Origin of the sequence: Rhizobium sp. TRM96647 (assembly GCF_025780115.1) — a bacterium.
GTDB lineage: Bacteria > Pseudomonadota > Alphaproteobacteria > Rhizobiales > Rhizobiaceae > Mycoplana.
On record NZ_JAOXHF010000001.1, the window covers coordinates 565,300 to 622,970 of the forward strand.

General features: G+C 64.8%; 53 protein-coding genes (2 of these 53 only partly in view). 30 read left to right on the forward strand and 23 right to left on the reverse strand.

The genetic code is table 11. The features are described 5' to 3' along the window. Both lptE and holA read left to right on the forward strand, forming a co-directional pair. Positions 1-225, forward strand: the final stretch of a protein-coding gene (gene lptE / locus OCK02_RS02540) for an LPS assembly lipoprotein LptE (RefSeq protein ID WP_263811664.1). Its footprint begins 300 nt before the window's first position; 225 of the gene's 525 nt are visible here — the last part of the coding sequence; its start codon lies beyond the left edge, outside the window; the stop codon is at positions 223-225. 6 nt (positions 226-231) lie between these two features. Next, on the forward strand, positions 232-1,266 hold the full coding sequence (gene holA / locus OCK02_RS02545; protein ID WP_263811665.1) for a DNA polymerase III subunit delta: 1,035 nt from the start codon (positions 232-234) through the stop codon (positions 1,264-1,266). A 133-nt stretch (positions 1,267-1,399) separates the two neighbouring features. On the opposite strand, the gene OCK02_RS02550 is transcribed toward holA, so the two are convergent. The 8 genes from OCK02_RS02550 to hemE form a co-directional block, all read right to left on the reverse strand. After that, complete coding sequence (locus OCK02_RS02550) at positions 1,400-2,293, reverse strand: ParB/RepB/Spo0J family partition protein (RefSeq protein ID WP_263811666.1); 894 nt, start codon at positions 2,291-2,293, stop codon at positions 1,400-1,402. Positions 2,294-2,314: 21 nt separating this feature from the next. Beyond that, positions 2,315-3,109: a ParA family protein gene (locus OCK02_RS02555; protein ID WP_263811667.1), complete on the reverse strand. Its 795-nt coding sequence runs from the start codon at positions 3,107-3,109 to the stop codon at positions 2,315-2,317. 13 nt (positions 3,110-3,122) lie between these two features. Beyond that, entirely contained in the window at positions 3,123-3,743 is a 621-nt protein-coding gene (locus OCK02_RS02560) for a 16S rRNA (guanine(527)-N(7))-methyltransferase RsmG (RefSeq protein ID WP_412178748.1), read from the reverse strand. Positions 3,744-3,754: 11 nt separating this feature from the next. After that, on the reverse strand, positions 3,755-5,635 hold the full coding sequence (mnmG, locus tag OCK02_RS02565) for a tRNA uridine-5-carboxymethylaminomethyl(34) synthesis enzyme MnmG (protein ID WP_263811743.1): 1,881 nt from the start codon (positions 5,633-5,635) through the stop codon (positions 3,755-3,757). A gap of 81 nt (positions 5,636-5,716) precedes the next feature. Continuing rightward, on the reverse strand, positions 5,717-7,036 hold the full coding sequence (mnmE, locus tag OCK02_RS02570; RefSeq protein ID WP_263811669.1) for a tRNA uridine-5-carboxymethylaminomethyl(34) synthesis GTPase MnmE: 1,320 nt from the start codon (positions 7,034-7,036) through the stop codon (positions 5,717-5,719). A gap of 206 nt (positions 7,037-7,242) precedes the next feature. Next, positions 7,243-8,508: a transcription termination factor Rho gene (rho, locus tag OCK02_RS02575; RefSeq protein ID WP_112596861.1), complete on the reverse strand. Its 1,266-nt coding sequence runs from the start codon at positions 8,506-8,508 to the stop codon at positions 7,243-7,245. Positions 8,509-8,703: 195 nt separating this feature from the next. Beyond that, entirely contained in the window at positions 8,704-9,246 is a 543-nt protein-coding gene (hemJ, locus tag OCK02_RS02580; RefSeq protein WP_263811744.1) for a protoporphyrinogen oxidase HemJ, read from the reverse strand. Then, complete coding sequence (gene hemE, locus OCK02_RS02585; protein ID WP_263811670.1) at positions 9,243-10,271, reverse strand: uroporphyrinogen decarboxylase; 1,029 nt, start codon at positions 10,269-10,271, stop codon at positions 9,243-9,245. The genes hemJ and hemE overlap by 4 nt, the downstream gene beginning before the upstream one ends. Positions 10,272-10,677: 406 nt before the next feature. On the opposite strand from hemE, the gene OCK02_RS02590 reads away from it, so the two are divergent. From OCK02_RS02590 to dnaQ, 5 genes are read left to right on the forward strand one after another with little or no spacing between them, the layout of a single operon-like run. Beyond that, positions 10,678-11,499: a pyruvate, water dikinase regulatory protein gene (locus tag OCK02_RS02590; protein ID WP_263811671.1), complete on the forward strand. Its 822-nt coding sequence runs from the start codon at positions 10,678-10,680 to the stop codon at positions 11,497-11,499. 51 nt (positions 11,500-11,550) lie between these two features. Further along, positions 11,551-12,150 (forward strand): Maf-like protein, encoded by a 600-nt coding sequence (locus tag OCK02_RS02595; RefSeq protein WP_263811672.1) that lies wholly within the window; start codon positions 11,551-11,553, stop codon positions 12,148-12,150. Further along, on the forward strand, positions 12,143-12,997 hold the full coding sequence (locus tag OCK02_RS02600) for a shikimate dehydrogenase (RefSeq protein ID WP_263811673.1): 855 nt from the start codon (positions 12,143-12,145) through the stop codon (positions 12,995-12,997). Before OCK02_RS02595 ends, OCK02_RS02600 begins: the two co-directional genes overlap by 8 nt. Beyond that, positions 12,994-13,593: a dephospho-CoA kinase gene (coaE, locus tag OCK02_RS02605; RefSeq protein ID WP_263811674.1), complete on the forward strand. Its 600-nt coding sequence runs from the start codon at positions 12,994-12,996 to the stop codon at positions 13,591-13,593. Before OCK02_RS02600 ends, coaE begins: the two co-directional genes overlap by 4 nt. Then, entirely contained in the window at positions 13,586-14,308 is a 723-nt protein-coding gene (dnaQ, locus tag OCK02_RS02610) for a DNA polymerase III subunit epsilon (protein ID WP_263811675.1), read from the forward strand. Before coaE ends, dnaQ begins: the two co-directional genes overlap by 8 nt. Before the next feature lie 57 nt (positions 14,309-14,365). On the opposite strand, the gene secB is transcribed toward dnaQ, so the two are convergent. After that, positions 14,366-14,851 (reverse strand): protein-export chaperone SecB, encoded by a 486-nt coding sequence (gene secB / locus OCK02_RS02615; RefSeq protein WP_230806462.1) that lies wholly within the window; start codon positions 14,849-14,851, stop codon positions 14,366-14,368. Between the two features lie 91 nt (positions 14,852-14,942). Next, on the reverse strand, positions 14,943-15,413 hold the full coding sequence (locus tag OCK02_RS02620) for an FxsA family protein (protein ID WP_263811676.1): 471 nt from the start codon (positions 15,411-15,413) through the stop codon (positions 14,943-14,945). A 183-nt stretch (positions 15,414-15,596) separates the two neighbouring features. On the opposite strand from OCK02_RS02620, the gene OCK02_RS02625 reads away from it, so the two are divergent. The 6 genes from OCK02_RS02625 to OCK02_RS02650 all read left to right on the forward strand — a co-directional run bounded on the left by OCK02_RS02625 (position 15,597) and on the right by OCK02_RS02650 (position 22,074). Continuing rightward, complete coding sequence (locus OCK02_RS02625) at positions 15,597-16,301, forward strand: Tim44/TimA family putative adaptor protein (protein WP_263811745.1); 705 nt, start codon at positions 15,597-15,599, stop codon at positions 16,299-16,301. Between the two features lie 11 nt (positions 16,302-16,312). Then, entirely contained in the window at positions 16,313-17,428 is a 1,116-nt protein-coding gene (locus OCK02_RS02630) for a murein transglycosylase A (RefSeq protein ID WP_263811677.1), read from the forward strand. Further along, positions 17,415-17,984, forward strand: a complete 570-nt coding sequence (locus tag OCK02_RS02635) for a Smr/MutS family protein (protein ID WP_263811678.1) — start codon at positions 17,415-17,417, stop codon at positions 17,982-17,984. The genes OCK02_RS02630 and OCK02_RS02635 overlap by 14 nt, the downstream gene beginning before the upstream one ends. Then, a complete protein-coding gene (locus tag OCK02_RS02640) occupies positions 17,981-18,361 on the forward strand; it encodes a helix-turn-helix domain-containing protein (protein WP_230806467.1) in 381 nt (126 codons plus the stop codon). Before OCK02_RS02635 ends, OCK02_RS02640 begins: the two co-directional genes overlap by 4 nt. Before the next feature lie 132 nt (positions 18,362-18,493). Then, the gene (gyrB, locus tag OCK02_RS02645; RefSeq protein ID WP_263811679.1) at positions 18,494-20,926 is read left to right on the forward strand and encodes a DNA topoisomerase (ATP-hydrolyzing) subunit B; all 2,433 of its coding nucleotides are present in this window, start codon (positions 18,494-18,496) and stop codon (positions 20,924-20,926) included. A 194-nt stretch (positions 20,927-21,120) separates the two neighbouring features. Further along, positions 21,121-22,074, forward strand: a complete 954-nt coding sequence (locus tag OCK02_RS02650) for a glutathione S-transferase family protein (protein WP_263811680.1) — start codon at positions 21,121-21,123, stop codon at positions 22,072-22,074. Positions 22,075-22,089: 15 nt separating this feature from the next. Here OCK02_RS02650 and OCK02_RS02655 read toward each other — a convergent pair whose 3' ends face one another. Next, positions 22,090-22,686 carry a nitroreductase family protein gene (locus tag OCK02_RS02655; RefSeq protein WP_263811746.1) on the reverse strand — a complete coding sequence of 199 codons (597 nt, stop codon included), beginning with the start codon at positions 22,684-22,686 and terminating at the stop codon, positions 22,090-22,092. Between the two features lie 172 nt (positions 22,687-22,858). On the opposite strand from OCK02_RS02655, the gene gabD reads away from it, so the two are divergent. Continuing rightward, on the forward strand, positions 22,859-24,313 hold the full coding sequence (gene gabD, locus OCK02_RS02660; protein ID WP_263811681.1) for an NADP-dependent succinate-semialdehyde dehydrogenase: 1,455 nt from the start codon (positions 22,859-22,861) through the stop codon (positions 24,311-24,313). Between the two features lie 73 nt (positions 24,314-24,386). Beyond that, on the forward strand, positions 24,387-25,190 hold the full coding sequence (locus OCK02_RS02665; RefSeq protein WP_263811682.1) for an HpcH/HpaI aldolase/citrate lyase family protein: 804 nt from the start codon (positions 24,387-24,389) through the stop codon (positions 25,188-25,190). Positions 25,191-25,216: 26 nt separating this feature from the next. Here the strand turns inward: OCK02_RS02665 and OCK02_RS02670 are convergent, their stop codons facing one another. After that, positions 25,217-26,095, reverse strand: coding sequence for a GntR family transcriptional regulator (locus tag OCK02_RS02670; RefSeq protein WP_263811683.1), 879 nt, complete (start codon positions 26,093-26,095; stop codon positions 25,217-25,219). Positions 26,096-26,340: 245 nt separating this feature from the next. Between OCK02_RS02670 and OCK02_RS02675 the strand changes: the two genes are divergently transcribed. The 15 genes from OCK02_RS02675 (at position 26,341) to OCK02_RS02745 (ending at position 41,646) form a co-directional block, all read left to right on the forward strand. After that, a complete protein-coding gene (locus OCK02_RS02675) occupies positions 26,341-27,363 on the forward strand; it encodes an aldo/keto reductase (RefSeq protein ID WP_263811684.1) in 1,023 nt (340 codons plus the stop codon). A 38-nt stretch (positions 27,364-27,401) separates the two neighbouring features. Further along, on the forward strand, positions 27,402-27,848 hold the full coding sequence (locus OCK02_RS02680; RefSeq protein ID WP_263811685.1) for an RbsD/FucU family protein: 447 nt from the start codon (positions 27,402-27,404) through the stop codon (positions 27,846-27,848). A 322-nt stretch (positions 27,849-28,170) separates the two neighbouring features. Then, complete coding sequence (locus OCK02_RS02685) at positions 28,171-29,160, forward strand: ABC transporter substrate-binding protein (protein WP_263811686.1); 990 nt, start codon at positions 28,171-28,173, stop codon at positions 29,158-29,160. 112 nt (positions 29,161-29,272) lie between these two features. After that, positions 29,273-30,829: a sugar ABC transporter ATP-binding protein gene (locus OCK02_RS02690; protein WP_263811687.1), complete on the forward strand. Its 1,557-nt coding sequence runs from the start codon at positions 29,273-29,275 to the stop codon at positions 30,827-30,829. A 33-nt stretch (positions 30,830-30,862) separates the two neighbouring features. Further along, positions 30,863-31,837, forward strand: a complete 975-nt coding sequence (locus OCK02_RS02695) for an ABC transporter permease (protein ID WP_263811688.1) — start codon at positions 30,863-30,865, stop codon at positions 31,835-31,837. Positions 31,838-31,856: 19 nt separating this feature from the next. Then, a complete protein-coding gene (locus OCK02_RS02700; RefSeq protein ID WP_263811689.1) occupies positions 31,857-32,876 on the forward strand; it encodes a zinc-binding alcohol dehydrogenase family protein in 1,020 nt (339 codons plus the stop codon). A gap of 57 nt (positions 32,877-32,933) precedes the next feature. Then, a complete protein-coding gene (locus OCK02_RS02705; RefSeq protein ID WP_230806479.1) occupies positions 32,934-33,665 on the forward strand; it encodes an SDR family oxidoreductase in 732 nt (243 codons plus the stop codon). Positions 33,666-33,818: 153 nt separating this feature from the next. Beyond that, entirely contained in the window at positions 33,819-35,099 is a 1,281-nt protein-coding gene (locus OCK02_RS02710; RefSeq protein WP_263811690.1) for a polyhydroxyalkanoate depolymerase, read from the forward strand. A 141-nt stretch (positions 35,100-35,240) separates the two neighbouring features. Beyond that, positions 35,241-35,669: a DUF2852 domain-containing protein gene (locus OCK02_RS02715; protein ID WP_263811691.1), complete on the forward strand. Its 429-nt coding sequence runs from the start codon at positions 35,241-35,243 to the stop codon at positions 35,667-35,669. A 95-nt stretch (positions 35,670-35,764) separates the two neighbouring features. After that, positions 35,765-36,523, forward strand: a complete 759-nt coding sequence (locus tag OCK02_RS02720; RefSeq protein ID WP_263811692.1) for a M48 family metallopeptidase — start codon at positions 35,765-35,767, stop codon at positions 36,521-36,523. 63 nt (positions 36,524-36,586) lie between these two features. After that, complete coding sequence (locus OCK02_RS02725; RefSeq protein WP_263811693.1) at positions 36,587-37,279, forward strand: phosphoribosylanthranilate isomerase; 693 nt, start codon at positions 36,587-36,589, stop codon at positions 37,277-37,279. After that, positions 37,276-38,496 carry a tryptophan synthase subunit beta gene (gene trpB / locus OCK02_RS02730; protein ID WP_263811694.1) on the forward strand — a complete coding sequence of 407 codons (1,221 nt, stop codon included), beginning with the start codon at positions 37,276-37,278 and terminating at the stop codon, positions 38,494-38,496. The genes OCK02_RS02725 and trpB overlap by 4 nt, the downstream gene beginning before the upstream one ends. Position 38,497: 1 nt before the next feature. Next, complete coding sequence (gene trpA, locus OCK02_RS02735) at positions 38,498-39,337, forward strand: tryptophan synthase subunit alpha (protein ID WP_230806485.1); 840 nt, start codon at positions 38,498-38,500, stop codon at positions 39,335-39,337. A gap of 38 nt (positions 39,338-39,375) precedes the next feature. Further along, entirely contained in the window at positions 39,376-40,278 is a 903-nt protein-coding gene (gene accD / locus OCK02_RS02740; protein WP_263811695.1) for an acetyl-CoA carboxylase, carboxyltransferase subunit beta, read from the forward strand. 24 nt (positions 40,279-40,302) lie between these two features. Continuing rightward, positions 40,303-41,646, forward strand: coding sequence for a bifunctional folylpolyglutamate synthase/dihydrofolate synthase (locus OCK02_RS02745; protein WP_412178749.1), 1,344 nt, complete (start codon positions 40,303-40,305; stop codon positions 41,644-41,646). A gap of 84 nt (positions 41,647-41,730) precedes the next feature. Here OCK02_RS02745 and trxA read toward each other — a convergent pair whose 3' ends face one another. The 11 genes from trxA to OCK02_RS02800 form a co-directional block, all read right to left on the reverse strand. Beyond that, positions 41,731-42,054, reverse strand: coding sequence for a thioredoxin (gene trxA / locus OCK02_RS02750; protein WP_112596916.1), 324 nt, complete (start codon positions 42,052-42,054; stop codon positions 41,731-41,733). 75 nt (positions 42,055-42,129) lie between these two features. Next, positions 42,130-45,678, reverse strand: a complete 3,549-nt coding sequence (addA, locus tag OCK02_RS02755) for a double-strand break repair helicase AddA (protein ID WP_263811697.1) — start codon at positions 45,676-45,678, stop codon at positions 42,130-42,132. Next, complete coding sequence (gene addB, locus OCK02_RS02760) at positions 45,671-48,835, reverse strand: double-strand break repair protein AddB (RefSeq protein ID WP_263811698.1); 3,165 nt, start codon at positions 48,833-48,835, stop codon at positions 45,671-45,673. The genes addA and addB overlap by 8 nt, the downstream gene beginning before the upstream one ends. Before the next feature lie 26 nt (positions 48,836-48,861). Next, a complete protein-coding gene (locus OCK02_RS02765) occupies positions 48,862-49,593 on the reverse strand; it encodes a nucleotidyltransferase family protein (protein ID WP_263811699.1) in 732 nt (243 codons plus the stop codon). A 14-nt stretch (positions 49,594-49,607) separates the two neighbouring features. Next, positions 49,608-51,107, reverse strand: a complete 1,500-nt coding sequence (gene tsaE, locus OCK02_RS02770) for a tRNA (adenosine(37)-N6)-threonylcarbamoyltransferase complex ATPase subunit type 1 TsaE (protein ID WP_263811700.1) — start codon at positions 51,105-51,107, stop codon at positions 49,608-49,610. Positions 51,108-51,110: 3 nt separating this feature from the next. Further along, positions 51,111-53,660 carry an ATP-binding protein gene (locus OCK02_RS02775; RefSeq protein WP_412178742.1) on the reverse strand — a complete coding sequence of 850 codons (2,550 nt, stop codon included), beginning with the start codon at positions 53,658-53,660 and terminating at the stop codon, positions 51,111-51,113. Between the two features lie 286 nt (positions 53,661-53,946). Next, positions 53,947-55,347, reverse strand: coding sequence for an adenosylhomocysteinase (gene ahcY / locus OCK02_RS02780; protein WP_263811701.1), 1,401 nt, complete (start codon positions 55,345-55,347; stop codon positions 53,947-53,949). A gap of 170 nt (positions 55,348-55,517) precedes the next feature. Then, positions 55,518-55,820 carry an HPr family phosphocarrier protein gene (locus OCK02_RS02785; protein WP_263811702.1) on the reverse strand — a complete coding sequence of 101 codons (303 nt, stop codon included), beginning with the start codon at positions 55,818-55,820 and terminating at the stop codon, positions 55,518-55,520. A gap of 1 nt (position 55,821) precedes the next feature. Beyond that, positions 55,822-56,223: a PTS sugar transporter subunit IIA gene (locus tag OCK02_RS02790; protein ID WP_230806493.1), complete on the reverse strand. Its 402-nt coding sequence runs from the start codon at positions 56,221-56,223 to the stop codon at positions 55,822-55,824. Between the two features lie 148 nt (positions 56,224-56,371). Beyond that, on the reverse strand, positions 56,372-56,827 hold the full coding sequence (locus tag OCK02_RS02795; protein WP_263811703.1) for an HPr kinase/phosphorylase: 456 nt from the start codon (positions 56,825-56,827) through the stop codon (positions 56,372-56,374). Next, positions 56,824-57,671 carry the end of a sensor histidine kinase gene (locus OCK02_RS02800; RefSeq protein ID WP_318530107.1) on the reverse strand. Its footprint extends 925 nt past the window's final position, so 848 of the gene's 1,773 nt are visible here — the last part of the coding sequence; its start codon lies beyond the right edge, outside the window — the gene reads right to left on this strand; it ends in the stop codon at positions 56,824-56,826. The genes OCK02_RS02795 and OCK02_RS02800 overlap by 4 nt, the downstream gene beginning before the upstream one ends.

Genomic DNA, 57,671 nt, shown 5'->3' on the forward strand with positions numbered 1-57,671 from the left:
GTCGCGCGGGCCGGCCGGCTGGTACTGACGGCGGACTACAATCTGACGCTTGTTGAATCCGGCGAAACAATTCGCTCCGGGCGTCGACAGGTCGTTGCGCTCGTCGATTTTCCGGTCCAGGAGTTCGCCAAGCTTCGAGCCGTTCGTGATGCCGAGAACCGCGCGTCACGGGAAATGGCTGAGTTGATTCGCGCGGATCTTTCGGCGGCCCTTGCCAAGCGATAGCCGGCTATGTCGGAGATCAAGTCTCACGAGTTCGAAGGCTTTCTGCAGCGGGCACCGCGATCCGGCGGGGTATTTCTGATCTACGGCCCCGACCGCGGCCTAGTTTCCGAACGCGCCGGTCAACTGGCGCGGCTTACCGGCGTGCCGCTCGACGACGCATTCTCCGTGCTTCGCATCACCGCCTCGGACCTTGTCGGCCAACCCGGACGCCTGCTCGACGAGATGAACGCGATCGGACTGTTCGGCGGAGACCGGCTCGTCTGGCTGAAGGACGCCGGCAACGAGAAGCCGCTCATCGAAGCGATCGGTATTCTCGACAAGGAACCGCCCCGGGGCTGTAGCCTGATCATCGAAGCCGGCGACCTGAAGAAGGGGGCAGGCCTGCGAAAGGCGGTCGAGGGATCGAGATCCGCCATTGCCATACCGTGCTATGCCGACGACACCCGCGCGCTCAGCACGCTTATAGACACGGAACTGGATGCCGCTGGCCTTCGCATCGTTCCCGCGGCCCGACAGCGGCTCATGGAATCGATCGGCGGCGACCGGCTCGCCTCGCGCAACGAGGTGCGCAAGCTCGCCCTCTATTGTCACGGCCGCAACGTCGTCGAGGAGGAGGACGTTATGGCTGCGATCGGCGACGCCAGCGCCATCTCCGTCGACGATGCCGTCGACGCCATCCTGAAGGGCGACAACGGCGCCTTTCTCAACGCCATGCAGAAGATCATGTCATCGAAGACGCCGGTCTTCCTCGTCCTGCAGGCCTGCCTCCGGCAGTTCCAGTTGCTCGAACTGATGCGTGCCGAGATGGATGAGAAGCGGACCAACGCTTCGCAGGTCATCGCCACGATGGGCCGGCAGCTTCACTTTCGCCGCAAGCCGGTCGTCGAACAGGCGCTGAAGAAATGGTCTCTGCCGGCCATACGCCGCGAGGCCGGCCGCCTGCAATCCGCCATCCTGCAATCACGCCAGCGCTCGTCCCTCGAGGGCACGATCGCCTTGCAGACACTGCTCTCCACCGTGCTTCAATCGGCTCGAAACTAAATCGGCGTGGAGCCGCGTATTGTCGGCAGAAGGGTTTGCGTCGACCCTTCCGCGCGGGAGGGTGACGCAATCCGTCCTTTACAGAGGGTGGTTCCGAGCCCGTAGCTACCGGAAGGCTGATGCTTGTTGAGCTTCAGCGCCGCTCGAGCAGCCTGCAGATTTCTTCGAGCTGCTCGAGTGTCTTGTAATTGATCCGCAGATAGCCGCCGCTTGCCTTGTGGCTGACGGTCACATCCAGCCCGAGGCTGTCGGAAAGGGTGCGCTCCAGCGCCAGCGTATCAGCATCCTTCTCGTCCCTAGCCACATCCTTGCGGCCATGATCGGGATCGGACTGCGCCTTGATGTCGTTCTGAGCGAGCCGCTCGGCATCGCGTACCGACATTCCCTTGGCAACGATCGTCTTGGCCAGGGCAACAGGATCGGACGTCGGCACCAGCGCGCGCGCATGGCCCGCCGAAAGGGCACCGGACGCCAGCATGTCGCGGACCGGATCGGGCAGCTTCAGGAGACGCAGGCTGTTGGCGACATGGCTCCGGCTCTTGCCGATGATCTCACCGAGATCGTTCTGGGTATAGCCATGCTCGGCAATCAGCTGATCATAGCCCAGCGCCTCTTCCAGCGGGTTCAGGTCGGAACGCTGGACGTTTTCGACAATGGCGATCTCGAGCGCAGTCCGATCATCGACGTCACGGACGATGACCGGGATTTCCACGAAACCGGCAAGCTGGGCCGCCCGCCAACGCCGTTCACCGGCGATGATTTCATAGCGCTCCGGGGCGATCGTACGGGCCACCACGGGCTGGACGATGCCGTGCTGACGGATCGACGCCGCGAGATCCTGCAATTCGGCCTCATCGAAATAGCGGCGCGGGTTACGGGGGTTGCGCCCAACAAACTCGATCGGCACCATACGGTCCGGGTTGACGGGCGCCGACTGCGTCGTTCCCATCGCCATCGGCTGGTCCATTTCCCCGATCAGGGCGGCAAGGCCGCGACCCAGTCTCCGCTTTGAGTTGTCGTCGCTCATATGCACTACTTCCGATAGAGTTTAGGCGGCCTTCCGCTGCCGTTCCCGCTGGATAACTTCCGAGGCAAGCTGAAGATAGGCCTGGCTGCCGGCACATTTCAGGTCATAGAGGATCGCCGGCTTACCATAGGATGGAGCCTCGGATACCCGAACATTTCGGGGAATGAGCGTGTGATACACCTTCTCGCCGAGATGGGTGCGAACATCGTTCACCACCTGCAGCGCAAGATTGTTGCGCGCGTCATACATGGTGAGCACGATACCCTGAATATCGAGGGAGGGGTTCACCGTCCGCCGGATCTGATCGACCGTCTCCAGCAACTGGCTGAGCCCCTCCAGCGCGAAGAACTCGCATTGCAACGGAACCAGCACCGAATGGGCGGCCGTCATCGCATTCATCGTCAGCAGGTTGAAGGACGGCGGGCAATCGACGAGGATATAGGAATACTCTGCCGCGTCGTCCGCAAACAGCGCGCGCCGCAACCGAAATACCCGGTCGCTTGCGCCCGCGATCTCCATTTCAATCCCGAGAAGATCCATCGTCGAAGGCAGGATTGATAGGTTCGGCACGGCCGTCTGCTGGGCGATCTCGACGATCCCGTGAGTCCCCATCAAGAGGTCGTAGGAGGACAGCTTGCGATCGCGTCTATCGATTCCGAGGCCCGTACTGGCGTTGCCCTGGGGATCCAGGTCGACGATCAGCACGCGCTCGCCGATCGCGGCCAAGGCCGTCGCCAGATTGATCGCCGTCGTGGTCTTGCCCACGCCGCCCTTCTGGTTCGCTATGGTGATAATGCGGTTCGATAGGCTTGCCATGTTGGATCCGCCGTCACTGACTGATGCGCGAGAGCCCCGTTATCTCCAGCACGACAGAATCATGCTCAACGACGCTCTCATGTTTTATCAGATCGAAATGCCAACGACCACGCGCTTTGTCGACTTCGGCTCGATAATCCCGCCCTTTGTGAAAGAACGCCCGGCAATCTGTATTTCTGCTCATCCACGGCTCGATGAAGTCCATCAGAAGAGGCAGTTCAGCCAGCGCACGCGCCGATATGGCGTCACAATCCGAGATGATTTCCGCCGCTGTCTCGATTCGGACCGGATGGACGCTCGCCCGTGCACCGGTTTCAGCGATCGCCTGCCGGAGAAAGGCTGCCTTCTTGTTGTTGCTTTCGACCAGGTGAACCCATCCACCGGCTGCCTCGTGGAGCAGGATCGCGGTGATGATCCCCGGGAATCCCCCACCGCTCCCAAGATCGATCCAGGTCAGCGGGGCGGGGCAGAGCGAATATATCTGGGCACTGTCTCGAATATGCCGAGCACCAAAGTCGTCCAGAGTGGAGGGTGCGACAAGGTTGATGGTCCTGGCCCACTTGTCGAAAAGCGCAATGAACTTGCGAAGGCGCCGTTCCGTTTCACGTGAAACATTCAAGTCCGAAAGGGAGATATCCTCAGCTTTCATCCCGCAAGGCTCCGGGAGTCGTCCTCGCCGCCGCTGCGGCGGAGAGCCGTCAGCAACAATGAAATCGCGGCCGGTGTCATCCCATCGATACGAGCCGCCTGAGCGACATTCGCCGGTCTATCGCGCGTCAACTTCAGGCGCAATTCGGTCGATAGACCAGGTAGATCGTCAAAGCGGAAATCGGAGGGGATGATGCGTTCTTCCTCACGGCGCACATCGGCAATATCCGCCGCCTGCCGGTCCATGTAAACCGCATAAGACGCCTCAATTTCCAGCGCCTCCCTGGTCCGCGGGTCTATCCCCTGCAAATCCGGCCACACCTGCGCCAGTGACTGGATCGAGTGCTCGCTGTAGGACAGTAGCTCGTAGGCGCTTCGTCTCTGCCCGTCCTGATTGATTCTTATGCCATAGCTCAATGCCTGATTGGGCGTCAACCGTATCGACTTCACATAGTCGCGAGACCGATCGAGCTCGGCCTGCCATGTCAGGAAACGCTGACGACGTGCGTGATCCGCAATGCCCAGCTCGATCGCTACAGGCGTCAGCCTGAGATCAGCATTATCGGCGCGGAGCAATAGCCGATACTCTGCGCGCGAGGTAAACATCCGATAAGGCTCGGCGACGCCGCGCGAAGTCAGGTCGTCGATCATCACCCCGATATAGCTATCTGTACGGCTGAAATGGTGCGGCGGCAGCCCACCGACCTTGCGAGCTGCGTTGAGCCCGGCGACCAGCCCCTGGGCTGCCGCCTCCTCATAGCCGGTCGTGCCGTTGATCTGCCCCGCCAGAAACAATCCAGGGAGCTTCACGACTTCCAGTCCCGGCGTGAGCTCGCGCGGATCGACATGATCATACTCGATCGCGTAACCGGGCTGCAGGATGTCGACACGCTCCAGACCCGGAATGGTCCGGATGAACGCAGCCTGCACGGCAGCCGGCAGCGACGTAGAGATGCCATTCGGATAGACCGTGTCGTCGTCCAGACCCTCGGGCTCCAGGAAGATCTGATGCCCGTCACGCTCGCCGAAACGAACGATCTTGTCCTCGATCGACGGGCAATAGCGCGGTCCCACGCCCTTGATCTGCCCTGAATACATGGCCGACTGGCCGATATTATCCTCGATGATCCGGTGCGTGGCCGCTGTTGTCCGCGTCACGCCACACTCCACCTGCGGATTGGTGATGGCATCCGTCATGAACGAGAAGGGGACCGGATCGCTATCGGCCGCCTGCCGGCCGACTTGGTCCCAGGCGATGGTCTTCCCCGACAACCGGGCTGGCGTCCCCGTCTTCAGGCGACCAAGGCGCAGGCCAAAGCGCGCCAACGTCGCGGAGAGGCCAAGCGAGGGTCGCTCGCCCATCCGACCGGCCGGGGTCGTTTCGGAGCCAAGATGAATCAGGCCGCGAAGAAATGTCCCTGTCGTGAGCACCGCCGCACCACATCCGAGGCGACGCCCGTCACCCGTGATGACTGCGGCAATCTGCTGATCGCCGGACAACTCGATGTCGAAGGCGTCGCCTTCTATCACGTCGAGATTTTCGATCGCGGCGATTTCCGCCTGCATTGCCTCGCGATAGAGCCGCCGATCTGCCTGCGTGCGCGGACCACGGACGGCGGGGCCCTTACGGCGATTGAGCAGGCGAAACTGAATGCCGGCCCCATCTGCCACACGGCCCATCAGACCATCGAGTGCGTCGACCTCGCGAACCAGGTGCCCCTTGCCCAATCCGCCGATGGCCGGATTGCAGGACATGATGCCGATCGTATCCCGGGAATGGGTCAGCAGGGCCGTACGGGCGCCGGCGCGCGCGGCCGCCGAGGCAGCTTCGCAGCCGGCGTGTCCGCCGCCAATGACAATGACATCATAATTCACAATGATATCCTCAGGTTTACCGGTCCCGTTTCACGTGAAACACGAGATCGGACTCGTATAGGGTGTGGTCGTGTTTCACGTGAATCATTTGCCAATGCAGAATTCCGCAAAGATCACATCTAGCAAATTCTCGACATCCACGCGACCGGTGATCCGCCCGATCTCGTTTGCGGCCAGCCGGAGATACTCCGCTTGAAGTTCGAGTTCGTTGGACGGTGCCGCCAGTGCTTCCTCCAGCGCCTGAAGCGTCAACCTCAACGCCTCGTTGTGGCGATCACGCGAGGGGACGGCAAAGGCGCCTGCCTGTCCCAACTGCGGCAGGTGTCCGCGGATCCGCTCCAGCAACACATCGATGCCGCCTCCGGTCCGAGTTGACACTGCAATAACGGATGGAGCGACATCGGCTCGCGGATGAATGTCGGCCTTAGACGCGACATAGATCGTGGCGACGGTCTCCTCCCCGTCCTGATCGCCGGGCACCTCATCCTCGTCGAGAAGCCGGAGGATCAGATCAGCCTGTGCCATCGCGGACCTGGCGCGACGAATACCCTCCCGCTCGACCACTTCGTCGGTTTCCCGTATTCCCGCCGTGTCCAGCAGGCGGACCGCGAAACCATCGAGGTCGAGATCGACCGAAACGATATCGCGTGTTGTCCCCGGAATGTCGGTGACGATGGCCACGTCGCGCTTCGCCAGATAGTTGATGAGGCTCGATTTGCCGACATTGGGGGGACCGGCGATCACCACGGTCAATCCATCGCGAATGATCTCACCGGTACGGCTGCCCGCCAGGTGGGCGCGGACCTCGGCACCGAGCGCGACAAGATCGTCACGAACCGTTTGTCCGACCGCGCCAGGGACGTCCTCCTCGTCGGCAAAGTCGAGTTCCGCCTCGATCATCGCGCGTGCGTGGGTGAGCCTTCGGGCCCAGTCGTCATAGAGCCGGGAAACGCCTCCGGATGCGTGCTCCAGTGCCAGCCGGCGTTGCATCTCGGTTTGTGCCGCGACGATATCCGCAAGTCCCTCGATCTCGACAAGATCGAGCTTGCCATGGTGGAAGGCCCGACGACTGAACTCCCCGGCATCCGCAGCCCGGAGCCCCGGAAACTCCCGAAGAGCATCAAGCACGGCTCTGACGGTCGCGCGACCGCCGTGAACATGCAGTTCTGCCGAATCCTCTCCGGTGAAGGAAGCCGAGCCGGAGAAGTAGATGACAAGACCCTTGTCCAGAAAGATACCGTTCCGGGATCGAATCGACCGCAGCGCCGCCTGCCTTGGGGCTGGCAAGAACCCCGTCATCACGCGGACGACGGCTGCACTCTCCGGGCCGCTGACGCGGATGACGGCAACGCCCGAGGGGAGTCCGCCGCTCGAAAGCGCGAAGATGGTGTCGTTGCCGACCATGTGTCACCCGGGGATACGGAGAATTTTGGTCTCGATCACGCTCTCACTAGGCGATCGACCAGTTCGCGCACGCAATACACGAATGTAGTCGCGGCGTCCAGCATTGAAGCGTGGTCGTGTGTAGCGACCTGACACGTCAAAGAGGCGGAACCTTGGAAGGTCCCGCCTCTCAATTGCAGAAACCGGAGAAGAATCCGGCTTACTATTTAAGTGTTCATGGAATCGAAGAAGTCGCCGTTGTTCTTCGTCTGCTTGAGCTTGTCGATCAGGAACTCAATGGCATCGGTCGTTCCCATCGGGGCCAGGATGCGGCGCAGCACGAAGATCTTCTGCAGGTCCTGACGCGGTACCAGCAGATCCTCCTTGCGGGTGCCGGACTTGAGGATATCCATGGCCGGGAAGATGCGCTTGTCCGCGACCTTGCGGTCGAGCACGATTTCGGAATTGCCCGTACCCTTGAACTCTTCGAAGATCACCTCGTCCATGCGGCTTCCGGTATCGATCAGCGCCGTTGCGATGATCGTCAGCGAGCCACCTTCCTCGATGTTGCGGGCCGCACCGAAGAACCGCTTCGGCCGCTGCAGTGCGTTGGCGTCGACACCACCGGTCAGGACCTTGCCCGAAGACGGAACGACCGTGTTGTAGGCGCGTCCGAGGCGGGTGATCGAATCAAGCAGGATGACCACGTCGCGGCCATGCTCGACCAGCCGCTTGGCCTTTTCGATCACCATCTCCGCGACCTGCACGTGGCGCGTCGCTGGCTCGTCGAAAGTCGAGGAGACGACTTCGCCCTTCACCGAGCGCTGCATGTCGGTCACTTCTTCCGGCCGTTCGTCGATCAGAAGAACGATCAGGTAGCACTCCGGGTGATTGGCGGTGATCGAGTGTGCGATGTTCTGGAGGAGAACGGTCTTGCCGGTGCGCGGCGGCGCAACAATCAGCCCGCGCTGGCCTTTGCCGAGCGGGGCCACGAGATCGATCACGCGCGGGGAAAGATCCTTGGACGTCGGAACGTCCAGCTCCATCTTGAAGCGTTCATTGGGATAGAGCGGCGTCAGGTTGTCGAAATGGACCTTGTGGCGGATCTTCTCGGGGTCGTCGAAGTTGATCGTGTTGACCTTCAGGAGCGCGAAATAACGCTCGCCTTCCTTCGGTCCGCGGATCGGCCCCTCGACCGTATCACCGGTCTTCAGCGAGAAGCGGCGGATCTGCGAGGGGGAAATGTAGATATCGTCCGGACCGGGGAGATAGTTCGCATTCGCCGAACGCAGAAAGCCGAACCCGTCCTGGAGAACTTCGACCACGCCTTCGCCGATGATCTCCGTGTCCTGCGCCGCCAGCATCTTGAGGATCGCAAACATCAGCTCCTGCTTGCGCATCGTGCTGGCGTTCTCGACCTCGAGCGACTCCGCAAACGCCAGGAGATCGGTCGGCGTCTTGTTTTTCAGTTCTTGTAGCTTCATTTCAGCCATGCAGGGGGACCATGCGTGATTTCAGGATTGGGGATTGGCGTGCGGGTCAAGACTGAGCTGCAGGGAGGCAGTTCACGATGCGGGAAACACATGCCACGAAAGATGAGATGACGCGAAAATAGCGATTCAGGGCATAGCCTGCAAGGGCCTCGTAAATTTTCCCGAGGATGCACCCGAGCCGATCGTCCCGTGCCGTTAGAACGGCTTTACCACAGCGAGGATCACGATCGCAATCATCAGAAGCGCCGGCATTTCGTTGAGGAACCGCCATTGCCGCGCAGTGATCCGGTTTTCGTCCCGCGCAAAAGCCTTCACCGACCGGCCGAAAAAGACGTGCACACCGGTCAGGAGCAGCACAAGCGTCAGCTTTGCGTGCAGCCAGCCGCCGTGGAAGCCGTAGATCGACCAGGCGAGAAAGAGGCCCAGCAGCCAGGTCAGCATCATCGCCGGGTTCATGATGACCCGGTAGAGCCGTCGTTCCATCACCTTGAACGTCTCGGAGGCCTCGGAACCGCGGGCGACATCGCTGTGATAGATGAACAGGCGTGGCAGGTAGAGCAGCCCCGCCATCCAGGAGATCACCGCGACGATGTGCAGCGCCTTCAGCCAGAGATAGAGATTCTCCGGCGGATGCAGAACAAGCGCCGCAATCCCGAGCACGAACAGGACGATGACGACCGCCGCGCGGATCCGAGCATGTCGGCCGACCAACGGGCCCGTCTGCCGCTTGCTCATCAGACCTGACCTCGCACCCGCCGGACCAGTTCTGTCACATGCTCCGGGTCCGCCTGCGGCGTTATGCCATGGCCGAGATTGAAGATCAGCGGGCCGTTGCCAAGGGCGTCCAGGATGGCGTCGATGCCTTCGGTCAGCGCAGCGCCGCCGGCAACCACCCGCTGCGGATCAAGGTTGCCCTGCACTGGGCCGTCCTTCTGGAGTTCGGCTGCCAGCGACAGCGGGATCGTCCAGTCGAGCCCGATCGCATCTGCCCCGGTGCCCTGGCGATAATCCTTCTGAAACAGCCCCGCTCCCTTGGCAAAGGCGATGATCTTCGCCTGCGGCCGCCGCGCCCGCACGAGATCGACGATGCGCCGGACCGGCTTCACCGCATAAGCGGCAAACTCGTCCTCGCCGAGCACGCCCGCCCAGGAATCGAAGATCTGCACGGCATCCGCGCCGGCGTCGAGCTGGGCTATCAGATATTCCGCGGATTTCTCGGCCAGGATGTCGAGCAGGGCGGCAAAGGCCTTCGGTTCCTTGTAGGCGAAGAGCCGCGTCGGCGCCTGGTCCGGCGTCCCGTGCCCGGCGATCATGTAGGTCGCCACAGTCCAGGGCGCGCCGCAGAAGCCGAGCAGCGCCGTCTCGTGCGGAAGCTCGCTGCGCAGACGGCGGACGATCTCGATCACGGGAGAAAGGTGCTCCATCACCGGCATCGACGCCAGCGGACGGATCTCATCGATCTCCAGCGGCCTCAGGCGCGGTCCGGAGCCCTCCTCGAAGCGGACCTCGCGCTTCAGCGCATCGGGAATGACCAGGATGTCGGAAAACAGGATTGCCGCATCGAAAGCGTAGCGCCGGATCGGTTGCAGTGTGACCTCCACAGCATGATCCGGCGAATAACAGAGATCGAGGAAACTTCCGGCCTTCGCCCGCGTTTGTCTGTATTCCGGCAGATAGCGCCCTGCCTGCCTCATCAGCCACACGGGAGGAGGAAAGATCGTTTTCCCGTTCAGGACTTCGACGATTTTTCGCGTTCCGGTCATGGCCTTTGCGCGCTCCCTCTAAACAAAGAAATCTATATTGAAGAGGTTTCTATTTCTTAGAGTCGGTGACTATCAAGGATTAAATCCCCTCCACACGAAACCATGGAAATTCCCCAGCCGACTTTGGAGCCGGAAAGATCTTGCGCTAAATCGCGGGCTAAATGGACAGCCGAGAAAAGGCCAAGGATTCAGCGTCTTACTGCGATGTGTTGCCGGAACATCTTGTGGACAGGATCGGCAATCGCGTGACACAATGTCACGAGCCGCGATTTGTCCACACCGGGTCCGATCCGGTTTCCGGCGAAATCCGTTTTGTGGAAAAGTCGGCAGTTTTCCACGAGGCGCCGCCCGAGGCCGCCGAACCGGCGCCGCTGTCCCGGTCTGTCAACAGCCCACGGAGGATCATGTGGAGAACCCGAAAAACTACTTTCACCTCCACCTGATCTCCGATTCGACCGGCGAAACGCTGATTGCGGCCGGGCGTGCCGCTGCAGCTCAGTTTCAGGCCTCGCAGGCGCTGGAGCACGTCTATCCGCTCGTTCGCAACCGGAAGCAGCTGACGCCGGTGCTCGACGCGATCGACGCCGCCCCCGGCATCGTCCTCTATACGATCGTCGACAGCGAGCTCTCCGCCATCATCGACCAGCGCTGTCGCGAAATGGGCCTGCCTTGCGTCTCGGTGCTGGAACCCATCATCGATGTATTCCAGTCCTATCTCGGCGCGACTTCGCGTCGGCGTGTCGGTGCCCAGCATGTGATGGATGCGGAATATTTCGCCCGTATCGAGGCGCTCAACTTCACCATGGACCATGATGACGGACAACTGCCCGCCGATCTCGAGGAGGCGGACGTCATCCTCGTCGGCATCAGCCGCACGTCCAAGACGCCGACGAGCATCTATCTTGCCAATCGGGGCATCAAGACGGCCAACATCCCGATCGTGCTCGGTGTGCCGCTGCCGGAGCGATTGTCGCAGGTGGACAGGCCGCTCGTGGTGGGGCTGATCGCCACGACCGATCGCGTCGCCCAGGTCAGACAGAACCGGGTGCTCGGATCAGCCAAAGATTTCAAGGGGGAGGACTATACCGACCGGGCCCAGATTGCCGAAGAGTTGAAGTATGCCCGCTCGCTCTGTGCCCGCAACAACTGGCCGCTGATCGATGTCACGCGTCGATCGATCGAGGAGACGGCTGCGGCAATTGTTGCTCTCAGGCCCAGACTTCGCTAGTTCCGCTAAGTGAAAACCGGGATCGCCCCGTGATCGAGCCCACAAGAGCCCATGACCAAGCCTCTGATTCTCGCATCCCAAAGCCCGTTCCGTCGCGCGTTGATGGAAAACGCCGGCCTCGCCTTCAAGGCCATTGCCGCAGAGATCGACGAGCGCGCGATCGAGGCCGAACTGGAACGGCTGTCGCCGTCGCCATCCGATGTCGCGCTTCATCTTGCCGAGGCGAAGGCCATGGCGGTCGGCGCGGCCAATCCGGACTGCCTCGTCATCGGGTCCGACCAGACCCTGTCTCTGGGAGACCGGGTATTTCACAAGCCCGCCGACCTCGCTGACGCAAAGGAACATCTCACGGCCCTTTCGGGCAAGACGCATGCGCTAAACAGCGGCGTGGTGATCGTCGCGAACGGCGAGGTCAGATGGCGGCATGTGTCGACGGCGCGGCTGACCATGCGACCCATCAGCGAAGCCTTCATGGACCGGTATCTGGCGCGGGTCGGTGACAGGGTGCTGGGAAGCGTGGGCGCCTATCAGCTGGAAGGCGAGGGGATCCAGTTGTTCGAAGCGATCGACGGCGACTATTTCACGATCATCGGCCTGCCGATGCTGCCGCTCCTCGCGCAACTGAGAGCGATGGGAGCGGTCGATGCGTGATTCACGTGAAACATTGGTTAACAGCGCCTTCGTCGTCGGCCATCCGATCAACCATTCGCGCTCGCCGCTGATCCACGGATACTGGCTGGACAAGCTCGGCATTGCCGGGAGCTACACGCGGCTCGACGTCGCTCCGGAGGCGTTCGCCGCATTCTTCTCGAACCTGAAGAATGACCGCTTCGTCGGCGGCAATGTGACGATCCCGCACAAGGAGACGGCCTTTCGCCTGGCGGATCGGCCGGACGAGCGCAGCCGGGAACTCGGCGCCTGCAACACCGTATGGCTGGAAGATGGCCTGGTCCATGCCACTAACACCGACGGCTATGGCTTCGTCGCCAATCTCGACGAACGCGCACCCGGTTGGGATCGCATCAACCGAGCCGTGGTGCTGGGCGCGGGCGGTGCGAGCCGTGCCGTGCTCCAGGCGTTGCGCGAGCGCGGCATCGGGGAGATCCATGTCGTCAATCGCACCGTCGACCGTGCCCGCGAACTGGCCGATCGGTTCGGCGACAGGGTGCATGCCCATCCCGGCGAGGCCCTCGACGAAGTGATGAGCGGAGCCGCGCTCTTCGTCAACACGACCTCGCTCGGAATGGACGGAATGCCGGCACCGGAGCTCGCCTTCGATCGCCTAGCGAACGGCGCGATCGTGACCGACATCGTCTATGTCCCGCTGAAGACGCCCTTCCTGGTGCAGGCGGAACGCCATGGCCTGAAGACGGTCGACGGGCTCGGCATGCTTCTGCATCAGGCCGCACCCGGTTTCGAAAAATGGTTCGGCGTGCGGCCCAAGGTCGATGAAGACCTTCGCAAGCGCATCATCGCCGATATGGAGGCGCATGGATGATTGTCCTCGGCCTTACCGGCTCGATCGGAACCGGAAAGTCTACGACCGCCGGTATGTTCCGCGAACTCGGCGTGCCCGTGCATGATTCCGATGCGACGGTCCATGCGCTCTATGCGGGCGAAGCCGTCGGCCCCGTCGGCGAGGCGTTCCCGGCCGCCATCAGCGACGGCGTCGTAGACCGAAAGGTTCTCGCGGCAGAGCTTGCAGCCCGGCCGGCCGGCTTTTCCCGGCTGGAGGCCATCATTCACCCGCTGGTTCGCCGGAAGGAAACAGAATTCCTCCTGGAGCAGAGGGCGGCCGGCGCGCGCCTTGTCGTACTCGATATCCCGCTGCTCTTCGAAACCGGCGCCGACGAGCGTGTCGACAAGGTGCTGGTCGTGACCTGCGAACCGGAAGCGCAGCGCCAGCGCGTGCTGGCCCGACCGGGGATGACGGAGGAGAAGTTCGCGATGCTGATGGCAAGGCAGATGCCGGACGTGCAGAAGCGGCAGCGTGCGGATTTTGTGGTCAAGACCGACAACGGTCTTGAAGACGCACGTAAACAGGTGAAACTCATCGTCGACATCCTGAAGGGGGAAAGCGGCGCCCATGCGTGAAATCATCTTCGATACGGAAACGACCGGCCTGGACAACCGCGCCGATCGGATCATCGAAATCGGCGGCGTCGAACTCGACAATCACTTTCCCACCGGCCGGACCTTCCATGTCTATGTCAATCCGGGCGACAGAAAGGTCCACCCGGACGCGCTCGCGATCCACGGTATCACCGACGATTTCCTGAAGGACAAGCCGCTCTTCTCTGGCATCGTCGCGGAATTGCAGGACTTCTTCAGCGATGCCCGTTGGGTCGCTCACAACGCGACCTTCGACATGGGTTTCATCAATGCCGAGTTCGAGCGCCTCGGCATCCCGCCGGTGCCGGGCGAGCGCGTGACGGACACGCTGGCTTTGGCGCGCCGCAAGCATCCGATGGGGCCGAACTCGCTGGACGCGCTCTGCCGGCGCTACGGCATCGACAATTCTCACCGCTCCAAGCACGGCGCGCTTCTCGACTCCGAGCTTCTCGCCGAGGTCTATATCGAGATGATCGGCGGCCGACAGGCCGCGCTCGGTCTTGCGGTGGCCGAACGGCGGGAGCGGCTGGACCAGGCGGACGGCGAAGAAATCGTTCTGCCGATCGCCGAACGTCCACGCCCGCTGCCGGTCCGTCTCAGCGAAGCCGATCTGGCGGCGCATGCGGCGATGGTGGAAAAGATGGGCGACAAGGCGATCTGGCTGAACTACCGGAAGCCTTCGGGCGACGAGGAATAGCCCCGAACGCAAAACGCCCGGCATCGCCGGGCGTTTCGACTGGATCGAACGGGTCGATCAGTTCGTGTTGCTTGCGACCTTGGCCTTGAGCTGTTCTTCGGCCATGCGCTGCTGGAACATCTGCGCAAAATCGATCGGGTCGATCATCAGCGGCGGGAAACCGCCATTGCGGGTGGCATCGGCAATGATCTGGCGGGCGAAGGGGAACAGCAGGCGCGGGCACTCGATGAAGAGGACCGGCAGCATGTGCTCCTGCGGGAAGCCCACGATCCGGAACACGCCGCCATAGGCGAGTTCGGCGTTGAACAGGACCTTGCTGTCGTCCTTGGCTTCGGCGGTGAGCGACAGCACCACGTCGAACTCGGTCTCCGACAGGGGGTTCGCGTTCACATTGACGTTGATGTTGATCGAGGGAGCCTTGTCGCGCGCCTGCAGCGAGCGCGGAGCGCCCGGGTTTTCAAAGGAAAGGTCCTTCACATACTGCGCCAGGATATTGATGGACGGGCTGGCCGCGCTGTTGGCGGATGCATTGTCGGTTGCCATGGGTCTTTCCTCGGGGACATAAAATCGTGGCAGCCATCTAGCATTTCGCCGGGGGGCGCACAACCCTGCGGCCCGAGCGCCGCCGGAGGGCTCAATGCGGCTCGTCGCGCCTGTAGTCATCCGAATCGAGGTCGATCGTTCTCGGTTTAGCAGGCTGTGGATCCGGCCCCGGGTCGTGCGGCTGCGCGGCGCCATCGACGTTGACGACGACGACGCGGGAGGCGAGGTGCCCGGCGATGAGGCGGCGGCAGAACGGCACCAGCAGGAAGAGACCGATTACGTCGGTGAAGAACCCGGGAACGATGAGAAGCAACCCTGCGAGCAGGATTAGGGCGGTGCCGAAGAAGCGTTCGGCGGGCATGTCGCGTGGCAGATCGCGCTGTCTGAGCCTGGTGAGCGCCTTGAATCCCTGCCGGCGCAGCACGATCATGCCGACGACCATGGAAGCGACGACCAGCAGCAGCGTGTAGCCGATGCCGATATGCCGCCCGACGAAGACGAAGCCCGCAATCTCGAGAAGTGGAAGCAAAAGCAGCAGGATGGCTATGATCGATCGGGTCATCTTGTCTGGCCTGGTCTCCTGCGCCGGGGATATTCGGCAGCCTTTGTCCCCGTACGACAGGTCGCGGTCAAGGTTAAGTGATGCTTATTCGTACAATCGCCGTTCGCTTCGATTTGAAGAATGAGCTTTTGCGGATTATATGGGGGTCAACTCAGAAAAGATGAACGGCGGTTCCGGATCGATATGGGCTCATTCGACTTTGTGACAATTTTCTTCCTCGTGGCGGCGGTGGTGATATTCCTGCAACTGCGCAATGTACTCGGCCGGCGTACGGGGAATGAAAAACCGCCGTTCGATCCCTATTCGCGCCGCGATTCCGCCGACCCCGCCGCTGCTCCCGAGCGCGGCAAGGTGGTCACGCTGCCGCGCCGGGATGGAACCGAAGGCGAAGAGGGCACCTATGCCAGCGTCGATGCCTTCGCCGCCGCCGGAACGCCTCTCAACGAATCGCTTCGTCGCGTGGTGGACGGAGATCCGTCCTTCAACCCGAAGGAGTTCATCAACGGCGCCAAGCTCGCTTACGAGATGATCGTCGTGGCCTTTGCCGATGGCGACCGCAAGACGCTGAAGAACCTCCTCTCCCGCGAGGTCTATGAAGGCTTCGACGCTGCCATCGCCGATCGCGAGGCCAAGGGCGAGGTCGTCAAATCCAATTTCGTCGGTATCGAGAAGGCGGACATCGTAACGGCCGAAGTCAAGGACAACGAGGTCAATGTCACGGTGCGCATCATCAGCCAGCTGATCTCGGCGACCTACGACAAGGCGGGCAAGCTGACCGACGGTGATGCGGACACGGTCGCCGAGGTCAACGACCTCTGGACCTTCGCCCGAGACATTCGCTCGCGCGATCCGAACTGGAAGCTGATCGCCACCGAATCCGAAGGCTGATCGGCTGAGCCATGGAATTCCGTCTGAAACCGGTCGCCTTCTCTGCCCTGCCCGGATGGACGGAAGACGACCCGACGGCAATTCTTGGGGCAATGGCGAGCTGCCGCGACCATATCGCGGAAAAAAAGCCCTATCGCACCGGTTCGCTGGGTATCGCCGCGGCGGAGCTGTTGCCGGCGCTCGCGGCAGCGGCCGAGGCCGCCCCGGAGGACGCCGGGCAGGTGCGTGCCTATTTCGAGCAGTGGTTCCAGCCGTTTCTGATCGAGAGGACGGATGGCCAGCAGGGCTTCGTCACTGCCTACTACGAGCCGGAGGTCGAGGTGCGGGCGGAACCGGACGAGGCGTTCCGGTTTCCCTTCTACCGGCGTCCGGATGACCTAGTCGATGTCGACGACGGTAATCGCCCGCCCGGGCTCGATCCCTATTTCGCTTTTGCGCGCCTGCGGGAAGGGCAGGTCGAGGAATATCCGGATCGCAAGGCGATCGAGCAAGGCCTGCTCGAAGGTCGCGGGCTCGAGATCGCCTATGCGCGCTCCAGGGTGGATGTCTTCTTCATTCACGTGCAAGGCGCAGCCCGCCTGCTCTATCCGGACGGAACGATCCGGCGCATCACCTATGCGGCCAAGACCGGGCACCGCTTCTCGCCGATCGGCAAGCTTCTGATCGAGCGTGGCGAAATCGATGCGGCGACCGTGTCCATGGCCTCGATCAGGGACTGGCTCGCCCGGCACCCGGAGCAGGTGGACGATGTACTCTGGCACAACCGCTCCTTCATCTTCTTCCGCGATGCGCCGGTCGAGGACCTGCATTTCGGCCCGGTCGCCGCCGCCAAGGTGCCGATCGTCGCCGGGCGGTCGCTGGCGGTCGACCGTCTGATCCACACCTTCGCCACGCCGTTCTTCATCCGCAGCGACAGCCTGACGCATTTGGACGGCGGCAGGCCGTTCGCCCGGACCATGCTGGCGCTCGATACCGGGTCGGCGATCGTCGGCTCCGCGCGCGGCGACATCTTCACCGGCTCGGGCGATGTCGCCGGCGCGCTTGCCGGCAATGTCCGCAACGCGGCGGATTTCTACATTTTCGTTCCCAGGTCGGTCGCCGCGAGATTTGGCCATGGCGAAGGATAAGCCTCTCAGCAGCGAGGACCGGATCCTCTGGGGCAAGGTTGCCCGAAGCGCGAAACCGCTTCCCGGCCGCATGCGGGATCTCGAAATGCTGGAAGCGACCTTCCTGCCCGCGCTGGATACGGCTTCGCCGGCTGGCGAAAGGCCGGCCTCGAAGAAGGCTCTGGCCGAAGAGGCGGGAATCCGGATAACGAACGCCCGTGAAAGCGAGAAGAGGCACTATCCCCTCGAACGGCCGGTCAAGCGCAAATTGGCGAAAGGACATCTGGCGCTCGAGGCACGCGTCGACCTGCACGGCATGATCCAGAGCGAGGCACACGGGTTCCTGCTGAGCTTCCTGATGCAGGCGCACATGCGCGGCCTGCGCCATGTTCTGGTGATTACCGGAAAGGGCGCCTCCATCGGCAGCGACGGCGCCCTCAAGCGGGCGGTGCCGCTGTGGTTCTCGCTGCCGGAATTTCGTCCGCTGATCTCGTCCTACGAGACGGCTGCCCGCAACCACGGTGGCGAGGGCGCGCTCTACGTGCGGCTGGCGCGGGTGAAGGGAGAGCGCGAATGACCACACCCTTCGGCATGGCGGTACGCCACCTTCGGTCGAGGAAGGGCGTTTCGCAAAAGGAGATGGCGGCGGCCTTGGGCGTCTCGCCGGCTTATCTCTCGGCCCTGGAGCACGGCCGGCGCGGCACGCCGAGTTTCGACTTCCTGCAGAGGGTCGCGGGCTACTTCAACATCATCTGGGACGAGGCGGAGGAGCTGTTCCGGATCGCGCGGATTTCCGACCCCCGCATCACCGTCGATACCGCCGGCCTGCCGCCCGAATATACCGCTTTCGCCAACCGCCTATCCGTCGAGATTCGCAATCTGCCGCCGGCAACGATCAGGCGCCTGGCGGGCATTCTGGAAAAGGCTTGCAATTCGCGGGCGAAATCGACGTGATCCCCCGATTTCTGCCGCTATTGGCGGCCACATCGTTTGGAAAGCCGGGCCTGAATCCCTATATTCACGGGTCTGGAAGGTCGGTGATTCGCCGTTTCCCATGTCCTCAGGTACGCTGGAAAGACATCCCCCATGACTGATACACCCGAGACCGAAAACGGCCCGGCCGAGTATGGCGCAGATTCCATCAAGGTGCTCAAGGGCCTTGATGCGGTGCGCAAGCGCCCGGGCATGTATATCGGTGACACCGATGACGGTTCGGGTCTGCACCACATGATCTACGAGGTCGTGGACAACGCCATCGACGAGGCGCTGGCCGGGCACGCGGATATCGTCACCGTCACGCTCAATGCCGACGGCTCGGTGACCGTGACCGACAACGGCCGCGGCATTCCGACCGACATCCACAAGGAGGAAGGCGTTTCCGCCGCTGAGGTCATCATGACCCAGTTGCACGCCGGCGGTAAGTTCGACCAGAATTCCTACAAGGTTTCCGGCGGCCTCCACGGTGTCGGCGTTTCGGTCGTCAACGCGCTGTCGGTGATGCTCAGGCTGAAGATCCGCCGGGGCGGGCACATCCACGAGATGACCTTCACCCATGGCGTCGCCGACGGTCCGCTGACCGTCACCGGCGAATGCGGCAGCGAGACCGGCACCGAGGTGACGTTCCTGCCGAGCCCGGAGACCTTCACCAATATCGAGTTCGTCTACGCGACGCTCGAACATCGCCTGCGCGAGCTCGCCTTCCTGAATTCGGGCGTCCGCATCCTCTTGACCGACCGCCGCCATTCCGACGTCAAGCAGGACGAGATGATGTATGACGGCGGCCTCGAGGCCTTCGTCACCTATCTCGACCGCGCCAAGAAGCCGCTCGTCGCCAAGCCGGTGTCCATTCGGGGCGAACGCGACGGCATCACGGTCGAGGTGGCGATGTGGTGGAACGACAGCTACCACGAGAACGTCCTCTGCTTCACCAACAACATCCCCCAGCGCGACGGCGGCACGCACCTCGCCGGCTTCCGCGGCGCGCTGACCCGCCAGGTCGTCTCCTATGCGGAGAGTTCCGGTATCCTGAAAAAGGAAAAAGTGTCGCTCACCGGCGACGACTGCCGTGAGGGCCTGACCGCCGTTCTCTCGGTGAAGGTGCCCGATCCGAAATTCTCCTCGCAGACCAAGGACAAGCTCGTATCGTCCGAGGTTCGGCCCGTGGTCGAAAGCCTCGTCAACGAGGCGCTGAGCCACTGGCTCGAGGAGCATCCCTCCGATGCCAAGGTACTGGTCGGCAAGGTGGTCGAAGCGGCAGCGGCGCGCGAAGCCGCCCGCAAGGCGCGCGAGCTCACTCGTCGCAAGGGCGCGCTCGATATCTCCTCGCTGCCCGGCAAGCTGGCCGACTGCTCCGAGCGCGATCCGGCCAAGTCCGAGCTGTTCCTGGTCGAGGGCGACTCGGCCGGCGGATCGGCCAAGCAGGGCCGTTCGCGCGAGAACCAGGCGATCCTGCCGTTGCGCGGCAAGATCCTCAACGTCGAACGGGCCCGCTTCGACAAGATGCTGTCGAGCCAGGAGATCGGGACGCTGATCACCGCACTCGGCACCTCGATCGGCAAGGACGAGTTCAATCCCGAGAAGCTGCGCTATCACAAGATCATCATCATGACGGACGCCGACGTCGACGGCGCCCACATTCGCACGCTGCTTCTGACCTTCTTCTTCCGCCAGATGCCGGAACTGATCGAGCGCGGCCACCTCTACATCGCCCAGCCGCCGCTCTATAAGGTCGCGCGCGGCAAGTCGGGACAGTATCTCAAGGACGAGAAGGCGCTCGACGACTACCTGATCAACGCCGGCCTCGATGAGGCGACGCTGGAGCTCGGCTCCGGTGAGGTCCGCGCCGGACAGGACATGCGCGAGGTGATCCAGGACGCGCTGCGCCTGCGCTCGCTGCTGGACGGCCTGCACTCGCGCTACAGCCGCGCCATCGTCGAGCAGGCAGCGATCTGCGGTGCGCTCAATCTGGAGCTCAGCCACAACCGCGAGGCCTATGCCGAGATGGCCGAGGAGGTCGCGCGCCGGCTCGACCTGATCGCCGAGGAGACCGAGCGCGGCTGGACCGGTGCGGTTGCGGCCGACGGCGGACTGAAGTTCGAACGTACCGTGCGCGGCGTGAAGGAATTCGCCCATCTCGACATGGCGCTGATCGGCTCGTCCGACGCTCGCCATATCGATCAGCTGACCGTGCGGCTGAAGGATATCTACGCCATCCCGCCGAAGCTGAAGCGCAAGGACCTGGAAATCGAGATCAGCGGCCCGCGCGCCCTGCTCGACGCTGTGTTCGCGTCCGGCCGCAAGGGCCTGTCGCTGCAGCGCTACAAGGGCCTGGGCGAAATGAACGCCGAACAGCTCTGGGAGACGACGCTTGATCCGAACGTCCGCTCGCTCCTGCAGGTTCGCGTCTCGGATGCCACTGACGCCGACGGGTTGTTTTCGCGCCTGATGGGTGACGAGGTCGAGCCGCGCCGGGAGTTCATCCAGGACAACGCACTCAGCGTGGCCAACCTCGACATCTGACGCCTTGTCTGCGCGCATGAAGGCGGGCCGAGAATCCGGATAAGAAAGAGAGCCCCGTGCCGTCCGGCGCGGGGTTTTTCGATGGCGGAAGTCGTCGGGACGGGTCAGTATGCGCCGAAGCGGCCGCGGATGAAACCTGAGCATACGGGGGCCGGATTGCAGCGAGTCTTGAATATAGGAGACAGGAGCACGTCATGCTGGTGGATGGAAAATGGACGGCCGACTGGCATCCGGTGCAGGCAAAGGACGAAAAGGGCGGCTTCGTCCGCCAGGTCTCCGGTTTTCGCAACTGGGTGACGCCCGACGGCGCACCCGGGCCGACCGGCGAGGGCGGCTTTGCCGCCGAACCCGGCCGCTACCATCTCTACGTCGCCTATATCTGCCCCTGGGCGTCCCGCACGCTGATCGGCCGCAGCCTCAAGGGGCTGACGGAGACGATCGGCGTCTCGGTCGTTGAGCCGGCTTTGACAAGGGAAGGCTGGCGCTTCGGCGACTATCCCGGTGCGACCGCGGACACGGTCAATGGTGCCAGCTTCATGCACGAAATCTACACCCGCGCCGACCCGCACTACACCGGCCGCGCCACGGTTCCCGTTCTGTGGGACAGGAAGCGGGGCACCATCGTCAACAATGAATCGGCCGACATCCTGCGCATGATGAACGACGGCTTCGGATCGCTCGCTACCGGGACGATCGATCTCTATCCGCTGACCCGCCGCGAGGCGATCGATGCGTTCAACGCCCGCATCTATCCGGGCCTGAACAATGGCGTCTATCGCGCCGGCTTCGCCACCACGCAGCTTGCCTACGAGGAGGCCTTCCTTGAGGTCTTCGCCACGCTGGACTGGGTTGACGGCGAACTCGGCGAGCGGGACTTCCTCTTTGCCGACCATCCCACCGAGGCCGATATCCGGCTGTTCGTCACCCTCGTCCGCTTCGATGCCGCCTATCACGGCCTGTTCAAGTGCAACCTGCGCCGGCTGGCCGACTATCCCCGCCTGCGCCGCTTCCTTCGGCGCCTCTACGACTGGCCGGGCGTGGCCGAGACCGTCAGCCTCGACCACATCAAGCGCGGCTACTACTCGATCGCCTCGCTAAACCCGACCGGTATCGTGCCTGTCGGGCCGGCGCAGGAAATATTGTTCTGAGCTGCCGCCGCGCCGTCAGTCCGGTTTGAAGCGACCCTCGAAGGCGAAGGCCTCGACCGGATGGCGCTGGCTTGGAACTTCGCGGGCCTTCAGGTCGTCGGGCAGCGTTTCCCTCGGTGCGATCTTGCCGATCGCGAGCCCCGCCTCGACCCGGTAGCCCTCGGGGACACCGGCGGCCGCCATCGCCTTGTCGCGATCGATCCCGGCCATGGCATGGACGTGGTAGCCGGAAAACGTCGCCTGCAACGCCAGTGCGCTCCAGGCCGCTCCCGTGTCGAAGGCATGCGTATAGGCGGGGCGGATCTCCCCGGAAGCGGTGCGGTTGTGGGTCTTGGAGACGATCACCACCAGAACCGAGGCATTGGGCGTCCAGCGCCGGTTGCCCTCGTCCAGCGTCGCCAGGATGGCCTCGAAGGCCTCGGTGCCGCGATGCGCATAGACGAAGCGCCAGGGCTGGCGGTTGCTCGCCGATGGCGTCCATCGCGCGGCCTCGAACAGCCGCAGAAGGTCCTCCTGCGGCATTGCCTCGCCGGTGAAGGCGCGCGGCGACCAGCGCTCGAGAAAAACCGGATGAATGTCGTGATCGGCCGTGCGGCCGTTGATCTCATGCATGAATTCCACCACCAGTGTTGCGGTCATTGACCGCCTCAGGATGCACCGCCGCGCGCGCGATGTCGACCGGGCGCGGTCGCCGCAGCAGGCTTTGCCGCATTGTCGAGAGGGCGGAAAAGAGCCTATAACCACGCCTAAGGAATCTCGATGCGGTGAACAGGGAGACAACGCCATGAGCCTCAAAGATCCAACCCTCCTGCGCCAGGCGGCGCTCGTCGGCACGCGCTGGATCGAGGCCGACCCGGCGACCGGGATTGCCGTGAACAATCCGGCGACCGGCGAGCGCATCGGCTACGTGCCGAAGCTGGGAACGGCGGAAACGAAGGAGGCAATCGCCGCCGCCGGGAAGGCGCAGAAGGAATGGGCCGCACAGACGGCCAAGGAGCGTTCCGCGATCCTGCGCAAGTGGTTCGAACTGATGATGGCCAATCAGGACGACCTCGGCCGCATCCTCACCCTGGAGCAGGGCAAGCCGCTGGCCGAGGCCAAGGGCGAAATCGCCTATGGCGCAAGCTTCATCGAATGGTTCGCCGAGGAAGCGCGCCGCCTCTACGGCGACATCGTGCCCGGTCACCAGAAGGACAAGCGCATCCTGGTGATGAAGCAGCCGATCGGCGTGGTTGCCGCGATCACCCCGTGGAACTTCCCCAATGCCATGATCACCCGCAAGGCCGGTCCGGCCTTCGCCGCCGGCTGCGCCATGGTTCTGAAGCCGGCTTCGCAAACGCCGTTCTCCGCCATCGCGATCGCCGTCCTTGCCGAGCGGGCCGGCCTGCCGCCGGGGCTGTTCAGCGTCATCACCGGATCCGCCAGGGAGATCGGTGCGGAGATGACGGCAAACCCGACGGTTCGCAAGCTCACCTTCACCGGCTCGACCGAGGTCGGTGCCGAGCTCTACAGGCAGAGCGCGCCGACGATCAAGAAACTGGGGCTCGAGCTCGGCGGCAACGCACCCTTCATCGTCTTCGACGACGCCGACCTCGATGCAGCTGTCGAGGGCGCGCTGATCGCCAAGTTCCGCAACAACGGCCAGACCTGCGTCTGCGCCAATCGCATCTACGCGCAGGAGGGTGTCTATGAGGCCTTCTCCGAAAAGCTGGCGGCCGCGGTCTCCAAACTCAAGACCGGAAACGGCTTCGACGAGGGCGTCATTCTCGGCCCGCTGATCGACGAGGCGGCGCTCGCCAAGGTCGAGGAGCACGTGTCCGATGCGCTCAGCAAGGGCGGACGCGTTGTCCAGGGCGGCAAGCGCCACGCACTCGGAGGCACCTTCTACGAGGCGACCGTCATCACCGGCGTGACCTCCGAAATGGCGGTGGCGCGCGAGGAGACGTTCGGGCCGGTGGCGCCCGTCTTCCGCTTCAGGGACGAGGCGGACGTCATTGCCCAGGCGAACGATACCGAATTCGGGCTCGCCTCCTATTTCTACGCCAAGGATCTGGCGCGCGTCTTCCGCGTCGCCGAGGCGCTGGAATACGGCATGGTCGGCGTCAATACCGGGCTGATCTCTACGGCGGAAGCGCCGTTCGGCGGCGTCAAGCTGTCGGGCCTCGGCCGGGAAGGCTCGAAGTACGGCATCGAGGAATTTACCGAGATGAAGTACGTCTGCCTCGGCGGCATCGGCTGATGAACGCCCCATCGGCCGGCCCGTCGTCGGCCGATGGTCATTGATCTCGTTGCATTCGAAGAGGATCTGCGCCATGCCCGCTCCCATCAATCCGTTCAAGGCTGCGCTCCGCGAAGGACGGTTCCAGCTCGGCCTGTGGGTGGCGCTGGGCAGCGCCTACGCCGCGGAGATCGCCGCCGGCAGCGGCTATGACTGGCTGCTGATCGACGGGGAGCACGGGCCGAGCGACATGCCGCTGATCGGCGCGCAACTCGGTGCCCTGCGCGGCAGCGCGAGCCACCCGATCGTCCGGCCGCCGATGGGCGAGGCATGGCTGCTGAAACAACTGCTTGACCTCGGCACGCAGACCTTCCTGGTCCCCATGGTCGAAACCGCCGAGCAGGCGGCCGCGCTGGTCAGGGCCGTGCGCTATCCACCCCGCGGCATGCGCGGCGTCGGCGCCGGGCTTGGGCGCGCCAGCGATTTCAACCGGATACCCGATTACCTCGCCACGGCCGACGAAGAGATCTGCCTGATCGTGCAGGTGGAAAGCCGCGCCGGCCTCGAGGCGCTTGACGACATCGCCGCCGTCGAGGGTGTCGACGGCGTTTTCATCGGCCCCTCCGACCTGGCCGCGGACATGGGCTATCTCGGCCAGCCGTCCGCCGCGGCCGTGCAGGAGGCGATCCGCGACGCTTTCCAGCGCATCCACCGGCACGGTAAGGCGCGCGGGATCATGACGGTGGCGGTCGACCAGGCGCACGAATACCGGGCGATGGGGGCCGACTTCATGGCGATCGGCACCGACGTCAACTGCCTGGTGCGGTCGATCGACGGCCTGCGCCGCACTTTCCTCGGCCTGCCGGGTACGACGGACCAGAAGGGTGGCGGTTACTGAGGGGCTCTTCGCCCGGGAGGCTCGGCTCAGTTGGTGGATTGCAGCAGGGTCTCGCGGGCCGATTTCAGGTGCTGCCGGCAGGCATTCTCGATCCGCGCGGGATCGCGGGATTTCAGTGCTTCGATATAGACCAGGTGCTCCTCCATCGCCCGCGCATTCCGCTGGCGCGCATTCGTCTTGTTCCACTGGTAGTGATAGTGGAAGACGATGGCGATGATGTCGTAGAAATCGATGATGAAGCGGTTGCGCGAGGCCCGGTGCACGAGCAGGTGAAACCGCTCGTCCAGTTCGGAGAACTCCCGATACCGGTTGTCGACATCGGCCAGGATCTCGCGGTGGAGGGCTGCGATCGAGTCCAGTTCCGCCCATGCGGGATGGTCGTCCTGCAGGTGGGCGAACGCGGCGGCCGAGCGCAGCTCGAACATTTCGCGCACCTCGGTGAGCTCCAGAGCGAATTCCGGCGTGAACCCCTTGAGAACCCAGTGGCTGTTCGGACGTTTCTCGATCAGTCCGAAACGGCTGAACCGGATGAGGAATTCCCGTACGCTCGTGGTGCCGGTGCCGATCTCGCGGGCAAGCTCCAGCTCGTTGATCTGCATGCCGGGCTCGGCGCCGCCGGCAAGAATCCGGCGCATGAAGCTCCGCTCGATGATCTCCGACAGCGAATCGGTTTCCTCGGTCGGGAAGTAATCTGCCGCAACGGGCTTGCGAAGCACGACCTTGCGGCGCTTCGACCATTCGATCAGCCCGATCTCCTCCAGACGCGTCAGGATCGCCCGGACCGTCGTGCGGCTGACCCCCAGCGTGTTGCCGAGCTCCGGTTCGGACGCAAGCGTGCTGCTCGTCTCAAGGAGAACGAGGCAACGGTTGAAGGCATCCTTGAAGACGGTATTCTGCTTGGCCATGGCTCTCGTCGATCGATCGGATTGATATCTGCTCGTTTAGGCGGTGGCGACCGGATTTTCCAGCGCCTGGACGGTCGTGCAGTGCTCGTCCTCCGGCCATACTGAAGCCGGTCCCTGCGATGTGATCCTCCCGTTACCCATAATAGCCATTGACCTTGATCTGTCTATTGTAGATAAAAGACAGAAGTCGGATTGTTCTGCGTGCAACCTGGGAGTGAGGGGGTAGCGCGCGGCGGGAGGAAGCGATGCGGACACGAACTATCGGGACGACGGGCCTCGCCGTGGGCGAGTACAGTTTCGGAACGGCCGCACTCGGCGGCCTCTACCGTCCCTGCCCGCGCGACACCGCGATCGCAACGCTGGAGGCGGCGTGGGCCGAGGGCATGCGCTATTTCGATACGGCGCCCTGGTACGGCTTCGGCCTTGCCGAGCGTGCGACGGGCGATTTCCTCCGCGGCAAGCCGAAGGGCGAGTGGGTGCTCTCCACCAAGGTTGGCCGGATCATGTTTCCGGTGGACGACGACAAGGTGCCGACGGACTACGGCTACGTCGATCCTCTGCCCTTCGACGTGCGCTATGACTACAGCTACGACGGCATCATGCGCTCGCTGGAACTGAGCTATACGCGGCTCGGCCTGAACCGCATCGACATCCTCTACGTCCACGACATCGGCGTCTATACCCACGGCGCCGAGCGCAATGCGGTGCATTTCAAGGCGCTGATGGATTCCGGGCTGAAAGCGCTCGAGGAACTGAAGGCGTCCGGCACCATCAGGGCCTATGGCCTCGGCGTGAACGAGGTGCCCGTCTGCCTCGAAGTCATGAAGCGCGCGCCGATCGACTGCATCCTGCTGGCCGGACGATACACGCTGCTGGATCGTTCCGCGGTCGAGGAACTTCTCCCGCTCTGCCAGGAACGGACGACGTCGCTGGTGGTCGGCGGCGTGTTCAACTCCGGCATTCTGGCGACCGGCGCGGTCCCCGGCGCGCATTTCGACTATATGCCCGCCAATGACGAGGTCGTGGCGCGCGTGCGCGCCCTTGAGGAACTGGCGAGCCTCAACGGCGTGCCGCTTGCTGCAGCCGCCATGCAGTTTCCGTTGCGGCATCCGGCGGTCGCCTCGGTGCTTCTAGGCACGGCCAAGCCGTCGAGCCTGCACCGGAATGCCGAACTCACCCGGATTACGGTTCCGCAAGCCCTTTACATGGAAGCCGAGGCTCATACTCTTGTCGCTCCTCCGCTCGGAACCGAGGCGGTTCGGCAATAGGTTTGCCGGAAGGTTGAAAGATATTCAGGAGCATACGCATGTTGAAAGGCATTCACCCCCTGCTCGGCCCCGATCTCCTGCATGCGTTGCAGTCGATGGGACACGGGGACGACATCGCCATCGTGGACGCGAACTTCCCGGCCCATTCGATGGGACCGAAGGTCATCCGCGCCGACGGCGTCGACGCGCTCGCAATGACCGAGGCCGTGCTCGCCCACATGCCACTCGATACCTTCGTACCGGACGTCGCCTGGCGGATGCAGGTCGTCGGCGATCCGGATGCGGTGCCGCCGGTCTGCGTCGAATTCCAGAACATCGTCAACCGTCTGGCCGGCGATTTCACCGTCCGCTCGGTCGAACGCTTCGCCTTCTACGAGATGACGCGAAAGGCCGCCTACATCATCGCCACGACCGAGTTCCGGCTCTATGGCAACATCATTCTGAAGAAGGGCGTGCTCCATCCGCACGAAGTCTACACGGTGTGAGCGACCGCGGTCGGAATGCTAAATGGAATGAACATTCCATGTTGACAGTATTGCGGAATTATTGTTTCAATTGAGCATCGCCTGAATGTCGATGCCGCATGTCACCGTGGAGGCTGGTGACGGCGCAAGGGAGGAAAAATCGATAGCAGACCCGGTCCGGGCCCTTGTGCGACAGCGCGATGGTCCGTGACGAAGGGAGCTTGTGGCTAGGTCCTTCCGGGTCGGCTGCGGGCAAAAATGTACTTTATCGATAAGAATCGTCCGCTTGCGTTCAGCGGTTCGGTTTCACTGGAGGAGAACGCACCCTGAGAGGAGAACCCCGATGAGCATTGCCAAGCAGCTTCTGTCGCGACGCGCATTCACCGCGCTGGCCGGTGCAGCCGTGTTTGCGACGATGGCGCCCGCCGCCTCGTTCGCGCAGGACGTCACCATCCCGATCGTCGTGAAGGACACCACTTCGTTCTACTGGCAGATCGTTCTGGCCGGTGCCCGCGCCGCCGGCAAGGATCTCGGCGTGAACGTACCGGAACTCGGCGCCCAGTCCGAGGCCGACGTCAACGGCCAGATTAGCATTCTCGAGAACGCCGTCGCCGGCAAGCCGGCCGCCGTCGTCATCTCGCCGACCGAATTCAAGGCGCTCGGCAAGCCGATCGACGAGGCCGCCAAGTCCGTTCCGGTCATCGGCATCGATTCCGGCGCCGACTCGAAGGCCTTCTCTTCGTTCCTGACGACGGACAACGTCCAGGGCGGCCGCATTGCCGCCGACGGTCTGGCCGCCGCCATCAAGGAGGCTACCGGCAAGGAAGAGGGCGAAATTGCGATCATCACCAGCCTGCCCGGCGCCGGCTCGCTCGAGCAGCGCCGCGAGGGCTTCCTCGACCAGGTAAAGACGAAGTATCCGGGCCTGAAGGTCATCGCCGACAAGTATGCCGACGGCCAGGCCACGACCGGCCTCAACATGATGACCGACCTCATCACCGCCAATCCGAACCTCGTCGGAGTCTTTGCCTCCAACCTGATCATGGCGCAGGGCGTCGGCCAGGCGATTTCCGAGAACAATCTCGGCGACAAGATTAAGGTGATCGGCTTCGACAGCGACGACAAGACGATCGGCTTCCTCAAGGACGGCGCGCTTGCCGGCCTCGTCGTGCAGGATCCCTATCGCATGGGTTACGACGGCGTGAAGACGGCACTGGCGGTCTCCAAGGGCGAGAAGGTCGAGGCAAACGTCGACACCGGCGCCAACCTGGTGACGAAGGCCAACATGAGCGAGCCGAAGATCGACGCGCTCATCAATCCGAAGGTCAACTGACCCAAGGACGGCCGCGCCGGTCTTCCGCCGGCGCGGCCTGCAATTTTGATCGCGGAACTGTCCGGCGCTTTCGCCGGGCGATCCGGAGGGCCGCAAGCAGGAGGAGAGCACCATGACCCGGCTGGAGGAAATTGCGCATCGCCACGACGAGGCCAGCGCCCTTCTGACGGAAGGCAGCCGCGTGCCGGCCGGCACGCCGATCCTGGAATTGAAGGGCCTTCAGAAGAACTACGGCTACGTTCAGGCATTGAAGCCGGCGACGATCACCTTTCTGGCGGGCGAGATCCACGCCATCGTCGGTGAAAACGGCGCCGGCAAGTCGACCCTCATCAAGCTTCTGACCGGCGTCATCACGCGGACGGCCGGCGAGGTTCTCTGGTGCGGTCACCCGGTCGCCCTTTCCACCCCCAACGAGGCGATCGCGCGCGGCATCAACGCCGTGCATCAGGAGGTGGTCCTCTGCCCGCATTTGTCGGTCGCGGCCAATCTCTTCCTCGGCGACGAAGTCGAGCGGCACGGGCTGATGCGCAAGAGGCAGATGGAGAAGATGGCGCAGTCCGTCCTCGACGATCTCGGCTTCTATCTCCCGGCGGCAGCTGAACTCGGATCTCTGACCATTGGCCAGCAGCAGCTTGTCGCCACCGCGCGCGCAGCGATGCGCGGCACCCAATTCCTCATCTTCGACGAGCCGACCGCCTACCTGACGCGACAGGAATCCGCCCAGTTGTTCAAGCTGATCCGCCGCCTGCAGAGCGAGGGCGTGACGATCGTCTACATCAGCCACCGGATGGAGGAGGTGTTTGAGCTCGCCGACCGCGTCTCGGTCCTGCGCGACGGAACCCATGTCGGCACGCGGGCGATCGGCGAGACCAACGAGAGCGAACTGATTGCGCTGATGATCAATCGCTCGATCGAACAGATCTACCACAAGGAAGACATTGCGATCGGCGCGCCGATCCTGGAGGCGCGCGGGCTGACCGGGCCGGGCTTCGAAGACGTCTCGTTGACCGTGCGGGCCGGTGAGATCGTCGGCCTTTACGGGCTGATCGGCGCCGGTCGCAGCGAGTTCGCTCTCGGTCTCTACGGACGCCAGCCGTTGTCGGCGGGCGAAGTGCACTGGATGGGCCGCAAGGTGAAGATCCGAAACGAGCGCGACGCGATGGAGCTTGGTATCGCGCTCGCTCCGGAAAGCCGGCGCGACCAGGGCCTTTGCCTCAACCTGCCGATCGGCCTCAACATCAACCTGCCGGTCTTCGGGCGGCTGAGCCGCGGCCCCGTGATCGGCCGGGCCGAGGAGGCGGCGAATGCCGACAGGCAGATCCGCGATCTCGCGATCAAGACCCCGAGCCGGCGCGTGCCGGCGTCGTCGATGTCCGGCGGAAACCAGCAGAAGATCGTCATCGGCAAGTGGCTGAGCCACGGCGCCAAGCTGTTCATCTTCGACGAGCCGACCGTCGGCGTCGACGTCGGCACCAAGGCGGAGATCTACCGGCTCTTTGCAAAACTTCTAAAGGAGGGGGCCGGCATCATCCTCATCTCCTCCTACCTGCCGGAAGTCTACGAGCTTGCCGACAGGCTGCACGTGTTCCGGGGCGGCAGGCTCGTCGGCAGCCATGATTTCCATGCCGCGACCCATGAGGACGTGCTCGGCGAGGCCATAGGCGTCTGAGCCAGAATTGAGATTGATGCGGGAGAAGCACGCATGACCATCACCACAACGGAGAGCCCGGCGGCCGCCCCGCGGCGCGGGATGAACATTCTCTTCAGTCTGACGCTGATCGGCCTGCTGCTCGCGCTCTGGATCGCACTCGGCATCGTCACCGTCAGCTTCTGGACACCGCTGAACATTTCCAACCTGTTGCGGCAGGGCGCGATGACGGCGATCCTCGCCGTCGGCCAGACCTTCGTCATCATCACCGCCGGCATCGATCTCTCCGTCGGCGCGATCGTCGGCTTCTCCACCGTCATTCTCGCCTGGCTCCTGCAGGCCGGCGTACCGCTCTGGATCGCAATGGCGATCACGCTCCTGATGGGTGTCGCCATCGGCGCCTTCCATGGCTTCGGCATCGTCCGCATGGGGCTGCCGCCGTTCATCATAACGCTGGCGACGTTGACGTCCCTGCGTGGGGTCGGCCTGCTGATCACCAACGGTTCGACGATCTCGATCAACAACGAAGGCTTCACCAACTTCGCCCGCGCCGATTTCCTCGGCATCCCGAGCCTGTTCTGGATGGTGATCCTGGTCGCGGTGCCGGCCTATGTGTTTCTCCATCTCAGCCGCTGGGGCCGCTATCTCTTTGCGGTCGGCTCCAACAGCGAGGCGGCCCGCCTGTCGGGCGTGAACGTCAATCGCACGATCTACATGGCCTACATCCTGTCGGCCACATGCGCCGCCTTCGTCGGTGTGCTGCTCGCCTCGCGCATCGGCATCGGCAACGCCACCCAGGCCGAAGGCTGGGAACTGCAGGCAATCGCCTCGTCGGTGATCGGTGGCACCAGCCTCTTCGGCGCCGTCGGTTCGGTCCATGGTCCCCTGATCGGCGCCTTCATCCTGGCGACGATCAATAACGGTGCGAACCTTTTGAACGTCAATTCGTTCTGGCAGCGTATCATCACCGGCCTGCTGATCATCGTCATCGTCTATTTCGATCAGCTTCGCCGCCGCGGAAGCCGCTGACGGCCGGGAGAATTGCGAAATGCGCACCATCGTCTGCCAGGAGCCGGGGCGGCTCGAACTCGTGGAACGACCGTCCCCCTCCGCCATCCCCGAAGGCTGGGTCCGTATCGCCGTGAGCCATGTCGGGATCTGCGGCACCGACTATCATATCTTCGAGGGCAAGCACCCCTTCCTCGAATATCCGCGCGTCATGGGCCACGAGGTCTCCGCCACCGTCCTGGAGGCGCCCGCAGGATCCGGCCTGGCGGCCGGCCAGCCGGTGATCGTCAACCCCTACATCTCCTGCGGCTCCTGCGTGGCCTGCCGCAAGGGCAAGCCCAACTGCTGCGTGGCGATCAAGGTGCTGGGGGTGCACACCGACGGCGCCTTCTGCGACGAGATTGCAGTACCTGCCACCAACCTCTACCCGGCCGGCAATCTGTCGCTGGAGGCGGCCGCCACCGTGGAGTTCCTTGCTATCGGCGCCCATGCCGTCCGTCGGGCGCAAACGCCGAAGGGATCGCGGTCGCTGGTGATCGGTGCCGGTCCGATCGGGCTCGGAACGGCACTCTTCTCCCGCATTGCCGGCCACGACGTCACCTTGCTCGATACCTCCGCCGAGCGGCTTGCCATGGCGCGCGACAGGCTCGGCTTCGACCGCGGTGTCGTGGCGGACGCAAACATGGCCTCGGCCCTTGCGGAGATCACCGATGCCGAGGGTTTCGACGTCGTGTTCGATGCGACAGGCTATGCCAGGTCGATGGAGGCGGCCTTTGCCTATGTTGCCCACGGCGGCACGCTCGTCTATGTCAGCGTCGTGAAGGACGACATCCGCTTCGCCGATCCCGAGTTCCACAAGCGGGAGATGACGCTGGTCGGCAGCCGCAACGCCACCGCCGAGGATTTCCGCCATGTGGTGGCCTCTATCGAGGCGGGCCATGTTCCGGTCGAGGCGCTGGTGACGCATCGCACCACGCTCGAGGCCGTTCCGGCGGACCTCGCACGCTGGGCGACGACGAAGGACGGACTTATAAAGGCCGTGGTGAGGGTTGCGCGCTGACGCCTTGCGCATCCATCATCGTTCGGCCTGCATCGATCAAGTGACGAGGAAAAGACAATGAGCCAGGATCTGGGTGGAAAGACAGCGCTGGTGACGGCGGCGGGACAGGGGATAGGCCGCGCCTCCGCGCTCGCCTACAGGCGAGCCGGCGCCAGGGTGATCGCCACCGACATCAACGCGCCGGCGCTCGAGGCTCTCGCCGCCGAGGGTATCGAAACCCGCCTTCTCGACGTCCTTTCCGACCAGGCGGTGAAGGACGCCGCAGCCGGGATCGGTCCGGTCGACATCCTGTTCAATTGCGCAGGCGTCGTGCATGGCGGCACCGTCCTGGAGACGAGCGACGAGGACCTGGCGTTCGCCTGGGACCTCAACGTCCGCGCAATGGTGCGCACGGCCCGCGCCTTCCTGCCCGGCATGCTCGCGCGCGGCGGCGGCGCGATCGTCAACATGGCCTCGGTCGCAAGCAGCGTGAAGGGCGTTCCGAACCGCTTCGCCTATTCGGTCACCAAGGCGGCCGTGATCGGCCTGACGAAATCGATCGCCGCCGACTACGTCGCCCAGGGTGTGCGCTGCAACGCGATCTGCCCGGGCACGGTGGAAAGCCCGTCGCTGCAGGAGCGCATGCGCGCCGGCGGCGACTACGAGGCGGCACGGGCCGCCTTCATCGCACGGCAGCCGATGGGACGGCTCGGAACGCCGGAGGAAATCGCCGAACTCGCCGTCTATCTGGCCGGGGCGACCTATACGACCGGCCAGGCCTATGTGGTCGACGGAGGGTGGACCGCTTGAGAATCGGGCGGTCTCGCGCTCCTGCAGATCGGATCGGTGGGCGCCTGCTCCGTTGCACCGCAACGAAAACGTGATACCCTGTTCGCAATTGCATGTAGGGCAGGATGTCACCCGGGCCTGGACGTGCTCAGGGAACGACAGGGAATTCTTCCCATGTATTATCAGCTCTATGAACTGAACCATGCGATGATGGCGCCCTGGCGCGCTGTCGCCGATCACATGCGGCTCGCCTACAGCAACCCCCTCAATCCGCTTTCGCATACCTGTTTCGGCCGGACCATGGCGGCTGGGCTGGAAGTGCTGGAGCGCGTGACGCGGCGCTACGGCAAGCCGGCTTTCGGTCTCGACACCACCATCGTCGACGGCCAGCCCGTGTCGGTGCGCGAAAAGGTCGTCTGGCAGCGCCCGTTCTGCAACCTCGTCCATTTCGAGCGCACGCTGCCCGGCGGGCATCGGGCCGATCCGAAGATCCTGATGGTGGCGCCGATGTCGGGCCACTACGCGACGCTCCTGCGTGGAACCGTCGAGACCCTCCTGCCGCATGCCGAGATCTATATTACCGACTGGATCGACGCCCGCATGGTGCCGCTCTCGGACGGTTCGTTCGATCTCGACGACTTCATCGACTATGTCATCGAAATGCTGCACGCGCTCGGGCCTGATACCCATGTGATTGCGGTTTGCCAGCCGTCGGTGCCCGTGCTTGCCGCCGTCGCGGTGATGGAGGAAGACGGCGACCCCCTGGCGCCGGCCTCGATGACGCTGATGGGTGGGCCGATCGATACGCGCGTCAATCCGACGGCCGTCAACAGGCTGGCCGAGGAACGGCCGATCGAATGGTTCCGCGACAATGTCATCATGCCGGTGCCGTGGCCGCAGCCGGGCTTCATGCGCCTGGTCTATCCCGGCTTCCTGCAATTGTCCGGCTTCATGTCGATGAACCTCGATCGCCATCTGATCGCCCACAAGGAATTCTTCGAACATCTCGTCAAGAACGATGGCGACGCCGCCGAGAAACACCGCGACTTCTACGACGAATACCTCGCCGTGATGGACATGACGGCCGAGTTCTACCTGCAGACGGTCGAGACCGTGTTCATGAGGCACGCCCTGCCGAAGGGCGAGATGATGCACCGCTCGCGCCGCGTCGACACGGGTGCGATCCGCAGCGTGGCGTTGCTCACGGTCGAAGGCGAAAACGACGATATTTCCGGCGTCGGCCAGACGAAGGCGGCACAGACGATCTGTCCCAACATCCCAGACGACCGCCGCATGCATTACATGCAGCCCGACGTCGGCCACTACGGCGTCTTCAACGGCTCGCGCTTCCGGCGCGAGATCGCGCCCCGCATCGTTTCCTTCATCGAGGCGAACCGGCGGGAAAAGCGGCCGGTGCCGCGCGTCATCAAGGGCGGCAAGGCCGGCGGCAGGTAGTCGGTCGTTCGAATTCCTGTGGGGCTTTCATGGGCTTGCCCGATTCTGCCGGGCATTGCCTTGAAGCGTGTTCATGATCTTACCACATCGAAATCATCGGTCGCCACGGTGGCGTTCCGGCGAATGTGAGGAAGATTGCAAATGAACCAGTCTGCATTGCTGCGTCCGGATTGGACGCCTGCGACCGTCGCGCTGATGGTGCTGGGGTTTATGGTCTTCTGGCCCCTCGGCCTGGCCATGCTCGCCTACATCGTTTTCGGTGAGCGCCTCAAGACCTTCAAGAAGGACGCAAACGACACGGCGGACGGATTCTTCGCCGCCTGCCGCGGGCGCCGCCGCGGTTTCCGCGGTCCGGGCTTCGGAACGGGCAACGTCGCTTTCGACGAATGGCGCGAATCCGAACTGAGCCGCATCGAGGAAGAGCGCCGCAAGCTCGACGAGATGCGCGACGAGTTCGACGCCTATATGCGCGAACTGCGCAAGGCAAAGGACAAGGAGGAGTTCGATCGCTTCATGCGCGAGCGCCGTTCCGGCAATGGCGGCACGGTGCCGGGTTTCCCGGCGGTCTGAGTGGCTCGAATGTCCTGAATGTCATGGCCGGCGTCCCTGTGGCGCCGGTTTTTGCTTGGTTCAAAGGCCGCGCGAATCGGCTATGAAGGAGCGCGATGTTCTCCTCGATCCTGAAGCCCCGTCGTGCATTGCGCACCCCGCCGCCGGAACTGCGGGCGGTCGAGGTGAACGGCCGGTCCGTCCCCCTGACGATCCGTCGAAATGCGCAGGCGACGCGGCTGACCCTGCGGATCGAACCCGGTGGCCGGGCGCTGAAGATGACGGTTCCCACCGGCCTGCCCGAGCGCGAGATCCGGGATTTCCTCGATCGCCACCATGCCTGGCTGATGACCAAGCTCGCGCGCTTCTCCAGCCGCAGCGCCCTGGCCGACGGCCATCACATCTTCATCCGCGGCGTCGCCCACCGCATCGAGGAAACCGGCATGCTGCGTGGGTTGACGGAGGCGGTGACGGTCGACGGCGAAGCGGTCCTGCGGGTCAGCGGCGAGAGCGAGCATGTGCCGCGCCGCATCCGCGACTATCTGAAGAAGGAGGCCCGCAAGGATCTTCAGGATCGTGTCGCCTTCCATGCTCCCAAAGTCGGCCGTAAGGTTCGCTCGATGACGCTGCGCGATACCCGCAGCCGCTGGGGATCGTGCTCGGCCGATGGCGCGCTCAGCTTCTCCTGGCGCATCGTCATGGCGCCGCCCTTCGTGCTAGACTATCTGGTGGCCCACGAGGTCGCGCATCTGCGCGAGATGAACCACGGCCCGGACTTCTGGAGCCTCTGCCGCGAGTTGTGCCCGAGGGTGGAAGAGGCCAAGCGCTGGTTGAAGCGGAACGGCACGATGCTGCACGCCCTCGACTTCGACTGACGTTCCGCCGCGGGCGCGCAAATGTCCTCGACTCTGCGGCCGTTTCATGCGAGTTCCGTGGCCATGGAAAGCACTGCCACCAACAGCATCGACATCAAGATCTGCGGCCTGAAGACGCCGGAAGCCGTGCTGCGCGCCGTCGATCTCGGCGCCACGCATGTCGGCTTCATCTTCTTCGAAAAGAGCCCGCGCAACATCGAGCCGGCCGATGCCGCCGGGCTCGCGGATCTCGCCAGGGGCCGTGCGAAGATCGTCGCCGTCACCGTCGATGCGGACAATGACGAACTCGATGAGATCGTTTCGCTTCTGCGCCCCGACATGCTCCAGCTTCACGGCAAGGAAAGCCCCGAGCGCGTGCTGACGATCAAGGCGGTCTATGGCCTGCCGGTGATCAAGGCCTTCTCGGTCCGGGAGGCCGCGGACCTCGACAAGGTCGATGCCTATGTCGGCATCGCCGACCGTTTCCTGTTCGACGCCAAGCCGCCCGCCGGCTCGCAATTGCCCGGCGGCAACGGCGTTTCCTTCGACTGGTCGCTGATGGATGCGCTTGACGGCAGCGTCGATTACATGCTTTCCGGTGGTTTGAACAAGGACAATGTCGAAGAGGCGGTCACGGTGACGCGGGCGCCCGGCGTCGATGTGTCGTCCGGCGTGGAAAGCGCGCCGGGCGTCAAGGACCTCGGCAGGATGGAAGAGTTTTTCGAGGCGTTGCGGCGGGCGACCGGTCGGGCCGTTGCCGCAAGGAGCAGGATGTGAACCAGTCACCCTTTCTGAATTCGTTTCGCGGCGGTCCCGACGAGGACGGACGTTTCGGGATTTATGGCGGCCGCTTCGTCGCCGAGACGCTGATGCCGCTGATCCTGGAACTGCAGGACAAGTGGAACGAAGCGAAGACCGATCCGGAATTCCAGAAGGAGCTGGCCGATCTCGGCACGCACTATATCGGCCGGCCCTCGCCGCTCTATTTCGCCGAACGCCTGACGGAGCATCTCGGTGGCGCGAAGATCTACTTCAAGCGCGAGGAGTTGAACCACACCGGTTCCCACAAGATCAACAACTGCATCGGCCAGATCCTGCTTGCCAAGCGGATGGGCAAGACGCGCATCATCGCCGAAACCGGCGCCGGCCAGCATGGCGTGGCCTCGGCCACGGTGGCCGCACGCTTCGGCCTGCCCTGCGTCGTCTACATGGGCGCCACCGACGTCGAACGGCAGGCGCCGAACGTCTTCCGGATGAAGCTGCTCGGCGCCGAGGTGAAGCCGGTGACCGCCGGCCACGGCACGCTGAAGGACGCGATGAACGAGGCGTTGCGCGACTGGGTGACCAATGTCGAGGACACCTATTATCTGATCGGCACCGCCGCCGGCCCGCACCCCTATCCGGAGATGGTCCGCGACTTCCAGGCGGTGATCGGCCGCGAGGCCCGCGAGCAGATCCTCAAGGCGGAAGGCCGGCTGCCCGACGTCGTCATCGCCGCGGTCGGCGGGGGGTCGAACGCGATCGGCATCTTCCATCCGTTCCTGGACGACAAGGACGTCAGGATCGTCGGTGTCGAAGCCGGGGGCAAGGGGCTGGATGGCGACGAGCACTGTGCCTCGATCACCGCAGGCTCGCCGGGCGTGCTTCACGGCAACCGCACCTACCTGCTTCAGGACGGCGACGGACAGATCAAGGAAGGCCACTCGATCTCGGCGGGTCTGGACTATCCCGGCATCGGCCCGGAGCATTCCTGGCTGAACGACATCGGCCGTGCGGAATATGTTCCGATCATGGATCACGAGGCGCTGGAGGCGTTCCAGCTGCTCACCCGCATCGAGGGCATCATTCCCGCCCTGGAGCCCAGCCACGCGCTGGCCGAGGTGATCAAGCGCGCGCCAACGATGGGAAAGGACGAAATCATCCTGATGAACCTCTCCGGCCGCGGCGACAAGGATATCTTCACCGTCGGCAAGATCCTCGGCATGGAGCTCTAAGATGACCGCCCGCATGGACAGACGTTTCGCCGCTCTCGCAGCCGAAGGACGCCCGGCCCTCGTCACCTATTTCATGGGCGGCGATCCGGACTATGCCTCTTCGCTCGCCATCATGAAGGCGCTGCCGAAGGCCGGCTCCGACATCATCGAGCTTGGCATGCCGTTTTCCGATCCGATGGCCGACGGACCGGCCATCCAGGTGGCCGGGCAGCGATCGCTTAAGGGCGGCCAGACGCTGTCCAAGACCATCCAGATGGCGCGCGACTTCCGGCTCGAGGACGCAGACACGCCGATCGTGCTGATGGGCTACTACAACCCGATCTACATCTACGGCGTCGACCGCTTTATCGAGGATGCGCTGGAGGCGGGCATCGACGGCCTGATCGTCGTCGACCTGCCGCCCGAGATGGATGACGAGCTCTGCATTCCGGCACTGAGCCGCGGCATCAACTTCATCCGCCTTGCGACGCCGACGACGGATGCCAAGCGGCTGCCGGCCGTGCTGGAGAATACCTCCGGCTTCGTCTACTACGTCTCGATGAACGGCATCACCGGTTCTGCCCTGCCGGATCCGTCCTTGATCGGCGGCGCCGTCCGGCGCATCAAGGACCACACGGCGCTTCCGGTCTGCGTCGGCTTCGGCGTCAAGACGGCGGAGCAGGCGCGTGCCATCGGCGCGTCCGCGGACGGCGTGGTCGTCGGCAGCGCCATCGTCAACCAGATCGCTTCCAGCCTAACGGCAGACGGCGCCGCCACGGAGGCGACCGTGGCCGGCGTCGAGGCGCTGGTGCGCAGCCTTGCGCTCGGCGTTCGCGGCGCCCGGGTTGCGGCAGCGGAATAAAACCCCACATAGGGGCGAAAAATTCAGGAGTAGCTTCAGTGAACTGGATCACAAACTACGTTCGGCCGAAGATCAATTCGATGCTGGGTCGCAGGGAGGTTCCCGAGAACCTCTGGATCAAGTGCCCTGAAACGGGCGAGATGGTCTTCCACCGCGACCTGGAAGAGAACAAGTGGGTCATTCCGGCTTCCGGCTATCACATGAAGATGCCGGCGAAGGCCCGGCTCAAGGATCTGTTCGATGACGGCGCGTTCGAGGCGCTGCCACAGCCCAAGGTCGCGCAGGACCCGCTGAAGTTCCGGGATTCCAAGAAGTATATCGACCGCCTGAAGGACAGCCGCATCAAGACCGAGCAGGAGGACACGATCCTCGCCGGCGTCGGCAAGGTGCGCGGCGTCAAGCTCGTCGCGGTCGTACACGAATTCGGTTTCATGGGCGGGTCGCTTGGCATCGCCGCCGGCGAGGCGATCGTCAAGGCTTTCGAGCGCGCCATCTCCGAGAAGTGCCCGCTGGTCATGTTCCCGGCCTCCGGCGGCGCCCGCATGCAGGAAGGCATCCTGTCGCTGATGCAGCTTCCGCGCACCACCGTCGCCGTCGAGATGCTGAAGGAAGCGGGCCAGCCCTATGTCGTCGTCCTGACCAATCCGACAACCGGCGGCGTGACGGCTTCCTATGCCATGCTGGGCGACATCCATCTGGCAGAACCGGGCGCCGAAATCTGCTTTGCCGGCAAGCGCGTCATCGAGCAGACGATCCGCGAGAAACTGCCCGAGGGCTTCCAGACCTCCGAGTACCTTCTTGAGCACGGCATGGTCGATATGGTCGTCAAGCGCCACGACATTCCCGGTACGCTGGCACGGCTGCTGCGGATCCTCACCAAGAAGCCGGTGACCGAAACCACCAAGGCGGCTGGCGTCGTCGCCATCGCCGCCAGCGCCTGAACCGCGCGCAGGCGGGGCGGCGTGGTGGAGACGGCCGGTACCTCAGAGGCGGGGCGGGAGATCGAAAAGCTCCTTTCTCTGCATCCGAAGGGTTACGATCTTTCGCTGGACCGCATCACGCGGCTGCTGTCCGCGCTCGGTGATCCGCACAAGCGCCTTCCGCCGGTCATCCATGTCGCCGGCACCAACGGCAAGGGTTCGGTGACGGCCTTCAGCCGCGCCATCCTCGAGGCGTCCGGCCTTTCGGTCCACGTCCACACCTCTCCTCATCTCGTCAACTGGCACGAGCGCTATCGCCTCGGCCGCAAGGACGGGCGCGGCGCCTACGTTTCCGATCCGGTCCTGGCCGATGCCGTCCGGCGGGTGGCAGAGGCCAATGGCGGCCAGAAGATCACGGTGTTCGAGATCCTGACGGCAGTCACCTTCCTGCTTTTCTCCGAGCATCCGGCTGACGTTGCGATCATCGAGGTTGGCCTCGGCGGCCGCTACGATGCGACGAACGTCGTCGAGAAGCCGGCGGTATCGGTGATCATGCCGATCTCGCTCGACCACCAGGCCTATCTGGGCGACCGGGTGGAACTGATCGCGGCGGAGAAGGCGGGCATCATGAAGAAGGGCTCGCCTGTCGTCATCGGCCATCAGGAGGAGGAAGCCGCGCGCAACGTGTTGATCGCGACCGCGGAACGGCTCTCCTGCCCCCACACGGTCTACGGGCAGGATTTCCTGGCCTATGGCGAGTTCGGCCGGATGGTCTACCAGGACGAGTTCGGCCTGATGGACCTGCCGCCGCCGAAGCTTCCCGGCCGGCACCAGTATGCCAATGCGGCGGCTGCGATACGCGCCGTCAAGGCGGCGGGCCTGCCGGTCGCCGAGCATGCGTTCGAACGTGGCCTTGTCGCGGTCGAATGGCCCGGGCGCCTGCAGCGGCTCCATGCCGGAGCCCTCGTCAAGGCTGCGCCGGAATCCTCCGAGATCTGGGTCGACGGCGGCCATAATCCCGGTGCCGGCGTCGTGATCGCCGAAACCATGGCCACCTTCGAGGAGCGCGACCCGCGCCCGCTGTTTCTGGTCACGGGCATGATCAACACCAAGGACCCGGTCGGCTATTTCGATGCCTTCCGGGGCATCGCCGAACGCGTCTTCACCGTGCCGATCCGCGGATCGGATGCCGGTATCGACCCGGTCGTGCTTGCAAGCGATGCTGCCGATGCCGGCCTCGAAGCGGAGCCGGTTTCTTCGGTCGCCGAGGCGCTGCATGCGATCGGTCGCATCGTCGAGGAAGATGCAGTCGCGCCGCGGATCCTGATCGGCGGCTCGCTCTATCTCATCGGCGACGTGCTCGCCGACAACGGCACCCCGCCGGTCTGATCCACCGTCTCCGGCAGTTATCCAGGCGGAAACGAAAAAGGCCCGGACGAGCCGGGCCTTGAATGTCGATGTCTCGCGTGAGGCTCAGGCGGCCGCGGTCGAGATCCAGGAGGACAGTGCCGTCTTCGGTGCAGCGCCGACCTTGATGTCGGCCACTTCGCCGCCCTTGAACACGGCGAGCGTCGGGATCGAGCGGACGCCGAACTGGGCTGCGAGCTCGGGATTCTCGTCGATGTTGAGCTTGGCGACCTTCACCTTGCCGGCGAGTTCTGCGGAGATCTCCTCCAGCGCAGGCGCGATCATCTTGCACGGGCCGCACCATTCGGCCCAGAAATCAACGACCACCGGCTCGGCGGAATTGAGCACTTCGGCCTGGAAATTGGAATTGTCGACTTTCACGGTAGCCATGAGGGGCTGCTCCTTGGCGAATTGAAGTTGCATGTCATGTGATGCGCGGCGGCGGGCATTTCAATGGATGGTATCTCACTTTGTCGCAAGCTCGGCAAGGCTTCGCGTCATCGCCTCGTCCTCGAGCCAGTAGACCGCCGGTGCCTCGGTATAGACGAGCCCGCAGCGGATCGTCTGGCCGGGATAGAGGGGAGCAAGCAGGGCGCGGTAGATCGAAAGCTGCGCCAGATGCTCGAAAGGGATGGTTGCCGGGCTTGCCGGCGGCTGCCTGTTGGTCTTGAAATCGACGATCTCGACGCCGTCCTCCGTCACCACCATCCGGTCGATCCGGCCGGAGACCGCATAGTCGGTGCGTCCCAAGCCGAGCGTTCCCATGATTTCGACTTCCGCGCGGCTGCGGGGCGAGAAGATCGCCGCAAGCGACCGATCCTGCATGATCGCGGCGACGTCGGCGCTGAGGCGGGCCCGGTCGCGGTCCGGCCAGTGCCGCACCGCCCGTTCCAGATAGCGCTCCGCCGCAGCCGGGCGATCCGTTTCCGGCAGGCCGGGCAGGACCTGCAGAAGCCGGTGCAGGATCCGGCCGCGCTCCAGCGCCCGACCTGCGCCGGACGGCGCATGGGTGGCGAAAAGGGCGGATCCGACCCTCAGGTCGGCCTCGCCGGTGTCGATCACCGTGGCGGCGCCCGACGGGCTCAATGGACGTGGCAGGTGGCGTAGCGGCGGCAATGGACGCCCCAGTGCCTCCGGCAGCGGCGCTTCCGTCTCGTCCGTTTCGGCAATGGCTTCGCCGGGCGTGCCGGCCTGCGGCGACGCCTCGCGCCAGACCGCACCGCACCACGTATCCGGCCCGGCGGAAAACTCCGTCGCGCTGCAGCGTTCGTCTCCGGAGAGCCCGGCGGTGACCATCTCATGCCACGTGCCGCTGATCGGCCGCTTGCCGCGATAGCCGCAGACGACGAGACGGTCGGCCGCACGCGTCATCGCCACATAGAGAAGCCTCCGGTACTCTTCTTCCGCCTGCGCGCGGATGCGCTGCGCGTCGAGGTCGGTCAGGTCGTTTCCGAGGTCCTTCACCGGCAGCCATGCGGGCAGGGTGTCGCTTCTGCCGGCGGCGAGAAACCTGAGCTTCGGCATGTGAGTGTGGGTGAAGGGCGCCCCGCCGCTGTCGACGAGGAAGACGACGGGCGCCTCCAGCCCCTTGGCGGCATGCACCGTCATGATCCGGACCTCGTTTCGCCCCTTGTCCTGCTCGCGCTTGACGGTCGGGGCCTCGAGCTCCAGCGTCGAGATGAAGGCCTGCAGGCCGGGAAGGCCGTTTTCCTCCTGGTCGAGCGCGAAGGACAGGAACTCGTCGATGATCTCGCCGGCCTCCTGCCCCAGCCGCGCCAGGAACGCGGCCCGCCCGCCGAGGACACCGATGACCCTTGCGTAGAAATCATGGGCGGGGAGTTCCCGCGCAATCGCAATGAAGGCCTCCAGTTGACGCACAACGGCACCGAGGAACAGGTCTTGCGGGGCCTGTGCCTGCAGGTGCTGCCACAGGCTGGTCGCCTCCGGCCGCCGTGCCGCAAGCTCCATCAGCGTCTCTTCGGAATGTCCGAGGAGGGGACTTTTCAGCAGGGCCGCAAGCGACAGGTCGTCTTCGGGCAGGAGCGCGAAACGCCCGAGCGCGAGCAGGTCCTGCACGGCGATGTGGCCGCTCAGCACCAGCCGGTCGGCGCCGCCGACGGGAATGTTGTGCGGCTGCTTCAGGGCGCGGGTCAGCGCGTTGACGAAGGCGTCGCGCTTGCGCACCAGCACGATGACGTCGCCGGGACGCATGGGTCGCGTCGTGCCCTTCTCGGTCACCGTCTCCCGCCCGATCCAGCCTGCAAGCGTATCGGCGATGCGCCGCGCCAGGACGTTCACCGGCGCCTTCTCCGGCACGGCGTCGAACGGCGCGGTCCAGTCCTCCTCGTCGATGGTCTCGGCTGGCGCGATCACTTCCCACAGGTCGACTGCACCGGGCTCCTGGCCGCGGTTGGAGGCATGGATGACGGCGTCGCCGTCGGGAGAGAGCCCGCGCGCATGGTCGGCGACCGCGAAAACCCGGTCGACGGCAGAAAGCACGTCGCGGGTGGAGCGAAACGAGAGCAGCAGCCGGATCGACCGGAAGAGGGCGTCGGCATCGCCGGCGCGCCGCCCTGCCTTGCGCCCCTCCTCGGCGAAGCGTTCGGGGCGCGCGCCCTGGAAGGAATAGATCGACTGCTTCTCGTCGCCGACGGCGAAGACGGTGCGGATCGCCGGGCGCGCCGAGGCGCCGGCGAAGAATTCTCCGGTCAGCGCGCCGATGATCTCCCATTGCCGCGGGCTGGTGTCCTGAGCCTCGTCGACGAGGAAGTGGTCGATCCCCTGATCGAGCTTGTAGTGGATCCAGGCGCCCACGTCGCTGCGGGTCAGGAGCGTGGCGGCACGCTCGATCAGGTCGTCGAAATCGAGCAGGCTGCGCCCGCGCTTGAGATCCTCGTAGTCGCCGATCAGCCGCGCCGCGATCACAAGCGCGGCGCGGGTCGCCTCGAACATGCGGAAGCGGCGCAGACGATCGTCGCAGGCGATCACATGCGCCTGCAGGTCGACGAAGAACGGCTCGAACTCCGGATCACGATCCTTCACCTTCTTGGACAGGAAGGCGCGGTCGATGCTGGCCGGCTTTCCGCCGCCGTTGAAGAAGAGATCGCAGAGCGCCTGCCGGCGTCCGGCTGCCGTCGGCAGTTCGGGCAGGGCGGCCAGATCGGCGGCACTCGCCTTGACGGTGTCGGAGCCGAGTTCGAGCGCGGTGTCGAGATAGCGGCGGAAGACGGCCATGTCGAAGCCGGGCGGCGGCCAGAAGGCGTCGACCAGGCTGCCGGCATCGTCCCCCGGCCCGAACCCGAGCCGCTCGCGCAGCAGGGCGGTGGCACCGCCATGGGCGGCCGCCTCGTCGATGAAGGCGCGGATGGCGCTGCGACTGGCAACGATGTCCTCGATCAGCCGGTCGAGGCCGGTGTCGTCGGCGATCTCGAGCACGGTCGAAAACGCTCCGGCGAGCGCGGCATCGTCCTCCGCCGAGGTCGCGGTCAGGAGCGAGCGGCGGGCGTCCGCGAGCAGCACTGCGGCAGCCCGGTCGTCGAGAACGGCGAAGTGGCCGGCGACGTTCGCCTCCAGCGGGAACTGGTGCAGCAGCGCCTCGCAGAAGGCGTGGATCGTCTGGATCTTCAGCCCGCCCGGCGTCTCCAGTGCACGCGCAAACAGGCGCCTTGCCTCCGCGAGCTTCAACCGGTCGGGCACGGTCCCCTCGATCTGCTCGACGCGCCGGGCAAGCTCGTCGTCCGGCAGCACCGCCCATTCGGCCAGGCGCTCGAACACGCGGTTCGACATCTCCGATGCCGCCGCCTTGGTGTAGGTCAGGCACAGGATGGCGGACGGCCGGCACCCGGCGAGCAGGAGACGGATCACGCGCTGGGTGAGCACGTGCGTCTTGCCCGAGCCGGCATTGGCGGAGACCCATGCCGAAGCGGAGGGGTCGGACGCGGCTGCCTGCATGCGGCTCGTCCAGCCGAGCCAGGCGCCGGGATCGTCGGCGGGCGGGCGCTCTGCCTCAAGCATCCTCATCTCCCTCGGAACCTTCCGCCGTCGACCACTCGGCCACGCGGGCCAGATGGTCGTATTCGCCGCCGAATTCCCGTTCCGCTTCCGGGATGACGCGCGAGGCGAAGCCATAGTGACCGGAGAGCAACTGTGCCAAAAGCTTCTCCAGCTGGAGAAGCGCATCGTCGGCAAGGTCCTCGGCGGATTTCGGCTGCCGATCCTTCGTCGGCCGGGCGTGCTCGTTGTTGACGACCTCGTCGTCGAAGCGATCGCCGGGCTTGAGGCGGACATAGGTCAGGTCGCCGGGCGGCATCGACGGCAGGTCCCTGAAGGCGCCGCGCTTGAGGGCCGCAGCCTCCAGCGGCAGCTGCGGATCGAGGAGCGCGCGGGCGATCTTCAGCGAGGGCGAACTGCCGGTCTTGTAATCGATCAGGTCGCCGCGGCCATCGGAGCGCAGGTCGATCCGGTCGGCGACACCGGTCAGCCGCATGCCGGCAATTCCGAGATCGAGCGAGGCGGACACCTCCGTCAGCGACTTGTCGAGCGCCTGCCTTCGCTTGCCGTCCCAGGCGAGAAAGGCGTTCGCGACGGCCCGAAAGCGCGGACGCCAGACCGCATCGATATGCAGGGGCAGCGCCATGCGGTCGAACTCCTCCGTCGTGATCCGGCTCATCAGTTCCCCGTCCGCACGCTCGCCAGCATGCTCGCGCACGTAGCGGTCGACGATGCGGTGGTACAGCGTGCCGCGTTCGGCGGCACCGGGATCGACGTTGAACGGGGCGATCGGATGGAGGCGCAGGATCCGCCGCGCATAGATCGCATAAGGGTCTCGGCGCAACCGCCCGACTTCGCTGAAGGAATAGCTCTTCGGTTGCAGTTCGGCCGGCGGTCTTGGCTCGGGCCGCTTGGCCGCCGGCTGCCTCTGGCGTCGATCCAGCAAGGCCGTCCAATGGAGGAGATCCGCACCCCGCTTCCTCAGGTCCTGAGCCAGCGAAGGACCTCCGACCGCGAGCAGGCGCTGCAGCCAGCGCGAGGCGACCGTCGGCGAGGTGCCGCTGCGCGTCGCCCGGGTGAGGACCAGCTTTCTCGCCGCGCAGGCCACCTGGAAGTCGTGCGCCAGCTGGCCGATGCGCCGCTCGGGCGGCTCGAGCCCGATACCTGCCTTCATCGCGCGCGACAGGAATGCGTCATTCGTCGTCTGTCCCGGCCAGGTGCCTTCGTTCAGCCCGCCGATGACGATCGTATCGACGCTTTGCAGGCGCGATTCGAGCGCGCCGAAGATGAAGACGCGCGGATGGCGCATCGAGCGCGGCTTCACCGTTTCGCTGGCGCTGATCGCCGCCAGCACATCGCACCATTGCGGACCGTCCGCCTCGAGCTGACCCTCGGCCTCGATCACGCCCTTGAGGAGTGACGCCAGCCCGTCGCCGGCTTCGCCGGACCAGAGGCCGGCCAGATTGCCGTGTTCGTCGATGGCGACCGCCTCCAGTGCCCGGCCGGTTCGCTCGGCCCATTCGGCGATCGGAAGCGCTGTCGTGAAGCGTCGCCCCGTACGGCCGTGGCGCACCAGGACACCGGCCAAAGGCTCGACCGCGGTGGCGATCCGCCGGGCGAGTTCGCGCGCTTCCAGCACCGAAGCCTCGGGTATGGCCGTGCGCCATTCCGGCGGCTTTCGGTCGGTCGCCTGCCGCTTCAGGGCGGCGTAGAGGAGCGGCTCGAGGGTGGAGATGTCGACTTCAGCCGTGCCGCCGCGAAGCGCCAACAGCTCCAGCGCGGTCGCGCCGGCACGCATTTTTTCCGCCGGAAGGCCGAAGCAAGCCAGCGGATGCTTCAGGAGGGCGACGAGCGCGACCGGATCGCCCGGCCGGAGCGCGGCCTCCAGCAAAAGCCGGGTGAGCGTGCCCTGGGGGGTGGCAAGCAGCGGGGTGCCGGCAGAATCGTCGGCCTCGATCCCGAAGCGGGCGAGTTCCGCCGCGACGCGCCGGGCAAGCTTCCGGTCCGGCGTGATCAGGGCGGCCTGGCTCTCCTCGCCCTCTTCGAGCGCCAGCCGCAGCGCGACCGCGATCGCGGTCGCCTCCTCCCGCTCGTTCGCCGCCTCGACCAGGCAGGCGCCGGCGAATGCGACCAGTGCCTGATCACCTTGCATCGCGTGACGCTGTTGTTCCCAGCCGGCGGTGGCATGAACCGGCAGCAGCGCCCGAGACAGCAGTTCCGCGCGTGTCGCCAACGCCGCTTCCGGCGTGCCGAGCGGAACGACCATCGAACGTTCAAGTCCCAACCGCCGCAGCAGCCGGCTGAGACCGTATTGCGGATGGCTGCGGTTTGACGCCTCGCGCGACGGTTCGCCCGATAGCGGATCGTGCGTGACCAGCCGCCAGTCCTCGTCCGACATCGAGAAATCGAGCCCGGGCAGCACGACGGCACCGTTCGGCATCCCGGCAACTGCCTCGATCAGGCGCGCGGTGGCGGGAATGGAGCCGGTGGAGCCCGCGATGACCACCGGCCCGGACGGCGGCGCATCGCGATAGCGATCGGCCTCCGCATGCAGCGTTGCATTGCGGCGGATCGACGGAGAGGAGCGGTTGAGCTCGTCGAGCCGCGCCGGCCAGTATTCGCTGGCGATCTTCAGGAAGGCCAGCGTCAGCTGCCACCATTGCGCGTGGTCGGCGGCCTCGATGGTCTTGAGCGCGTCCCAGTCGCACTCCTCGGTCTCCATCGCGTCGATCAGCTCGGCAAGTTCGCGAGCGAGCCAGATCGCGTCGGCGGGACTTGCCGGCGCGACCAGCGGGCTTTCGGCATGCACGGCAGTGATGGCCGCCGGCAGGCTGTTGCGCCAGGCGAGGACGAGCTGTGCGAGTTCCAGCAGGCGGGCCGGGCCGGAAAGCGGCTCTGCCATGTCGAGGGCGGCCGGGGCCACTTCGTCGAAGAAGCCGCTATCGTCGTCGGTCTCGCCGAGCGGGCGGATGACGGGCAGGATGGCGGAGCGCCCGCCGAGGAGATCGACGAACTCGGACCGCAGCGATCGCGCCGAGCGCCGGGTCGGAACGTAGATCGTCATGTCCGCCAGCGACAGCGGATCGCTATCGTCGTGGCGGAAACCGGGGATGATCGTGCCGTCGCAGATCCGCCGCGCCAGTGTCTTCAGGAACGGCAGGCCCGGATGTATCGAGAACACGTTTCCGGCGCTGTCCCGCCGCCCGTTCACGCCGCACCCGCCTGCCGGCCGACGACCGCCTCTGCCTCGGCGATCGCCTCCGGGGTGCCGACCGTGATCCAGTGCCCTTCGAGGATGAGGCCGTAGAGACGGCCGCCCGCGATCGCCCGGTCGAAGTAGATGTTGAGGTTGAAGGCCGCCTCCGGCGCATCGTTAAGCAGCGCCGGCATCATGGCGATCGCCCCGGCATAGACGACCGGTTCGCCGTCGCCGTCCCTGAAGCGGGTCAGCCGGCCTTCGGTATCCATCGAGAAGTCGTTGCGCCCGTTATGCCCCGTCGTGTCCTTGAGCCGCACGCACAGCATCGCCATGTCCATGCGCTCCAGATCGAAGAAGGAGGCGAGCCGCCGCAGGTTGGTCTTCTCGCCGGCGCGCTCCCCGACCCAGAACAGATCGGCATTGAGGACGAAGACCGGCTCGGGGCCCAGCAGCCTCAGCCCCTTGGCAAGCCCGCCGCCAGAGTTCATCAGGGCGTCGGTCTCGTCCGAGATCAGGATTTCGGGGCGGGTGCGGCGCGACAGATGGTCGATCATCTGGCCGGCGAAATGATGGACATTGACGACAGCCCGCGCAACGCCGGCTGCCTCCAGCGCGTCGAGGCCGTAGTCGATCATCGGCTTGCCGGCGATCGGCACCAGCGGCTTCGGCATGGTGTTCGTCACGGGCCGCAGCCGCGTTCCGAGCCCGGCCGCCAGTACCACGGCATTTTCGATCTTCATCGCGGCATCCGTCCCTATGATTCGTCGGACAGGATTCCAGCCTTTCCGCACCAGTCGCGCAAGGGGGCGAGGCGCGGATGTGCCAGGGCAGTGCGCAGGTTATCCAGGGTTCGCGGCATGTGCTTCATATAGGAGGGCTTGCCGTCGCGCTGCATCAGCCGGACCCAGATGCCGATCAGCTTGCAGTTCCGTTGCGCCGCCATGATGTGCCACGCCTCCAGGAAGGCGTCGCGGTCGAAGGCGCCGGATCCTTCCCTGAGCGTGAGATAGTGGTCGAGGATCCGGCCGGCGAGCTCTTTCGGGATGTCGACGCGCGCATCCTGCACCAGCGAGGCGACGTCATAGGCCGTCGGCCCGATCATCGCGTCCTGGAAATCGATGATGCCGACGCGGTCGATGCCCGCAGCCTGCGGCCGCCAGATGATGTTCGGCGAATGGAAGTCGCGCAGCAGCAGGTTCTTCTCCGCGCCTGCCAGCGTGGCCACCAGATCGCTCCAGATTGCCCGGTATTCCGCGCGCAGCGCGTCCGTCGCCGGCGCGCCCGTCCGCCAGGGCAGGTACCAGTCGGTCAGCAGGCTGACCTCGATCTGCATGGCATCGTGGTCGAAGTCGGCAATCCGGTAGTCCGTACCGTCGCCGATCGGGAGGATGCGCTGCATCGGCTGGGCGTGCAGGGTTGCAAGCACGCCGGCGCTTTCGAGGTAGCGTTCGGCAATGGGCCGGCCCTCGTCGTCGAGCACGCCCTCCTGGCCCAGGTCCTCGATCAGCAGGATGCCGCGGTCGAGGTCGCGCTGGTAGACCGCAGGTGCCGCAAGGCCGCGGGCGCCGAGATGGGCGGCGATCGCCACGAACGGGCGGACGTCCTCGGCGATGTGGGCGATCTGCTGGTAGTACTTGCCGTCCGCAAGGATCGGGCCCGGCGTGTGGCGGGGCGAATCCATCAGCACGAGCCGCTGCCCGTCCGCATAGACATGCTCGTAGGCCCGGATCGAGGCATCGCCCGTCAGGTGGCGGCGGCGGGCCACGGCCAGTCCGGCCTTCGAAAGGAAAGCGCGGATGTCAAGCGTGCGGCCGACGCGCGCACCGATTTCGTCCGGCCCCTCGATCTCGACGCGCCGTCCCGAGCCGTCGTGCTGGAAGCGCAAGGTCAAGTGGGCGGCGGGCAGGGCTTCGGCTGCCCGTTCCGGCCACTCCACCAGGCAGACGCCGTCCTCCAGCGCCTCGTCGAGGCCCAGTTCATCGAGTTCTGCGGCATCGGCAATGCGGTAGAGGTCGAAATGGGCGATCGGGATGCGCAACGCGTAGCTCTGCACGAGCGTGAACGTCGGGCTCGGCACCTCCAGGAATTCGTCGTCGGCGACGGCGCGGATCAGCGCCCGGGCGAAGGTCGATTTGCCGGCGCCGAGATCGCCGGACAGCGCAATGAGGTCACCGGGCCGGACGGCGCGCGCTAGATCCTCGCCGAAGCGTATGGTTTCGGCTTCGTCGGCAAGATGGATCGTCGCGGCGTACATGGCCTATTCCGCCGCCACGACCGACGGCAGCGATCCGGGCGGGATCCGGCAGGTGACGCAGGTGCCTTCGCCCTCGCGGCTGTCGATGGTGACGGTGCCGTGATGCAGGCTGACGAAGCTCTCGACGATGGAAAGCCCCAGTCCGGCACCGCCGCGACGACCGTGGCTTTCGAAGCGGTTGAAGACCGTGCGCAGAACGTCCTGCGGGATGCCGGGGCCGTTGTCGGAGACGCTGAAGACGAAATCCTCGTCGTCGCGCCAGCATTTCAACTCGATCGCCGTGCCCTCGGCCGCGAAATTCGCGGCGTTGGCGAGCAGCTTGATCAGGATCTGCTTGAGCCGCTGGTGGTCGGCGACGATGCCGCCCAGCTTTTCCGAGGCGACGATGTCGAGCGATACGTGATTCTCCTGCAGCCGGTCGGAGAACTCCATGGCGACGTCCTCGAGCAGGTCGGACAGCTCGATATCGGAGAGCTCGAGCTCCATGATGCCGGCATCGACGGTCGCAAGGTCGAGGATGTCGTTGACGATCGTCAGCAGGATCGCCGACGACGTGGCGATGTGATCGACATACTCGGCCTGCCGATCGGTCAACGCCCCCATCGTCGGCGTCTTCAGGAGATCGGCAAATCCGATGATGTTCGTCAGCGGCGAGCGCAGTTCGTAGGAAACGTGCTGCACAAAGTCGTTCTTCAGCGCGTCCGCCTTGCGCAGCGCGTCGTTCTTCTCCGTCAGCGCCCGCTCGACCCGCACGCTGTCGGTGATGTTGACGAAGGTCAGCATGGTCTGCGCGTTGGATAGCGGGATCACCGCGAAATCGAGCACCAGGCCGGTATGAAGTTCCAGGACACCGCGGCAGGATGGACGCTCGTCGTCGAAGCTGGTGATGATGCGACCGAAGCGCTTCCACCCGTCGGCGCCGTCATAGGAGGGTGCACAGGCCTGTTCGATGGCGCGGATATGGGTTCCCGGCTGCGTCTGCGCCTCGGTGACGCCCCAAAGCGCGCGGAAGGCGGGGTTGGAAAGGCGGATGCGGCCATCGGGACCGAACACCGCCACGCCCTCGGACAAATGGTCGATCGTGTCGTCCTGGACCTGCACCAGCGTGTTGTAGCGGGTTTCCAGGTCGACCTTCTCGGTCAGGTTTTCGAACACCCAGGTCGCGCCGCCCTGCGGCCGTGCGGTGGCGAAGACGCGCAGCGTCTGCCCGTTTGGCAGGTGCCAGAGCTCCGTCTGCGTATCGATCGCCCGGTAGACCGACAGAACCTTTTCCTTCCACTGTCGCCAGTTGAGCTGCTCCGGCAATTTTGAGGCTGCCCGCAGGCGGTCCAGCATCTCGCCATGGTCCGGCCGCCGCTCGAGGAAGGCGGTGTCGAGGTTCCAGAGGCTCTGGAAGGCCTGGTTGTAGAACTGCAGGCGCTGGCTGCCGTCGAAGATGGCGACCGGCGTCGCCAGGTGGTCGAGGGTCTCGGCGTGGCTCTTCAGCGTGCGCTGGAGCTCTTCCCGGATCGCTTCCGCCTCGGATATGTCGAGCCCGATGCCCGCGGAGCCCGCAGCGCAACGGGCATCGACGACCTCGAAGAAATTCCGCTTGCCCTGGACCACGGTGGAGACCCGATCGCGGAACGGCGTGTCGAACGTGCTGGTGGCGCGGATCCGCTCACGGGCAACCGCTGGCAGGAGCTCGCGGCCCTCGCGCACGGCTTCCTGCGCGTCGTGGGCCTCGACCGCCTCGCCGTAGGCGGCATTCGCCCACACCAGCGCGCCTTCCTTCGATCGCTGCCAGACGGGCAGGTCGAGCGAATCGAGCAGGTGCTGGAACACGGTCAGCGACTGCTCCAGGCGGTCGCGTTCGAGCTGCAGTTCCGCCGCCTCGCGACGGAGATTGTTCAATGCGACGAAGCGCACGAAAGCCTGCCCGCCGGACACGCGTCCCTGCACCTCGACGATCTCGTTGCGGACCGTCTCGACGATGAGGTCGAAGCTCTGGGCCTGCGAGCGTAGCGTCTCGATCGCCCGCTCGGCGTCACCTGCCGAAGCCGGTTTCAGCCATCGCCCCAGCGCCAGGAAATCGGCATCGGCGGCAGGAGCACCCGTCTCCGGGGGCAGTTGCCCCAGCACCTCGGGGCGCTGCGAAAGGCCGTCCCAGACGATGATGCGCCGGTTCTTGTCGCTGATCAGTGCCTGCAGCCGGGCATTGCGGTGCCTGGCGTCGGCGACGGTGGCGCGCAGTGCGCCGATCTCGTCTTCCAGCCGCCCGCGCTGCCGGATCATCCAGACGGCCGAGAACAGAGCCGCCGAGACGACGCCGATCAGGACGGAAAAGGTGATGACCTCCGACGAGCCGAGAAGGCGCGTGGCGCCGGCGGCCTGCTGTGCCAGCGCCGGTGTCGCGGCCACGGACAGTGCCGAGCCGGCGGCCAGGAACCGCAGCCACCCTCTGTGATGAAGCATTGCCTTCAGGCTGGTTTCGCAGATCGTCCTGATCCGCGTGGCGATCGTCACGGGCGCGCCAGTGCCCGGACCCGAGAGGCCCTTTTTCAGTTCCGACATCATCCCCGGTATGTCTCCGTCTGTTTGCCGCCTGATCGACAAGACATCCCAGATCCGGCGCCGCCGCGGCCCGCCAGATACGGCGGAGGCCGGCAGCCGATGAGGTTGCACATCCGCGCACACGTCACTTGCGACGTGCCGCATCCGAACTCCCCATCACGGCGTCGAATCAACGACATAACCATACTTCCATCCCGAATCGTCGGGAAGGCGCGCGGGCAAAAAAGAAGCCGCAGCCCTGTCAAGGCTGCGGCAAACCACATATTGTGGATAAGTCGGGTAAGGATCAGTACCGGTAGTGTTCGGCCTTGAACGGACCCGTGGGCGTGACGCCGATATAGGACGCCTGCTCCTGCGAAAGCTCGGTCAGCTTCGCACCCAGCTTGGAAAGATGCAGGCGAGCCACCTTCTCATCGAGGTGCTTCGGCAGGACATAGACCTCGTTCTGGTACTTGCCGTTGTTCTTGTAGAGCTCGATCTGGGCCAGCACCTGGTTCGAGAACGAGGCAGACATGACGAAGGACGGGTGCCCGGTGGCGTTGCCGAGGTTCAGCAGACGGCCTTCGGAGAGAAGGATCATCCGGTTGCCTTTGGGGAACTCGATCATGTCGACCTGCGGCTTGATGTTCGTCCACTTGAGATTGCGCAGGCTGGCGACCTGGATCTCGTTGTCGAAATGGCCGATGTTGCCGACGATCGCCATGTCCTTCATCTCGCGCATGTGCTCGATGCGGATGACGTCCTTGTTGCCGGTGGTCGTGATGAAGATGTCGGCCGAGCCGACGACGTCCTCGAGCTGGACGACCTCGAAGCCGTCCATGGCGGCCTGCAGGGCGCAGATCGGGTCGATCTCGGTCACCTTCACGCGGGCGCCGGCGCCGCTGAGCGAGGCGGCCGAACCCTTGCCGACGTCACCATAGCCGCAGACGACGGCGACCTTGCCGGCCATCATCACGTCGGTGCCGCGGCGGATGCCGTCGACGAGCGATTCCTTGCAGCCGTACTTGTTGTCGAACTTCGACTTGGTGACGCTGTCGTTGACGTTGATCGCCGGGAAGGGCAGCAGGCCCTTCTGCTGAAGCTGGTAGAGCCGGTTGACGCCGGTGGTGGTCTCCTCGGTCACGCCCTTGATGGCGTCGCGCTGCTTGGTGAACCAGCCGGGCGAGGCTTTCAGGCGCTTCTTGATCTGTGCGAACAGGACTTCTTCCTCTTCCGAACCCGGATTGGAGAGCACGTCCTCGCCGGCCTCCGCGCGGGCGCCGAGCAGGATGTACATGGTCGCATCGCCGCCGTCGTCGAGGATCATGTTGGAGACGCCGCCATCGGCCCACTGGAAGATCTGGTCGGTATAGGTCCAGTACTCTTCGAGCGTCTCGCCCTTGACCGCGAAGACCGGGATGCCGGCGGCTGCGATGGCGGCGGCGGCATGGTCCTGGGTGGAGAAGATGTTGCACGAGGCCCAGCGAACCTCGGCGCCGAGCGCGACGAGGGTTTCGATGAGAACCGCGGTCTGGATGGTCATGTGCAGGGAGCCGGTGATCCGCGCCCCCTTGAGCGGCTTGGCGGCCCCGAATTCGTCGCGGCAGGCCATCAGGCCCGGCATTTCCGTTTCCGCGATCGCAATTTCCTTGCGGCCGAAGTCGGCAAGGCCGATGTCGGCAACGTGATAGTCCTTGGTGTTGCTCATGCGTGTCTCCAGACTGAATTGGGCCGTGCCCCGGTGCGGCGCAGGCGGCGCGAGCCAGACCGAACGCCGGCGCTCCGCCCGTCCGCGGTCTGGCGCACGCTTAGCAGGAAACATCGGGGGTGGCAACACGGATATAAAGAAGTCTTTATATCCTTATATTGATGCCGTCGTTACATTTCCTCGCCGAAGCGATTGGCGACAAGCGCCTCGAGCGCGGCCAGCACCTCGTGGGCCTGCGCACCGGCGGCCGTGACGTGCACGGAACAGCCCGGGCTGGCGGCCAGCATCATCAGGCCCATGATCGAGGTGCCGCCGACGGTCATGCCGTCCTTGGAGACCGTCACCTCGGCATCGAAGCCGTCGACCGTCTGCACGAACTTGGCCGACGCGCGGGCATGGAGGCCGCGCTTGTTGATGATCAGGAGATCCTTGGAGAGGGGTGCGGAGCCGTGCATGGCCTGGGGCGCTTCCATTTCACTTGCCGCTGAGGACGCGGCTGGCGACATTGATGTACTTGCGCCCAGCTTCAGAGGCCTCGACGAGCGAACGCTCCATGTCGCCGTCGTTGCGGACGCCTGCGAGCTTGATCAGCATCGGCAGGTTCACCCCTGCGATGACCTCGACCGAGCCGCTGTTCATGACGGAAATCGCAAGATTGGAGGGCGTGCCCCCGAACATGTCGGTCAGGATGATGACGCCCTGGCCGCGCTCGGCGCGCTGCGCGGCCTCCAGCACGTCGTGGCGGCGCTGGTCCATGTCGTCTTCCGGGCCGATGCAGACGGTCTCGATCGCCTCTTGCGGCCCCACGACGTGCTCCAGTGCGAGACGGAACTCCTCCGCCAGCCTGCCGTGGGTGACAAGCACCAGTCCGATCATAAGCACCGCTCCAATTGCCCAACATTTAGGCGACGCTAATACCGCACTGCGAAAAAGACGTCCACCGTTGGGGAGGTCATCATGTCGATGAAAAGGCCAAGCGCAAGTTAAAAATGCCTGATAGCGGGCATTTCACGGCGCTTGCGTATCAATTCCGGACCAGAATCGGCAGCAACTGCACGAGCCTTTCGAAGCAGCAGAAGCCGTCTGCAACGGGCAGGCGCGTCAACGGCAGGCGATGACCGGGAAGGATCTCGCATTCCTCGCCGTCCGGCGCGATGCGCTCGTCGAACGGCGGCCGGATCGGCCGGACGATCTGCCCAAGGATTGCGCAACCGATCGTCTCCACGGAGACGATGCCGGAACCGCGGATTTCCGCCAGACCCGCGATCGACGCAGGCGCGCGCGCGACGATGCCTTCGCCGGCGACGTCGAGCAGCACCTGGTCGTCGGCGACCAGCGCCGAGAACAGGCCGCGCCGGCGCGCCCGGCCGATGCAGTGCAGCGCTGCCGCGGTTTTTCCGGCACCGGACGGGCCGATGAACAGCAGGCCGGCGGTGCCGACGACGATGGCCGTGCCGTGGACGTTGGTGCCCCGGCTCATTGCCGGCGACCTGCCGCCGGAAGGGACAGGAGGAAGCGCGCGCCCCTGATCTCGCCAGTGCTTCGGTCGATGATGTTCTCGGCCTTCAGCGTGCCGCCATGGGCTTCGGCGATCTGCCGCGAGATCGACAGCCCGAGGCCGGAATTCTGCCCGAAGCCCTCGCTGTCCGGCCGGTCCGTGTAGAAACGCTCGAAGATGCGGTCGGTGTCTTCCGCCTGGATACCGGGGCCGTTGTCCTCGATCTTGACGATCCGCCGGCCGTTTCGCCCGTTCGACAGCCGCACGACGATCCGGCCGCCCTGTTCGGGAACGAAGGAACGGGCGTTCTCGATCAGGTTGGTGATGATCTGGCCGATGCGCAACTCGTGGCCGCTGATGTCGAAGCGCGCCTTCGGATTGTCGTTGCGGTCGACGACGAAGTCCAGGATCACCGGCTTCTTGTTGCTGCGGATCTGTCGCGAGATGTCGACGAGGTCGCCCAGGACCTTCTCGAGGTCGACGGTCCGGGCGTCGCTGCGGGCGAGTTCGGCGTCGAGCCGCGAGGCGTCGGAAATGTCGCTGATCAGGCGGTCGAGCCGGCGGACGTCGTGCTGGATGATGTCCATCAGCCGCTTCTTCGATTCATCGGTGCGCGCGAGCGGCAGCGTCTCCACCGCGCTTCGCAGCGACGTCAGCGGGTTCTTGAGTTCGTGGCTGACGTCGGCGGCGAAGCTTTCGATCGCATCGATGCGGTCGTAGAGCGCCGTCGTCATCTCGCGGATCGCCACCGACAGGTTGCCGATCTCGTCCTGGCGCGAGGAGAAGTCGGGAATTTCCTCGCGCTCCTTCGCGCCGCCACGGCGGA

Coding starts and splice junctions, on each gene's coding strand:
- OCK02_RS02640 (WP_230806467.1), top strand. CDS start 17,981: ATGACCACACCCTTCGGCATGGCGGTACGCCACCTTCGGTCGAGGAAG.
- secB (WP_230806462.1), bottom strand. CDS start 14,851: ATGGCAACCGACAATGCATCCGCCAACAGCGCGGCCAGCCCGTCCATC.
- addA (WP_263811697.1), bottom strand. CDS start 45,678: ATGCTTGAGGCAGAGCGCCCGCCCGCCGACGATCCCGGCGCCTGGCTC.
- rho (WP_112596861.1), bottom strand. CDS start 8,508: ATGGCTGAAATGAAGCTACAAGAACTGAAAAACAAGACGCCGACCGAT.
- OCK02_RS02675 (WP_263811684.1), top strand. CDS start 26,341: ATGCGGACACGAACTATCGGGACGACGGGCCTCGCCGTGGGCGAGTAC.
- dnaQ (WP_263811675.1), top strand. CDS start 13,586: ATGCGTGAAATCATCTTCGATACGGAAACGACCGGCCTGGACAACCGC.
- hemE (WP_263811670.1), bottom strand. CDS start 10,271: ATGACCGGAACGCGAAAAATCGTCGAAGTCCTGAACGGGAAAACGATC.
- OCK02_RS02685 (WP_263811686.1), top strand. CDS start 28,171: ATGAGCATTGCCAAGCAGCTTCTGTCGCGACGCGCATTCACCGCGCTG.
- tsaE (WP_263811700.1), bottom strand. CDS start 51,107: ATGTACGCCGCGACGATCCATCTTGCCGACGAAGCCGAAACCATACGC.
- OCK02_RS02635 (WP_263811678.1), top strand. CDS start 17,415: ATGGCGAAGGATAAGCCTCTCAGCAGCGAGGACCGGATCCTCTGGGGC.
- OCK02_RS02665 (WP_263811682.1), top strand. CDS start 24,387: ATGCCCGCTCCCATCAATCCGTTCAAGGCTGCGCTCCGCGAAGGACGG.
- OCK02_RS02600 (WP_263811673.1), top strand. CDS start 12,143: ATGCGTGATTCACGTGAAACATTGGTTAACAGCGCCTTCGTCGTCGGC.
- holA (WP_263811665.1), top strand. CDS start 232: ATGTCGGAGATCAAGTCTCACGAGTTCGAAGGCTTTCTGCAGCGGGCA.
- OCK02_RS02705 (WP_230806479.1), top strand. CDS start 32,934: ATGAGCCAGGATCTGGGTGGAAAGACAGCGCTGGTGACGGCGGCGGGA.
- OCK02_RS02680 (WP_263811685.1), top strand. CDS start 27,402: ATGTTGAAAGGCATTCACCCCCTGCTCGGCCCCGATCTCCTGCATGCG.
- OCK02_RS02555 (WP_263811667.1), bottom strand. CDS start 3,109: ATGGCAAGCCTATCGAACCGCATTATCACCATAGCGAACCAGAAGGGC.
- gyrB (WP_263811679.1), top strand. CDS start 18,494: ATGACTGATACACCCGAGACCGAAAACGGCCCGGCCGAGTATGGCGCA.
- OCK02_RS02695 (WP_263811688.1), top strand. CDS start 30,863: ATGACCATCACCACAACGGAGAGCCCGGCGGCCGCCCCGCGGCGCGGG.
- OCK02_RS02765 (WP_263811699.1), bottom strand. CDS start 49,593: ATGAAGATCGAAAATGCCGTGGTACTGGCGGCCGGGCTCGGAACGCGG.
- OCK02_RS02650 (WP_263811680.1), top strand. CDS start 21,121: ATGCTGGTGGATGGAAAATGGACGGCCGACTGGCATCCGGTGCAGGCA.
- OCK02_RS02550 (WP_263811666.1), bottom strand. CDS start 2,293: ATGAGCGACGACAACTCAAAGCGGAGACTGGGTCGCGGCCTTGCCGCC.
- OCK02_RS02725 (WP_263811693.1), top strand. CDS start 36,587: ATGGAAAGCACTGCCACCAACAGCATCGACATCAAGATCTGCGGCCTG.
- trpA (WP_230806485.1), top strand. CDS start 38,498: ATGACCGCCCGCATGGACAGACGTTTCGCCGCTCTCGCAGCCGAAGGA.
- OCK02_RS02720 (WP_263811692.1), top strand. CDS start 35,765: ATGTTCTCCTCGATCCTGAAGCCCCGTCGTGCATTGCGCACCCCGCCG.
- OCK02_RS02655 (WP_263811746.1), bottom strand. CDS start 22,686: ATGCATGAGATCAACGGCCGCACGGCCGATCACGACATTCATCCGGTT.
- OCK02_RS02795 (WP_263811703.1), bottom strand. CDS start 56,827: ATGAGCCGGGGCACCAACGTCCACGGCACGGCCATCGTCGTCGGCACC.
- OCK02_RS02595 (WP_263811672.1), top strand. CDS start 11,551: ATGACCAAGCCTCTGATTCTCGCATCCCAAAGCCCGTTCCGTCGCGCG.
- ahcY (WP_263811701.1), bottom strand. CDS start 55,347: ATGAGCAACACCAAGGACTATCACGTTGCCGACATCGGCCTTGCCGAC.
- OCK02_RS02690 (WP_263811687.1), top strand. CDS start 29,273: ATGACCCGGCTGGAGGAAATTGCGCATCGCCACGACGAGGCCAGCGCC.
- OCK02_RS02785 (WP_263811702.1), bottom strand. CDS start 55,820: ATGGAAGCGCCCCAGGCCATGCACGGCTCCGCACCCCTCTCCAAGGAT.
- trxA (WP_112596916.1), bottom strand. CDS start 42,054: ATGGCTACCGTGAAAGTCGACAATTCCAATTTCCAGGCCGAAGTGCTC.
- OCK02_RS02625 (WP_263811745.1), top strand. CDS start 15,597: ATGGGCTCATTCGACTTTGTGACAATTTTCTTCCTCGTGGCGGCGGTG.
- OCK02_RS02715 (WP_263811691.1), top strand. CDS start 35,241: ATGAACCAGTCTGCATTGCTGCGTCCGGATTGGACGCCTGCGACCGTC.
- coaE (WP_263811674.1), top strand. CDS start 12,994: ATGATTGTCCTCGGCCTTACCGGCTCGATCGGAACCGGAAAGTCTACG.
- OCK02_RS02710 (WP_263811690.1), top strand. CDS start 33,819: ATGTATTATCAGCTCTATGAACTGAACCATGCGATGATGGCGCCCTGG.
- OCK02_RS02670 (WP_263811683.1), bottom strand. CDS start 26,095: ATGGCCAAGCAGAATACCGTCTTCAAGGATGCCTTCAACCGTTGCCTC.
- OCK02_RS02790 (WP_230806493.1), bottom strand. CDS start 56,223: ATGATCGGACTGGTGCTTGTCACCCACGGCAGGCTGGCGGAGGAGTTC.
- OCK02_RS02700 (WP_263811689.1), top strand. CDS start 31,857: ATGCGCACCATCGTCTGCCAGGAGCCGGGGCGGCTCGAACTCGTGGAA.
- OCK02_RS02630 (WP_263811677.1), top strand. CDS start 16,313: ATGGAATTCCGTCTGAAACCGGTCGCCTTCTCTGCCCTGCCCGGATGG.
- mnmE (WP_263811669.1), bottom strand. CDS start 7,036: ATGGTCGGCAACGACACCATCTTCGCGCTTTCGAGCGGCGGACTCCCC.
- OCK02_RS02620 (WP_263811676.1), bottom strand. CDS start 15,413: ATGACCCGATCGATCATAGCCATCCTGCTGCTTTTGCTTCCACTTCTC.
- OCK02_RS02775 (WP_412178742.1), bottom strand. CDS start 53,660: ATGTCGGAACTGAAAAAGGGCCTCTCGGGTCCGGGCACTGGCGCGCCC.
- gabD (WP_263811681.1), top strand. CDS start 22,859: ATGAGCCTCAAAGATCCAACCCTCCTGCGCCAGGCGGCGCTCGTCGGC.